At 39.0% G+C, this 41,582-nt stretch carries 38 protein-coding genes (1 of these 38 running past the window's edge); 25 read left to right on the forward strand and 13 right to left on the reverse strand.

Going from position 1 to position 41,582, the window contains the following annotated elements:
• Together JGE69_RS15085 and sdsA are read right to left on the reverse strand one after the other, a co-directional pair.
• Positions 1-1,617, reverse strand: partial view of a site-specific recombinase gene (locus JGE69_RS15085; RefSeq protein WP_199113997.1) — the 5' portion only. Its footprint begins 444 nt before the window's first position; only the first 1,617 of its 2,061 coding nucleotides appear in the window; its start codon is at positions 1,615-1,617; its stop codon lies off the left edge, out of view.
• A gap of 14 nt (positions 1,618-1,631) precedes the next feature.
• Positions 1,632-2,609, reverse strand: coding sequence for an All-trans-nonaprenyl-diphosphate synthase (gene sdsA, locus JGE69_RS15090; protein ID WP_199113971.1), 978 nt, complete (start codon positions 2,607-2,609; stop codon positions 1,632-1,634).
• A gap of 441 nt (positions 2,610-3,050) precedes the next feature.
• Here sdsA and rplU point away from each other — a divergent pair, with 441 nt between their 5' ends.
• The 7 genes from rplU to JGE69_RS15125 all read left to right on the forward strand — a co-directional run bounded on the left by rplU (position 3,051) and on the right by JGE69_RS15125 (position 8,838).
• The gene (gene rplU / locus JGE69_RS15095; protein WP_000271409.1) at positions 3,051-3,362 is read left to right on the forward strand and encodes a 50S ribosomal protein L21; all 312 of its coding nucleotides are present in this window, start codon (positions 3,051-3,053) and stop codon (positions 3,360-3,362) included.
• 18 nt (positions 3,363-3,380) lie between these two features.
• Positions 3,381-3,638, forward strand: a complete 258-nt coding sequence (rpmA, locus tag JGE69_RS15100; protein WP_002116037.1) for a 50S ribosomal protein L27 — start codon at positions 3,381-3,383, stop codon at positions 3,636-3,638.
• 239 nt (positions 3,639-3,877) lie between these two features.
• The gene (gene lolA / locus JGE69_RS15105; protein ID WP_004789378.1) at positions 3,878-4,573 is read left to right on the forward strand and encodes an outer membrane lipoprotein chaperone LolA; all 696 of its coding nucleotides are present in this window, start codon (positions 3,878-3,880) and stop codon (positions 4,571-4,573) included.
• A 116-nt stretch (positions 4,574-4,689) separates the two neighbouring features.
• Positions 4,690-5,490: an RsiV family protein gene (locus tag JGE69_RS15110; RefSeq protein WP_199113973.1), complete on the forward strand. Its 801-nt coding sequence runs from the start codon at positions 4,690-4,692 to the stop codon at positions 5,488-5,490.
• A 118-nt stretch (positions 5,491-5,608) separates the two neighbouring features.
• Positions 5,609-6,880 (forward strand): serine--tRNA ligase, encoded by a 1,272-nt coding sequence (gene serS / locus JGE69_RS15115; RefSeq protein WP_005072887.1) that lies wholly within the window; start codon positions 5,609-5,611, stop codon positions 6,878-6,880.
• Positions 6,881-6,947: 67 nt separating this feature from the next.
• Complete coding sequence (gene cysG / locus JGE69_RS15120; RefSeq protein ID WP_005072889.1) at positions 6,948-8,321, forward strand: siroheme synthase CysG; 1,374 nt, start codon at positions 6,948-6,950, stop codon at positions 8,319-8,321.
• 43 nt (positions 8,322-8,364) lie between these two features.
• The gene (locus JGE69_RS15125; protein ID WP_199113975.1) at positions 8,365-8,838 is read left to right on the forward strand and encodes a tRNA (cytidine(34)-2'-O)-methyltransferase; all 474 of its coding nucleotides are present in this window, start codon (positions 8,365-8,367) and stop codon (positions 8,836-8,838) included.
• Between the two features lie 63 nt (positions 8,839-8,901).
• Here JGE69_RS15125 and JGE69_RS15130 read toward each other — a convergent pair whose 3' ends face one another.
• Entirely contained in the window at positions 8,902-9,282 is a 381-nt protein-coding gene (locus JGE69_RS15130) for a winged helix-turn-helix transcriptional regulator (protein ID WP_002116344.1), read from the reverse strand.
• Positions 9,283-9,399: 117 nt separating this feature from the next.
• Here JGE69_RS15130 and JGE69_RS15135 point away from each other — a divergent pair, with 117 nt between their 5' ends.
• On the forward strand, positions 9,400-9,960 hold the full coding sequence (locus JGE69_RS15135) for a flavodoxin family protein (RefSeq protein ID WP_005064539.1): 561 nt from the start codon (positions 9,400-9,402) through the stop codon (positions 9,958-9,960).
• A gap of 37 nt (positions 9,961-9,997) precedes the next feature.
• Here JGE69_RS15135 and JGE69_RS15140 read toward each other — a convergent pair whose 3' ends face one another.
• The 6 genes from JGE69_RS15140 to rpoD form a co-directional block, all read right to left on the reverse strand.
• The gene (locus tag JGE69_RS15140) at positions 9,998-11,383 is read right to left on the reverse strand and encodes an APC family permease (protein ID WP_014207482.1); all 1,386 of its coding nucleotides are present in this window, start codon (positions 11,381-11,383) and stop codon (positions 9,998-10,000) included.
• Between the two features lie 265 nt (positions 11,384-11,648).
• Positions 11,649-12,833, reverse strand: a complete 1,185-nt coding sequence (locus JGE69_RS15145) for an iron-containing alcohol dehydrogenase (RefSeq protein ID WP_017386748.1) — start codon at positions 12,831-12,833, stop codon at positions 11,649-11,651.
• A gap of 1 nt (position 12,834) precedes the next feature.
• A complete protein-coding gene (locus JGE69_RS15150; RefSeq protein WP_005072911.1) occupies positions 12,835-13,368 on the reverse strand; it encodes a hypothetical protein in 534 nt (177 codons plus the stop codon).
• Between the two features lie 81 nt (positions 13,369-13,449).
• A complete protein-coding gene (gene lipB / locus JGE69_RS15155) occupies positions 13,450-14,103 on the reverse strand; it encodes a lipoyl(octanoyl) transferase LipB (RefSeq protein WP_199113977.1) in 654 nt (217 codons plus the stop codon).
• Between the two features lie 202 nt (positions 14,104-14,305).
• The gene (locus JGE69_RS15160) at positions 14,306-14,593 is read right to left on the reverse strand and encodes a YbeD family protein (RefSeq protein ID WP_002116017.1); all 288 of its coding nucleotides are present in this window, start codon (positions 14,591-14,593) and stop codon (positions 14,306-14,308) included.
• Between the two features lie 97 nt (positions 14,594-14,690).
• Positions 14,691-16,577 carry an RNA polymerase sigma factor RpoD gene (gene rpoD, locus JGE69_RS15165; protein WP_199113979.1) on the reverse strand — a complete coding sequence of 629 codons (1,887 nt, stop codon included), beginning with the start codon at positions 16,575-16,577 and terminating at the stop codon, positions 14,691-14,693.
• Between the two features lie 358 nt (positions 16,578-16,935).
• Between rpoD and JGE69_RS15170 the strand changes: the two genes are divergently transcribed.
• On the forward strand, positions 16,936-17,142 hold the full coding sequence (locus JGE69_RS15170) for a PA3496 family putative envelope integrity protein (protein ID WP_002116495.1): 207 nt from the start codon (positions 16,936-16,938) through the stop codon (positions 17,140-17,142).
• A gap of 74 nt (positions 17,143-17,216) precedes the next feature.
• On the forward strand, positions 17,217-17,741 hold the full coding sequence (locus tag JGE69_RS15175) for a YecA family protein (RefSeq protein ID WP_002116105.1): 525 nt from the start codon (positions 17,217-17,219) through the stop codon (positions 17,739-17,741).
• 125 nt (positions 17,742-17,866) lie between these two features.
• On the opposite strand, the gene JGE69_RS15180 is transcribed toward JGE69_RS15175, so the two are convergent.
• Positions 17,867-18,799, reverse strand: coding sequence for a rhodanese-related sulfurtransferase (locus tag JGE69_RS15180; RefSeq protein ID WP_005064553.1), 933 nt, complete (start codon positions 18,797-18,799; stop codon positions 17,867-17,869).
• 111 nt (positions 18,800-18,910) lie between these two features.
• Between JGE69_RS15180 and JGE69_RS15185 the strand changes: the two genes are divergently transcribed.
• On the forward strand, positions 18,911-19,396 hold the full coding sequence (locus JGE69_RS15185; protein ID WP_057070527.1) for a DUF1289 domain-containing protein: 486 nt from the start codon (positions 18,911-18,913) through the stop codon (positions 19,394-19,396).
• Between the two features lie 75 nt (positions 19,397-19,471).
• Here the strand turns inward: JGE69_RS15185 and gltA are convergent, their stop codons facing one another.
• Together gltA and JGE69_RS15195 are read right to left on the reverse strand one after the other, a co-directional pair.
• A complete protein-coding gene (gltA, locus tag JGE69_RS15190) occupies positions 19,472-20,746 on the reverse strand; it encodes a citrate synthase (protein ID WP_002116327.1) in 1,275 nt (424 codons plus the stop codon).
• A 343-nt stretch (positions 20,747-21,089) separates the two neighbouring features.
• Positions 21,090-21,215 (reverse strand): hypothetical protein, encoded by a 126-nt coding sequence (locus JGE69_RS15195; protein WP_017400187.1) that lies wholly within the window; start codon positions 21,213-21,215, stop codon positions 21,090-21,092.
• 474 nt (positions 21,216-21,689) lie between these two features.
• On the opposite strand from JGE69_RS15195, the gene sdhC reads away from it, so the two are divergent.
• The 10 genes from sdhC (at position 21,690) to sucD (ending at position 33,350) form a co-directional block, all read left to right on the forward strand.
• Positions 21,690-22,091, forward strand: a complete 402-nt coding sequence (sdhC, locus tag JGE69_RS15200) for a succinate dehydrogenase, cytochrome b556 subunit (RefSeq protein WP_075384165.1) — start codon at positions 21,690-21,692, stop codon at positions 22,089-22,091.
• Positions 22,091-22,456: a succinate dehydrogenase, hydrophobic membrane anchor protein gene (sdhD, locus tag JGE69_RS15205; RefSeq protein ID WP_000833672.1), complete on the forward strand. Its 366-nt coding sequence runs from the start codon at positions 22,091-22,093 to the stop codon at positions 22,454-22,456. The genes sdhC and sdhD overlap by 1 nt, the downstream gene beginning before the upstream one ends.
• Before the next feature lie 12 nt (positions 22,457-22,468).
• On the forward strand, positions 22,469-24,304 hold the full coding sequence (sdhA, locus tag JGE69_RS15210) for a succinate dehydrogenase flavoprotein subunit (protein ID WP_002116225.1): 1,836 nt from the start codon (positions 22,469-22,471) through the stop codon (positions 24,302-24,304).
• A 14-nt stretch (positions 24,305-24,318) separates the two neighbouring features.
• On the forward strand, positions 24,319-25,029 hold the full coding sequence (locus tag JGE69_RS15215) for a succinate dehydrogenase iron-sulfur subunit (RefSeq protein WP_002116292.1): 711 nt from the start codon (positions 24,319-24,321) through the stop codon (positions 25,027-25,029).
• Positions 25,030-25,312: 283 nt separating this feature from the next.
• Positions 25,313-25,441: a hypothetical protein gene (locus JGE69_RS15220; protein ID WP_002116082.1), complete on the forward strand. Its 129-nt coding sequence runs from the start codon at positions 25,313-25,315 to the stop codon at positions 25,439-25,441.
• A gap of 157 nt (positions 25,442-25,598) precedes the next feature.
• Positions 25,599-28,439 carry a 2-oxoglutarate dehydrogenase E1 component gene (locus JGE69_RS15230; RefSeq protein ID WP_174724133.1) on the forward strand — a complete coding sequence of 947 codons (2,841 nt, stop codon included), beginning with the start codon at positions 25,599-25,601 and terminating at the stop codon, positions 28,437-28,439.
• Complete coding sequence (gene odhB, locus JGE69_RS15235; RefSeq protein WP_005064561.1) at positions 28,439-29,635, forward strand: 2-oxoglutarate dehydrogenase complex dihydrolipoyllysine-residue succinyltransferase; 1,197 nt, start codon at positions 28,439-28,441, stop codon at positions 29,633-29,635. Before JGE69_RS15230 ends, odhB begins: the two co-directional genes overlap by 1 nt.
• 61 nt (positions 29,636-29,696) lie before the next feature.
• Positions 29,697-31,130 carry a dihydrolipoyl dehydrogenase gene (gene lpdA, locus JGE69_RS15240; RefSeq protein ID WP_199113981.1) on the forward strand — a complete coding sequence of 478 codons (1,434 nt, stop codon included), beginning with the start codon at positions 29,697-29,699 and terminating at the stop codon, positions 31,128-31,130.
• A gap of 148 nt (positions 31,131-31,278) precedes the next feature.
• A complete protein-coding gene (sucC, locus tag JGE69_RS15245) occupies positions 31,279-32,445 on the forward strand; it encodes an ADP-forming succinate--CoA ligase subunit beta (protein WP_001048573.1) in 1,167 nt (388 codons plus the stop codon).
• Positions 32,446-32,459: 14 nt separating this feature from the next.
• Positions 32,460-33,350 (forward strand): succinate--CoA ligase subunit alpha, encoded by an 891-nt coding sequence (gene sucD / locus JGE69_RS15250; protein WP_000114637.1) that lies wholly within the window; start codon positions 32,460-32,462, stop codon positions 33,348-33,350.
• Positions 33,351-33,760: 410 nt separating this feature from the next.
• Here the strand turns inward: sucD and trpS are convergent, their stop codons facing one another.
• The gene (gene trpS / locus JGE69_RS15255; protein WP_002116097.1) at positions 33,761-34,774 is read right to left on the reverse strand and encodes a tryptophan--tRNA ligase; all 1,014 of its coding nucleotides are present in this window, start codon (positions 34,772-34,774) and stop codon (positions 33,761-33,763) included.
• Positions 34,775-34,982: 208 nt separating this feature from the next.
• Between trpS and JGE69_RS15260 the strand changes: the two genes are divergently transcribed.
• The 4 genes from JGE69_RS15260 to JGE69_RS15275 form a co-directional block, all read left to right on the forward strand.
• Positions 34,983-35,912, forward strand: a complete 930-nt coding sequence (locus tag JGE69_RS15260) for a DUF808 domain-containing protein (RefSeq protein WP_005072929.1) — start codon at positions 34,983-34,985, stop codon at positions 35,910-35,912.
• A 27-nt stretch (positions 35,913-35,939) separates the two neighbouring features.
• Positions 35,940-36,839 (forward strand): neutral zinc metallopeptidase, encoded by a 900-nt coding sequence (locus JGE69_RS15265; protein ID WP_005064570.1) that lies wholly within the window; start codon positions 35,940-35,942, stop codon positions 36,837-36,839.
• Between the two features lie 236 nt (positions 36,840-37,075).
• Entirely contained in the window at positions 37,076-38,578 is a 1,503-nt protein-coding gene (locus JGE69_RS15270; protein WP_057075047.1) for a cation:proton antiporter, read from the forward strand.
• Positions 38,579-39,034: 456 nt separating this feature from the next.
• On the forward strand, positions 39,035-41,582 hold a 2,548-nt coding region (locus tag JGE69_RS15275), incomplete at its 3' end, for an Ig-like domain-containing protein (RefSeq protein WP_203250351.1).

A 41,582-nucleotide genomic window follows, 5' to 3' on the forward strand; every position in this document is an offset into this window, starting at 1 on the left:
ATCTTGCCCAAACCAGCTAGCTAAACGGCGATGTGCTCTTAGGCGCGGGCCGACTTTTCGGTAAACAGCCATGTTGTCAAAGTATCCTGCAATGAGACCTGACAAAAACAAACAGACTCCAGCAATTGCTGCATGTGGAACTGCTAGTGAAGTGAATGGATTTAGACTGTGTAGAAGATAAGTGGCTTTAGTATGGGTTAATAACGGTTCATCAAGATAAAATTGCCATGCAAAAGTGATGAGTGCCGCAGTAGGAATCGCAATTGAAATATTGCCCAAAATAGCAATAAATTGCGTTCGGATAATATTAATAATAAGCGCCGCTAACTCTGCAATTTGAGCCGTTTTAGAGCCTTTACGTTGCTGTACTGTTGCAGCAAGAGCCGCCGCCGTCATAGCGGGCTGCTTAGTCGCAACTGTAAAATGCAGAACATGAATCAGAATGAAACCTAGGGAATAATTCATACTGAAAGTAAAAGCTTGCATGAGCGGGGCCATTGTCATTCTTGCAGCAAGAATTTTTAAAGATGCCATAAAGGCAATAATGACACCTGCACCAGCGGCAGCTTTATACATTCCCCAAAAGCCTTTGGTATCCGTACTTACGTAATGTTCACCTGTTCGGCTGGCATTTTCTGTAACCTGAAAGGCAATGAGTTCACTAGTCGTACTGAGTAATGAGCGAACACTTTTTTCGCTGTAATGTGCCTTGGTTAAATCGGAAATCAGATGTCCTAAAGAAACATATTTTCCTTTAGTGTTATCTACGACCAGATAAAGTAATAACTCAATTCGATCAAGACATTGCTCAAGTAATGACAGTAAGTAAGTCAAACTTAAGCTGACACCAATTCTTTTGGTTGCACGGCGAATCTTTAAAACCACATCTCGGCATTGTTCCAACATAACAAATGCTTGTGATGCATCGGGCGGGGAAATAACTGCAATTTCATGTTCAGAAATTTCTTGTTTTTTATACTTTTCAATAAACTCAATAATTTCACGGTTCTGAACTAAAAACGGCGACTCATATTCTGTTAATTCTGGCTGAGCGTTAATAAATTCGGGATAAAGACCAATTCCACTAATTCGATAAGATAGGACTGTAATGGCTTTAATCATTTCACTTTGAATGACTAACTTCTCATCGACATTACTTTGGCTTTGCCCAATAACGCTAAATAAATTTGCCCAATCTTCATCATCAATATTATTGAGCCAGATTTTGTCACTTTCTAAATAGAAAATTTTTCCAATTAATATTTTGAGTTGGCTTGCATCTTCTATTAAAGGTAAAAAATGTGCTCCGAGTCTTTGCCCAAGCTGGTTCCAGAAACCATCTAAAGACAAAATTCCACTATCAGCATATAAACTAACTTGCTTATAGCGATTAATTAAACGTAATAAAAAAGTTTGTAGTAAGAAGGGCGCTGTAGGTGTGCGCAAAAGACTTTCAATAAAAGCCTGTATTTTTTTCTTAATTTCATCCGTATCTTGTGGGTTGGATGGTCGGATGACATTGACGAGTTCAATCAGTAGATTTTCATCAATGACAGCTCGAGGATCCTCAAGCTGCTTCTCTATTTTTAAAAAAAGATCTGAAAAATTTATATGCATAGGCAAAATAATATCTATTGTATTCGATGTAACGCAAGCTGAGTTAAGTTAATCAAAGCCTGACGATACGGTGTATCGGGTAGGTTTGATAAAGCTTGCAGTGCTGCTTCTGTTTCTTCTTGGGCACGTTGGTTGCAATAATCTAAAGCACCAGACTTCTGTACAATTTCGATGACCTGAGATAGTTGGTCTACTCCACCAGTTGCGATACTGCGACGAATAATCGCATACTCTTCACCTGTTGAGCGTGCTAATGCAGAAATTAACGGTAAAGTTGGCTTACCTTCCATTAAATCATCACCAATATTTTTACCTAATGTTTCAGCATCAGAGGTATAGTCTAAAATATCATCAATAATTTGGAATGCATTACCAAAATGACCAGCAAACAATCTTAATGGCTCACGGTACGCTTCTTGCCCTGCCAAAATAGCAGCACCTTCTGTAGCCAGCTCAAACAGGCGAGATGTTTTACCATGAATAATTTTTAAATAAGTTTCTTCAGTTGTATCTGGTTGATGCTGTGATTGAAGTTGTAATACTTCACCTTCAGCAATTTCACATGTACCTGTTGAAAAGTCTTTCAATAAAGTCATGTTGTTTAAATCGACTAGTAAATCGAAAGCACGAGCAATCAAGAAGTCTCCGACTAAAACAGCTGTCTGATTGTTCCACGTTGCATTTGCTGTAGGGCGACCACGACGAAGCCCAGATTCATCTACCACATCATCATGGACCAGTGTCGCGGTATGTAACATTTCAATGATTGCAGCTAAACGCTGTGCATTTGCCATGTTATCTAAACCACAAGCACGTGCTGCAAGCAAACACATGATTGGACGCATACGCTTTCCGCCAGCTTCAACGACGTGTTTGCTGACAGACATGACTAAACCGACTTTTGAGCTAATTCCTTCATTAATCAAGTGATCCATCGCAGCGAAGTCTGAAGCAACAGGCGCAAGAATGTCTTGCTTGAAATCGATGACCATATGAAGAAAAACCCCGTATTGGTAGATAAGTGGCGTTAGTGTATCAATTAAAGATGTGTTGCACAGGTTAACAAGTGGCTGATATTAATCATTTCTATTGTTTTTAAGCGTTTTTTGTTCTTTATTTAAGCAAAATACGATGTTTTCGGCAAAACAATAAATTTAATGACATCAGCATTAATACAACTTGTTCTTGACGCAATTTGTGTTTGGAACTGTATTTTAATTTTCATTCAGAATCAATGAAAACTGCTAAATTCCAGTCCAAGCTGTTTGATTTTGTAAGAATAGGGGATCATGCTTTACTGATAGATAGAAAATACTTGTCGTTTGATCAAATTTCACTTAAAATCTGTCGCCTTGTATAACCCCAGTGGCGATCGTTTTAAGATCGATATATCCCTTTATCGACACGACGACACGGGCTGATTGGAGTACATTATGTACGCAGTAATCCAAAGCGGTGGTAAACAGCACCGTGTAGTTGAGGGTGAAACCCTTAAAGTTGAATTATTGAAAGCTGAATCTGGTGCGACTATTACATTTGATGATGTATTAATGGTTGTAAACGGTGACAACATTCAAATCGGTGCTCCAGTTGTAGCTGGCGCTAAAGTAACTGCAGAAGTGATTGGTCATGGTCGTCACGACAAAATCCGCATCATCAAAATGCGTCGTCGTAAACACTACCGTAAACAACAAGGTCACCGTCAATGGTTCACTGAGTTGAAAATTACTGGTATTTCAGGCTAATCACGAGGAGTAAGAGACATGGCAACTAAAAAAGCCGGTGGATCGACGAAGAACGGTCGTGATTCAAACCCAAAAATGTTAGGTGTTAAAGTTTACGGCGGTCAAGCTGTAACTGCTGGTAACATCATCGTTCGTCAACGTGGTACAGAGTTCCACGCTGGTGCAAATGTTGGTATGGGCCGTGACCATACTTTATTTGCTACTGCTGACGGCGTAGTAAAATTCGAAGTGAAAGGTCAATTTGGCCGTCGCTACGTAAAAGTTGAAACTGTATAAGTTTTAGCTCGAAAAAAGCCCACATTTTGTGGGCTTTTTTTATGGCATTTATTTTTATTCATCTTCATCATGATGAATGAAATTCTACAAACAACATGAATAACATAACAAAATATCTTATTTTCTCAATGATTAGCACAGAGTTTGTCGGTTAATATGAGTCTTGAATTAAGAGCTTACTCAGTTTCATAACTTTGAAAGAGAGTAAGTTGTCTTACAGCAACTAAAAAGGTGATGACATGAATATGCTTCGTAAAACTATGTGTGCTATTACACTTAGCGCGTCAGTGCTTGCTCCTGTAATGAGTACTACAGTGTTTGCTGCGCCTGTAGCAGCACCGGAGCAACAGGCAATTGGGAACCTGGTTAATCAGTTATCAGGTTTACAGCGTTTGACTGCCGACTTTGAACAAACAACTAAAGCCAATACAAAAACTGTGGCACAGAAAAAGAGTTTAAGTGCACAGCATATGAACCAGACATTTAAAGGCTCAATGAAAGTTGAGCGTCCGGGGAAATTTTATTGGGAAACAGTAAGTCCTGCTAAACAAACTATTGTAACGAGCGGAAAAACAGTTTGGATCTATGATCCAGATTTACAACAAGCGGTCCGCCAAAGCTTAGATGATCAGGTTGCAGATACACCAGCATTATTACTCTCTGGTAATACCAACCAAATCATGAAGTCTTATCGTGTAACACAACCCGATAAATCTAAACTTTATTTCACATTATTCCCTAAAAAAGAAGATGGGGCATTCCAAAGCTTAACGATTAGCTTCGGAGCAAATAAAGCACCTACACTTATGGTATTACAAGACTCATTAGGTCAAACCACCTATGTACGCTTTAAGAACGTTAAAGTAAATGCTTCAATTCCGGCATCAGTCTTTAACTTTACACCTCCAAAAGGTACAGATGTTATTGACCAATAATTAAAGCCTCTTCAAAAAAGCTACCGTAAAAGGTAGCTTTTTTTATATAAGAGAAACAGATACATTTTTTAACCCCGTCTTATTCTTACGCTTTGTATAGTGTTAGAGGTATATTCATGGGGATTATTATGCGACTTTACGATAAGAAAATTATTTGTATTCTTCCATTAATGGCTGCAATGGCAATTGTGACTGGTTGCCAACCAAAGTCAGCAGCCAAAGAGGAGCAGGCTGCTTCGACTGCAAAAGTTAAAGAAACGAAAGAGGCTGGTGTTCCTGTAATTCAAGCAAAAGTAATCCCAGTAAAATTGCCAAAATCAAAAGTTTGCTTAGAAGATGGTTGTACTGAGTATGATTTTCAAACAGTACAGACCAATCAAAAATGGATTAATGATTACTTCACCAATCGTATAAAGAAAGCAGATCCGAATGCTTTTGCAAATTTAGCCGATCAACCAGTTGAAGTACCTGAAGGTGAACCAAGTTCAAGTCAGAGTGCAATTTATGTTCGCTATTTAGGGCAAAACTATAACCTTGCCACCTTTGCATTACAGACTTATTCGTACTCAGCTGGTGCCGCACACGGCATGTCTCATCAAGAATTTGTAAATTTTGATTTATTAAATAAAAAGCACATTACTGTTGCTGAACTTATTCAGCCAGATGTTGAAAAACAATTGGTTGATGCTCTTTTTGAAGCAAATATAAATTGGCTTCAAGCACACAATATTAGCCGTGAAAAACTTCAGCTAAGCGATAATTTCTACTATGGTGCTAATGGCATTGTATTTGTCTATCCAATTTATGAGCTGGCTTCATATGCAGAGGGAATGTCTGAATTAACGCTGCCATATTTTGAAGCGGGTAAGTTCATTAAACCTGAGTATTTGCCAAGTGTGCCAAACTATAACTTTTAAAATAAGTGATCTATTCTAAGAATTGTGTGAAAGCTATTCGTTATGAAGATGATCACTATATTTTTTAGTGTTAAGGCCTTACACTATAGCCAGTTTTTTACCCATATTATGATTGATTATGATCGACCCTAAGTTACTCAGAAATAATATTGAAGCCGTTAATGCGGCTTTGGCAAAACGCGGTGTTCAATTAGATGTTCAAGAATGGGCTTCTTTAGAAACTCGCCGTAAAGATTTGCAATCAAAAACTGAAAAATTGCAGGCAGAACGTAATGCCGGTGCAAAACAAGTGGGTCAGATTAAAAAATCCGGTGGTGATGCTTCTGAAATCATGGCGCGTATGCAAGCCATTGGCGACGAAATTAAAGCTGCTGAAGTTGCTTTGTCAGAGTTACAAAACGAGATTGAACAAAAAGCGTTGAGTATTCCTAACTTACCAGATGAGTCTGTTCCTGCTGGTAAAGATGAAGATGATAACGTTGAAATCTCAAAATGGGGTACGCCTCGTCAGTTTGATTTTGAAATCAAAGACCATACTGACTTAGGTGAGTGGATGGGTGGTTTAGAGTTTGAAACTGCTACTAAATTGACTGGTTCACGTTTTAGCGTACTGAAAGGTTCTTTAGCACGCCTACAACGTGCATTAACGCAGTTTATGCTTGATACCCATACTTTAAAGAATGGCTATACAGAAGCTTACGTGCCTTATTTGGTCAATGCTGATTCACTTCGTGGTACTGGTCAGTTGCCAAAATTTGAAGAAGATTTATTCAAACTTCAAGGTGAAAAAGAATATTACCTCATCCCTACAGCAGAAGTTCCAGTTACTAACTTCGTTCGTGATGAGATTATTGATACCGAACGTTTGCCTTTAAAATATGCAGCGCATACGCCATGTTTCCGTAGTGAAGCTGGTTCTTATGGTCGTGATACCCGTGGTTTAATTCGTCAGCATCAATTTGATAAAGTTGAGATGGTGCAAATCGTTAAACCTGAAACATCTATGCAAGCACTTGAAGAGCTTACTGCACATGCTGAGGGCATTTTGCAGGCACTAGGTTTGCCATACCGCAAGATTTTGCTTTGTGGTGGTGACATGGGCTTTGGTGCAACTAAGACTTACGACTTAGAAGTTTGGGTTCCAAGCCAAAATACTTATCGTGAAATCTCTAGCTGCTCTAATATGGGTGATTTTCAGGCACGCCGCATGAAGGCGCGCTACAGAATGGATCAAAAGAAGACCGAATTGGTGCACACACTAAATGGTTCAGGTCTGGCAGTTGGACGTACTTTGCTTGCTGTAATGGAAAATTACCAACGTGAAGACGGTTCTATCGAGATTCCAGAAGTATTACGCCCATATATGGGTGGTGCAACGTTTATTGACTAAGCTTTGCATCTAAATTGTGCACGGTTTTTGCTTAACCCAAATCAGATGATTAATGTAGAGGTTTAAGGTGGATATTTTTCCAATCTCTTTAAAGTTGCAACAGCAACATTGTCTGATTGTGGGTGGTGGGCATATTGCATTGCGCAAAGCAAACCTTTTAGCCAAGGCGGGAGCAGTAATCGATATTATTGCTCCCGCAATTGAAGAGCAGCTTTTACAGTTAGTCAAAACGACAGGCGGAGAGTATTTTGCCGAGTCCTTTGCTGAAAAAATATTAAATACACCATATCGATTAGTGATTGCTGCAACTAATGATGCGCAAGTGAATAAAGCTGTTTTTGAACAATGTGAAGCGCGTAATTTATTGGTCAATAGTGTTGATGATATTCCACATTGTCGCTTTATGGTTCCAGCTATTATTGATCGTTCTCCGTTAATTATTTCTGTCGCTTCAAATGGTGCATCACCAGTTTTATCAAGACAACTTCGTACTCAAATAGAAACAATTGTTCCGCATGGCATGGGTAAGTTGGCTGAGTTTTCTGGTCAGTGGCGTAAGCAGGTAAAAGAAAAAATTCCCAATCCAGATGAGCGTCGGATTTTTTGGGAAAATCTCTATGCTAGCCCATTAAAAGAACAGGTTTTTAATGACAATTTGGAAGTTGCAAATGGTTTGATTCAGCAAGCCTTAACAGAATGGACTGCACCTAAGGGTGAAGTTTATTTGGTAGGTGCTGGACCGGGTGATCCAGAGTTACTGACACTAAAAGCATTACGTCTTATGCAGCAAGCTGATGTTGTGATTTATGATCGTCTTGTTTCTGCACCCATTTTAGAGCTTTGCCGTCGTGATGCGACTAAAATTTATGTCGGTAAAGCGCGTTCAAATCACTCCGTTCCCCAAGATGGCATCAATGCTTTACTGGTTGAATATGCTCAAAAAGGAAAGCGTGTTTGTCGTTTAAAGGGGGGGGATCCGTTTATCTTTGGGCGTGGTGGTGAAGAAATTCAAGAGCTCGTTGAGGCGAATGTCACTTTCCAAGTTGTACCAGGCATAACAGCAGCATCAGGCTGTTCAGCTTATGCGGGCATCCCATTAACACATCGTGATTATGCACAAAGTGTTCGTTTCTTGACTGGGCATTTAAAGGAAGGTTCACCTGAACTTCCTTGGAATGAGTTGGTTTATGAAAATCAAACTTTGGTTTTATATATGGGGCTAGTTGGTTTAGAACGCATTTGTGAGCAACTTATTGCTCATGGCCAACGTGCTGATATGCCGGTAGCTTTAATCTCTAAGGGAACCACACCAGACCAGAAAGTTGTAGTTGGAACATTAGCTGATATCGCAACAAAAGTGTCTGAACATCATATTGTAGCACCGACTTTAACCATTATTGGTGAAGTGGTGAATTTACGTGAACAGTTAAAATGGCAATAAGTTCATTTGAGTTTATTGTTGGTCATTAAAGTCGAGAAAATTTGTGATTCATGTTGTCCTATACGAGCCTGAAATTCCTGCCAATACAGGCAATATCATTCGTTTATGTGCTAATACTGGTGCACAGTTACATCTAGTCAAGCCTTTGGGTTTCGAGCTAGATGATAAAAAGCTCAAACGAGCAGGCCTTGATTATCATGAATGGGCACGTATGCAAATTTGGGACAACATAGAACTTTGCCTTGCTGACCTGAAAGCTAAAGGGGTTGAGCATGTTTTTCCACTCACCACTAAAGGTTCTGCAACTCCGCATACAGTTGATTTGAATCGACCTGTGGCTTTACTGATGGGGCCGGAAACACGCGGCTTGCCTGAGCATGTTCGCTTGATGTTTCCACAAGAACAGTGGATTTGTTTGCCGATGGCTGAAAACTCAAGAAGTTTAAATTTATCTAATGCAACGGCTGTGATTGTTTATGAAGCATGGCGTCAGCAGGGTTTTAAAAACTTAGGATAAGTTAATAGTTTTTAAATAAAAATAAGGCCACAGTTGTGGCCTTATTTTTTTATATAACTCCAATTAAGCCTGTTCTAGCACTTTTTCATCATAAGTCATTTGGGCTGCTAAAACCTGTTCAATATTGGTTTCGGCCCATTCCTTTAATTGGAATGCCATTGAAGCGACATTTTGCCCCAGAGAAGTGAGTGAGTAATCAACACGAATAGGAGACGTATTCTGAATTTTACGCTCAATAAAACCATCTCTTTCCAGCATTTTTAACTTCTGTGATAAGACTTTAGGCGAAATACCTTGAATATTCTTTTTGAGCAAGTTGAAGTGCTGAGTTTCCTCTTCAAGCACATTTAAAATTAATAAAACCCACTTATCTGCAATTTTTTCAAAAAATAAACGAGCAGGGCAATGTTGTTGAAAAACATTATATTTTAGACATTCATTCATACTATTTACCTGCTAATTTCTTAAAAAATTACCATAGTTACCAGTTAGTAACTAATTGACACCTAGTTTCTAAAATATATCATAAAGTGGAATTTAATAAAACAAAGGTTTGCTCCCATGTCTAACTCTAATATCGCGGTTGTATATTTCTCTGGTTATGGCCACACTAAAGTAGTGGCTGAAACGTTTGCAAACGAAATTAATGCTCAGCTTATCCAAATTGATCAAGAAGGTAATATTACTGAGCAAGATTGGCAGACATTAAATGATGCGAAGGGGATTGTTTTTGGTGCTCCGACTTATATGGGTACAGCACCATGGCAGTTTAAAAAGTTTGCTGATGCAACTTCAAAAGTTTGGTTTACACGTGGTTGGCAAGATAAAGTATTTGCAGGCTTCACAAACAGCGCGAGCTTAAATGGGGATAAGCAGGTTACGCTTATTCAATTACAGACTTTAGCATCGCAACATGGTGGAATTTGGGTAAGCCTTGGTTTATTACCAGCGAATACAAAAGATGCAACACGTGAAGATGTAAATAACTTAGGTGGTTCAGTTGGACTTTTAGTTCAATCGCCTTCTGATGCAAGTGTAGAGGAAGTCCCTGCTGGAGACCTTGAAACAGCGAAACTCTATGCTCAACGTGTACAAAATATTGTGAACAAAATTTTTGGTTAATTTGATAATAAAAAAGGCGCTTTAAGCGCCTTTTTTATTATTCGTGTTCATTATGCTGTGGAGCATTATATTTGAAACCTTTGGTTTTGTAGGCCAAATAACCTACACCAATAACGGCCCAAGCTAAGCCAATTTGTAAGGCAAGCTTATCAATTTCTAGCCACATCATAAACACACTAGCAAAACCAAGTGTTGGTATAACAATATAGTTGATGATGTCTTTAAACGTTTTGTTCTTGCCATCTCTTAATGCATAGCGAGAAATAACAGAGAAGTTAACAAAACTAAAGGCGGTTAAAGCACCAAAACTAATTAAGTTGACAATATGCTCAAGATCTAAGAAACCAGCAGATAAGGCAACTACACCTACAATAAGAATGTTGTAAGTTGGAGTATGTAATTTTGGACTAATATGACCAAATAATTTCTTATTGATTACGCCGTCACGTCCCATTACATACATTAAACGAGATACACCAGCATGAGCAGAAATACCTGATGCCATAACAGCAACTACAGCAAAATATAAAACCAAAGTTTTAAACGCAATACTACCAATCGCAGCAACCATCACAGGCTGTGATTCATCCAGAGGATTGAAGTAAGTATTTGGGTTACTAGGGAAATATAATTGGATGAAGTAAGTACTTACAATGAAAATAATACCTGCAAGTAATGCTGTCGTAAAAATAGCTTTTGGCAGCGTTTTCTCTGCATCTTTTGTTTCTTCAGCAAGAGAAGATAAGGCATCAAACCCTGTGAAAGAGAAGCAGAGTACAGTTGCACCAGCAATTAAAGCACTTACAGATGTCATGTCGTTCCAAAAAGGAGTTAATGACCACAAGGCAGCTTTATCCGGATTTAAAGTTCCATCTGCATATACACCTTGAGTGAGTAAAATGTATACCTGATAAACGAAATAAAAAATTACGCCAAGCTGAATAATAACGATCGTACTGTTAAAGCGTGCGACAAATCGTGCACCAAATAAGTTAATAACAGTCATTAGGGTGGTTAAACCAATCACCCATAACCAGTTATTTACCTCTGGAAAAAGAGCTCTTAGATAAATATCTGCCAAAATAATATTAACAAGCGGTGACAGTAAATAGTCTAACCAAGAAGACCAACCCACCATAAAACCAACATTAGGGTGAATTGATTTTTGAGCATACGTATAAGCTGACCCAGAAGAAGGGTAGCGCTTAATCATATGTCCATAACTGATCGATGTTAATAAAATTGCGACTAATGCAAAGATGTAGGAAGTTGGTACATGACCGCCACTTCGCTCTGATACTAAACCAAAAGTATCGAATAACGTTAATGGCTGAATATAAGCTAAACCAATAATAATAATGTGCCAAAGCACAAGATTCTTTTGAAGTTTAGCTGTTGGTTTAGTCCCAGATAAATTTGTCAACGGCGTTATCCTCATAATCGTTGATCAAGGATCAGCTTGGTGTTAAGGATCGTTTGAGACGAACGATCCCCCCTACAGAAAAAGATAAAGTGCGCCAATCTATCCTAAATTGATGCAAATTGTCAGTACTTTCATCGATTTTTTAGCAAATTTTTTGCCATATTTCCAAATAAAAAGATGAATAAAAATTCACAGTGATAAAAAAGACCTGATTTTATATAAAAATCAGGTCTTTAGATTTAAGGCTCGAGTTTAACCTATCGAATTACCATGCCTTTTGTAAGATCTCTCGGATATCTTTTAGGCTTGCTTCTTTAGGATTGTAAATAATTGAGCCGTCATTTAGTGCTTTTTCTGCAACTTCATCGAGCTGTGCTTCAGTTACTTTGCCAGTTTCACGTAAAGTACGTGGTAACTTGGTTAAGGTAAATAAACGATCACGCATTGCCAAAATTGTTGCAATCGCTCTGTCTGCACGTTGAGTTGCTGGAGTTTGTGCATAGATATCAGCACCAGCTAATGGCAATAGTAATTCACCAATTTTCTGGCCATTTACCTGCTTATTATATTCAAGCACATACGGTAAGAATAAATTCATGCATAAACCGTGGGGCAGGTGAGCAACAGCACCTAAAGCATGACCTAAAGAATGTACAAGGCCTACCATTGAGTTTGAGAATGCAATACCTGCCATTGTAGAGGCTTGTGCTAGTTCTAAACGACCTTGTGAGTCATTTGGGTTTTCTAGGACATTAAATAGGTTTTCACTAATCTTTTTAATTCCAGCACTTGCATAAGCATCGCTAAGTGGATTGGCAGCCATACATGTATATGCTTCAACACAATGTGTTAAGGCATCCATACCTGTCATTGCAGTTAAATGAGGTGGCAATGTAAGTGTCATGCGTGGATCTAAAATCGCTGCATGTGGCATTAAGTAATAAGAAGCAAATGCCAATTTAACATTCTTTTGCGTATCTGAAACCACGGCAACCATAGTCACTTCAGATCCCGTACCTGATGTAGTCGGAATTACGAAAAATGGTTTTAATGGTTTTGGTAGGTTGTGTGCACCAGAATATTGAAGTAAGTCATCTCCACCTTCAGATACTAAAATGTTAGTTGCTTTAGAAGTGTCGATAACTGAACCACCACCTACAGCAATAATCGCATCGCATTTATTCTTGCGATAAGCTTCTGCGGCAAGACGAACGACTTCTAAACTTGAGTCTGGTGGAACATCATCAAACACATGACCAATGACAGCATCAGTTGTGCTGAATGCAGCTTCAATCGGGTTGAGTAAGCCATTTGCGCGCACACCTTTATCTGTAATGATGAGCGGGCGTTTTGCACCTAAAGTCGCAAGTTCAAACGGAATATGTTCTAACGCAGCATTACCAGCAATGACTTTTACAGGACAAAAGAATTCGTAATATGGTTTAGCCATGTTATGCGCTCCGCTTGAAATAGGACTTAGCTACTTTTAAGTAAATATTTGCAGCTTCGTTGAATTTTTCTTTTAGGGTGAGTTCGGTTGGGTATTCTTTGACTGCAAGAGACGCAACCAATTTAGGTAAAATGAGAGATTCCATTTTATTTAGACAGCGTACTAAGCGAATGGCAGCAGATACATCACCATCAGCAATCATTCGGTCATTCGCAAATGCTTGGGCAGTACTTTCTTGAAAAGAAAATACTAAAAAGGCATGAGTTACATGTTTGAATGTAATAGTTAAGTCTGGCTTTCTTTCAGCTCTTTTGAGTAGCTCTAACTGTTTGTCTTCTGTGACTCGAGCAAAAAATGCTGGTCCATTTGGGAAAACATTCATTGAAAGTACAAAGTGAACAGGAAATTTAGATACTTCCTCTTGTATTTCAGTGTCCACTTGACTTGCCATGACTAAGCCACGACCAACAACATCCATCATGAGCTTAACGTAGGCAAGTTGTAGAGTAGGCTTTACAGCTTTTGTCGAAATCACTCGCGTATCCCTTGTTAAAATTATGCAAAAGCAAATTTAGAGTAATTACTCTAATCCATTTTTATTTCATCGCAAAGCGATTTATTCGGTTTTGACTTTTGGGTCATTAAAGTACCCCGTGTTCTTAATATACTCAATAAAGTCTTGGCAAAGTTGAGTGAATGATGGATAAGGAGTCACCAAATCTTGTATACGCACCATTTCTAAGCCTGCGTAACCGCAAGGATTAATAGTTTGGAACCCGTCTAAAGCACAGTCCAAGTTTAATGCTAATCCATGATAGCTACGGCCACGACGAATTTTAAAGCCTAAGGAACCAATCTTACGGCCATCGACATATACTCCTGGAGCATCAGGCTTAGCATACGCTTCAATTCCGTATTTTTTTAAAACATCTATCATGAATTGTTCAGCAAAACTGACCAATGTTCGTACGTTCCATTTTAGACGATTAAGATCAAACATGAAGTAAGCAACAAGTTGACCAGGTCCATGCCAAGTCACTTGTCCACCACGGTCAGTTTGCACTACAGGAATATCTGATGAAATTAGGATGTGTTCAGGTTTACCAGCTTGACCTTGAGTTAAAACATTATGATGTTGAAGTAACCATAACTCATCGGGCGTATCTTGATCTCGCTCATTTGTTAAGAGTTTCATGGTTTCAAATTTGCTTTGATAATCTTGTAAATCGTTCCATTGCCGAATGATTAAGTTAGGTTTATCAAGGCTCATCACAATCTCTTCCTATAATTAGTTTATGCGGCACCCAAATCATATCTACTAGATAAAAGCCGAAAACCTTGTAATTTTAAAGGATTTTATAAAAGGACTTCTAAATATTTGTAAGGTTTTTCGTGGTAAGTAGGTTATAAAATTTCCAAAAAAATACCACAGTAAGAATGCCTGACTGTGGTATTTATTGAAGAACTTAAAATTAAAGCGCAGTTCTAATCTGCGGACAAGCAGCCAAGTCAGCATAGAGTGCATGAACTTGTTCTAATTCTTCAAAGCGCAATTGTGCTGTTAAAGAATGATACTTGCCGGTGCGAGATTCTTGAACTTTTAATGTTGAGTGGTCGAAGTCTGGAAAATGCTTTACCAAAATATCGACTACAGCAACACGTAATTCTTCACCCGCATCGCCAATAAGTTTAATTGGATAATCCATCGGAAATACCCAAAGATGTTCTTGTAGTTCGCGAGATGGAGTGCGGTCTAACATAAGTTACCTCATGATTTGAAACGCCTGCATTATCGCAGGCGTTTATAGCTCTTTCTATTAAATGGGGCTTGGTTTTGAAATTTCAAGCTTTCAAAACTTAGTCATTTTCCAAGAAAGAGCGTAAATGTTCAGAACGAGAAGGGTGACGTAATTTACGCAATGCTTTCGCTTCAATCTGACGGATACGTTCACGTGTTACATCAAATTGTTTACCTACTTCTTCAAGTGTGTGATCGGTTGGCATATCAATACCAAAACGCATCTTCAATACTTTTGCTTCACGTTCAGTTAAGTTTTCCAATACTTCACGAGTTGCTTCTTTTAAGCCTTCTGAAGTCGCAGCATCAATTGGAGAAGTGATGTTTTGATCTTCAATGAAATCCCCAAGATGTGAATCTTCATCATCACCAATAGGTGTTTCCATTGAGATAGGCTCTTTAGCAATTTTAAGTACTTTACGAACCTTAACTTCGTCCATTTCTAAACGTTCACCTAATTCTTCAGGTGTTGGTTCACGCCCCATTTCTTGTAACAATTGACGAGATACACGGTTGATCTTGTTAATTGTTTCAATCATGTGTACTGGAATACGAATCGTACGAGCCTGATCGGCAATCGAACGGGTAATCGCCTGACGAATCCACCAAGTTGCATAAGTCGAGAATTTATAACCACGACGGTATTCAAACTTGTCTACAGCTTTCATCAAACCAATGTTCCCTTCTTGAATCAAGTCAAGGAACTGTAAACCACGGTTAGTATATTTCTTCGCAATCGAAATTACCAAACGGAGGTTGGCTTCTACCATTTCTTTCTTGGCACGACGTGCTTTCGCTTCGCCAATTGCCATACGTTTAGAGATATCTTTAATCTCAGCAACGCTTAAACTAAGCTCTTTCTCAATATCTGCAATCTTTTGCTGGAATGCTAAAACATCTGGACGAACTTTTTCTAAATGCACCTTAATTTCAGCAGGTGCTTTAGCAATTTGTTCATCTAACCAAGCTGGATTAGATTCTTGTTTAGGGAAAGATGTACGGAATTGAGTACGGTCCATACGGCCACGACGTACTGCATAACGCATGATTTCACGTTCATTGGCACGAATTTGCTCATGTGTACCGCGAATCATTTCAGAGATGATGTCAAATAAACGTGGTGTAAATTTAAACATCATGAACACAGTAGCTAAAGCTTCTAAAGCTTCTTCAGCCTCTGGACTGTTACGACCATGCTTTTCAACAACAGCTTTTGTTTTAGCCCAAGCAGCTTCAAGTTCAGTAAAACGAACTTTTGCAACTTCTGGGTCTGGTCCTGAATCGCCTTCAGAGTCATCATCACCTTCAGATTCTTCTTCTTCATCGTCATCATCAAGCTTAACTTCTTTGGTTGATTTTGAAGATGATTCGTCCTCTTCCTCAAGCTCTTCAACTTCTTCTAAAACTTCAGGGATATCTTCATCGGTTTCAGGATCGAGGTAGCCAGATAAAATATCTGCAAGACGGCGTTCGCCAGTTAAAAAATCATTATATTCTTTTAATACAACTTCAACAGCATTTGGCCAGTAAGCAATTGAATTAAGGACATCACGGATACCTTCTTCAATACGTTTGGCAATGCTGATTTCACCTTCACGGGTTAACAGCTCAACTGTACCCATTTCACGCATGTACATACGTACAGGGTCTGTCGTACGTCCAGGCTCATTTTCAACCGATGCAAGTACGGCAGCAGCTTCTTCTTCAGCAACCTCATCAGTTGCGTCAGCCGACTCACCGAACATGGTATCGTCAGATTCAGGTGCACGCTCGTGTACAGGAATACCAACGTCTTGAAGCATTTGGATGATGTCTTCAATCTGTTCGCTTTCAGTAATCGAGTCCGGCAGATGATCGTTAACCTCAGCGTAAGTTAAGTAACCTTGTTCTTTGCCTCGGCTAATCAGAGCCGCTACTTGAGAAGTAGGGGAATGCATATCGCTCATCTTTGCTTACTCTTTGTTGAATCTGTGGCAGTGAAAAACCGTGCATGATAGCACAATTTGCTTGAAATGTTTTGGCTTTGATCAGTAACCGTTAAATAAAAAATATCTTTGAATTCACGTCTGTTTTTTGAATATTGGGATAAAATCATTTTTTTCAAGCTTAAATCATCGAAAAAATCATAGAATTTTTTTTTGATCAAAAAAATAGTTCAGCTTTATAAATACACAATTTTTTGGGCGAAAAAAAGTACAAATATGCAGTTTAATGAAAAAAATATAAATAAAACTTGACACGATTTAATAACCAAGATAAATAGCGGCTAGACCCATTCACATTTTTTCATTAGAGGTAGTTTTAGTGTCTTCTACAGATTTTGAATTAGATGATAACTACGGTGATGATGATGATGTCGGTTTTGATGAGTCATCAGGCAAAATCACTGCGAAAGAATCATTAGAAAAACGTAGATTAATTGATGATCTACTGGCTCAACGCCGTTTAGAGCGTGAGTTAAAAGATTTTGATTACGATTTAGACGATGATGATCTTGATGATGAAGACTAATCAAATCTGAATAGGGCATCGTCAGCTTAGATGCTATGCTATCGTAGATTTCTTTTTTATAGTCAGGTAACACAATGAGTGCGTTAGATTTAGACCAATTAAGTGAATATCTAGATGGAGACCACAATGAGTATGGTCTGGATTTCGCTGCAACTCATGGTTTTCTGTGTGCAATTGCAGTAGGCCCTCAGTTTGATCGTTGGTTAGATGAATTATTCGATAATAACCATAAGAAAGTTCCTGCCGAAATTATTCAGCAGATCAAAGCGTGGTTAGAATCAATTCGACAAGACTTAGCAAATGAAAATGGAATTGAATTTCCGTTTGAAATTGAAGAAGCTGATGTTGAGTCTAGCTTAGGCGACTGGAGTGTTGGATTTGTTGATGCGATGTTCTTAAATGAAGATGCATGGTTTGCACCTGAATATGAAGAACAATTAATTGATTTAACTTTACCAATGATGGTATTTAGTGGAATTGATGAAGAAGATCCACAGATGGAATCTTTCCGTCGTAATGGACAGTTAATGGATGAGCTGGCAGAAGAAATCCCAGATAATTTGAATGAATTATACTTGATGTATCATACGCCAAATTAATTTATTAGAAGAAATAATAAATAACGTCCTTTCTAGGGCGTTTTTTATTACGAAAAATTAAGTGATATAAAATAAAAAAGGGCAGTTAGAAATCTAAGTGCCCCTTTGAAAACTATTTTATAGTTTTATAGACGTTTACGCTTTGCAGCAGCAATTTGTGACTGGCGCATACGGAAACCAGCTTTTTGCTTTTCAGTGGTTTTGTCGATGCAATAAACGCAAGAAACACCGTGTTCGTAACTTGGTAGAGCAGACTCTTCAGGAGTTAAAGGCCAACCACAAGCATGACATTTAATATTCACGCCTTCCTCTACACCATGAGTTACAGCAGTACGGCCGTCAAATACGAAGCATTCGCCTTCCCATAAGCTTTCATCAGCAGGGGTTTCTTCTAGGTACTTAAGGATACCGCCTTTAAGATGGTAAACCTCTTTAAATCCTTCTTGAAGAAGTAAAGAAGTTGATTTTTCACAGCGAATACCACCAGTACAGAACATCGCAATTTTTTTGTCTTTATGTTGCTCTAATTCTTTCTTGACGTATTCTGGAAACTCACGGAATGTTTCTGTTTTAGGATCAATTGCACCCTTAAATGTACCCGCTTTATATTCGTAATCATTACGTGTGTCGATTAAAATTACATCATCACGTGCGATTAAATCATTCCACTCTTTAGGATCAAGATAGTGACCGACTAAGTCACGAGGTTTAACCTCAACACCTAAAGTCACAATTTCTTCTTTAAGTTTAATTTTCATTTTGCGGAAAGGTTTGTCAGAACTATGGGATTCTTTGTATTCCATAGCGCCAAAGCCTTCATTGAGCAAAAACTGATGTAGTGTATCAATTGCTACGCGATCACCAGCAACAGTACCATTAATTCCTTCACCTGCTACAATCAGAGTTCCACAGAGGTTAATTGTTTTCACTAAGTCTAATAAACGTTGTTGAAGATCGGCAGGATCTTGAACTTCTTTAAATTGATATAGTGCTGCAACAACCCAACCTGCGGTCGCTTGCTGTTCTACAGGTGCAAGCTGTTCTACAGTAGCGTTCATGGAAAACTCCAAATGTATTAAGATAGAAATTTAAGGCGCATATTTTAGCGCGAAAATTAGTAATAAGCGAGAAAACCATAAAAAGTATATGGTTTATTTAAGGAGTTTGTTTTGAGTAATGATCATCGAACGCTCTCTCTCACCCCATGTGCAGGGCGTTGTTCAACAGTTTTTGGTGATCAGGTTTGTCGTGGTTGTCGCCGTTTTAACCACGAGGTGATTCAATGGAACACTTATACGGCAGAGCAGCGTTTAGCTGTATGGAAGCGTTTAGATGATCAATTGAATCAAATCTTAGTACCGATGTTGCCTCATGCAGACTTACAGCATGTTGAAGGCTTTATTTTAAGTAAGCGTGTTCGGTTAATGGAAGGGGCGAGCCAGGGTCGTAAGCTTTACCATGCCTTAAAAATATGTGAAAAGAATAAACATCTAGCACACGAGAGTGGTTTGGGTATTTCGGAGTCTCAAGTTAAAACAATATGGGGTGAGTTTGAACGACGTGTTTTAGCTTTGGCTAAAGCGAGCTATGAGTTGGCTTGGTTGCGAGCAGATGGAATTAGCCATCACTTGTTAACTATGTATGAAGAAGAATAGACCTAAAGTAGAAAAAGACGTAAATAAAAAAGCTGCCAGAAGGCAGCTTTTTTTTCATTAATTTTCTTTCGAATATTAACGTTTGATGTCGCGTTGAGTTTCACCAGTATAAAGCTGACGAGGACGACCGATTTTGTAAGGACCGCTGTGCATTTCTAACCAATGGCTGATCCAACCAACTGTACGAGCAAGAGCGAAGATTACAGTAAACATTTCTGTTGGGATACCAATCGCTTTAAGGATGATACCTGAGTAGAAGTCTACGTTAGGGTAAAGTTTACGCTCAACGAAGTACGGGTCGTTCAATGCGATACGCTCAAGTTCCATAGCAAGTGCTAATTGAGGATCGTTGATGCCTAAAGCTTCAAGAACTTCGTCACAAGTTTGCTTCATTACTTTAGCGCGTGGGTCGAAGTTTTTGTAAACGCGGTGACCGAAGCCCATAAGCTTAACTTCTTTGCGTTTAACTTTTTCCATGAACTCTGCAACGTTTTCAACGCTACCGATTTCATCAAGCATCTTAAGAACTGCTTCGTTTGCACCACCGTGAGCAGGTCCCCAAAGTGCAGAGATACCAGCAGAGATACATGCATACGGGTTTGCACCAGTAGAACCAGCAAGACGTACTGTAGATGTAGAAGCATTTTGCTCATGGTCAGCATGAAGCGTGAAAATACGATCCATTGCGCGAGCAAGAACAGGATTAACTTTGTAATCACGGTCAGCAGGAGTAGCAAACATCATGTGCAAGAAGTTTTCCGCATAACTTAAATCGTTACGTGGATAGATGAATGGTTGACCTACTGTGTATTTGTAACTCCAAGCAGCAAGCGTTGGAATTTTTGCAATTAAGCGAATTGCAGTGATTTCACGGTGATTGATGTCTTCAATATCTAGGTTGTTATGATAGAACGCAGATAATGCACCTACAACACCAACCATGATTGCCATTGGGTGAGCATCACGACGGAAACCATTGAAGAAACGGCTAACTTGATCGTGAACCATAGTGTGAGCACGTACTTTCGTATCAAACTCAACTTTTTGTTCAGCAGTTGGGAGCTCGCCATTTAATAATAAATAACAAGTTTCAAGGTAGTCTGCTTGAGTTGCTAACTGATCAATTGGGTAGCCGCGGTGTAATAAAATACCTTTGTCACCATCAATGAAAGTAATTTTAGATTCGCATGCGGCTGTCGCCATAAAACCAGGATCGAAAGTAAAATGACCTTCTTTCAGTATGCTGCTGACATCAATTACATCTGGACCTAAAGTGCCACTGTAGATTGGTAATCCAATTTCTTTGCCATCAAGATGTAATACGGCTTTTTTGCCATTTGCTTCAGACATTCAATAGATCTCCTGTCCTGGTGAATGTTGATCTGACTCGAAATCCTAATGTTCTCATGTGCGAATCAGACGGTGTCAAAATTTGCTATAAGATTAGTGAGTACTGAAATTTTGTCAATTATACTTATGGATAAAAAATGACGTTCCCACAGAGAGTTAGTCATCAAGACCCGAGCAAAAAAGTCAGTAAAATCACTGCATCGGGATGGTATAATAAGTCAATTCAACAAGAACGTGCAGAAAAAAAATGAAGGATGAGTACAATTGTAAGCAAATTTATAAATTGCAATTTAGAATAATAAGGCGGTAGAAAATGCCAATCTGCTTAAAAAAATCATAAAACTCATGGTGTAATTTCAAATTTATACTCAAAAAAAATTGTATTTTTATTTAGTTGTAACAAAGAATATTGTTCTTTTTTTAAGTTTAATTGTATAAAAAATAGCTTATCAGACGAGTTTAAAATCATAAGAACTGTTTTTTAATGAAATTCACTTTCGAAAAATTAGTGTAGATCGCTTAATATCTATGTGAAATATAAGTCTGTTCACTTATTTGAAATGTGGCTCACATTGAAAATAGGAGGGTATTGCGATCATTTTTCTATTGATATGAGGAATTTATAACTTTATCTTTAGTCTAAAATCGGCTTATTTAAAAGAAATTTCAGAAAAAATGAAATTAAATAAAAAGTTATTTTAAACAAGGACATGATGTGTATAGGTATAGTTTTTTTATTGACCTAATAATGTAATATTGTTTTGAATGATTCTTATTTAATGGTTTTTTGCTGAAATGGCAAAGTGGATTGTTTGTATTTTGATACTTCGCGTTTTATAATTCAGTGTCGTTTATAGGTTAGGCATGAGCTGTGCTTGCCTAACAATGCCAGCTTTCCTTGGAATTAATTCAACAAACTCCGGTCGGAGTTTCTACCTACAGGATGCCCGCTGTGAAAAGCAACAGACCTGTCAATTTGTCCATGGGTCAGGTGTTAGCGGTAAATTTACGCTCACCCGTGGCTATTGCATCAATTTTACACCGTTTATCAGGTGTCATCGTTTTCTTATTAGTACCAGTTCTCTTATGGATTCTAGATAAATCATTATCTTCACCAGAAGGATTTGACTACGTTAAAAATGTCGTTTTTGGAAATATCCTTGTACGTTTCGTTGTTTGGGTATTTGCAGCCGGCTTGATATTCCACTTTATTGCTGGAGTTAAGCACTTACTTGCAGATTTAGGTTTTGCTGAAGAACTGCAAAGTGGTCGTATTGCAGCGACAATTTCATTGATCTTATCTGTGGTAGCCATTATCGCAGCCTTTGTATGGATTATGTTCTAATGAAAAGTGCTACAGGTTTAACTGGTTCAGGTTCTCGTGATTGGTTTATCCAGCGTGTAAGTGCGGTTGTATTAGCAGCTTATACTGTTGTTCTTTTTGGTTGGATTCTCTGCAAAGGTGGATTTGACTATCAACAGTGGGCTGGCTTCATGATGACATTACCAATGAAGATTTTTTCTTTATTGGCAATTTTATCGCTTATCGCACACGCATGGATTGGTATGTGGCAAGTTTTCACTGACTATGTCACTACTCGTCAAATGGGTCCTTCAGCGAAAGGTTTACGCCTTGTACTGACGACGGCTGTCATTATTGCAGTGTTTGTGTACGCAATCTGGGGTATCCAGATTTTCTGGGCGAATTGATAGGAAGATATCATGGGCGCGATAACCCCTAAAGAAGATTATTCAAATATTCAAAACCTCACTTTCGATGCAGTTATCGTTGGTGGTGGTGGTTCTGGTATGCGTGCTTCTTACCAACTTGCTCAAGCAGGTTTGAAAGTTGCAGTACTTACTAAAGTTTTCCCAACACGTTCACATACAGTTGCTGCTCAGGGCGGTATCGGTGCGTCGTTAGGTAACATGCAAGAAGATAACTGGCATTTCCACTTTTACGATACGGTAAAAGGTTCTGACTGGTTAGGTGACCAAGACGCAATTGAATTTATGTGTCGTGAAGCACCAAAAGTTGTGTATGAACTTGAACACATGGGTATGCCGTTTGACCGTAACGCTGATGGTACAATTTACCAGCGTCCGTTCGGTGGCCACTCTGCGAACTATGGTGATAAACCAGTTCCACGTGCTTGTGCTGCTGCTGACCGTACTGGTCACGCATTATTACACACGCTTTATCAAAGCAACGTGAAAATGGGTACTCAGTTCTTCGTTGAATGGATCGCGCTTGATTTGATCCGTAACGAAGCAGGTGATGTTCTTGGTGTAACAGCGATTGACCAAGAAACTGGTAATATCGCAGTATTCCAAGCAAAAGCGACATTGTTTGCGACCGGTGGTGCTGGTCGTGTTTACCGTGCATCAACAAATGCTTATATCAATACTGGTGACGGTCTTGGTATGGCTGCTCGTGCTGGTATTCCATTACAAGATATGGAATTCTGGCAATTCCACCCTACGGGTGTTGCGGGCGCAGGCGTATTGTTAACTGAAGGTTGTCGTGGTGAAGGTGCAATCCTTCGTAACAAAGACGGCGAACCGTTCATGGAACGTTACGCACCAACTTTAAAAGACTTGGCTCCACGTGACTTCGTATCACGTTCTATGGACCAAGAAATTAAAGAGGGTCGTGGTTGTGGTCCAAAAGGTGATTATATCTTACTAGATATGACTCACTTGGGCGCTGACACAATCATGAAGCGTTTACCATCTGTATTTGAGATTGGTAAAAAATTCGCGAACGTTGACATTACTAAAGAACCAATTCCTGTAGTACCAACAATCCATTATCAAATGGGTGGTATTCCTACAAATATGCATGGTCAAGTGTGCTTACCTGAAGCAGGTACAGACAATTACACTAAACCTGTAAAAGGTTTCTATGCAATTGGTGAATGTTCATGTGTATCAGTACATGGTGCAAACCGTTTAGGTACTAACTCACTTCTTGACTTGGTTGTATTTGGTAAAGCTGCTGGTGAGCACATTATCGACTACGTAACTAAGCATCATGGTGATGAATATGCACCACTTCCAACAAACGTATTAGAGCAAACTTTAGATCGCGTACGTAAATTGGATGAATCAACTTCTGGCGAAAATGCACAAGAAGTTGCTGATGCGATTCGTGATATCGTTCAAGACCACGCTGGTGTATTCCGTACTCAAGCTTTGCTTGATAAAGGTGTTAAAGAGATTCTTGCTCTTGAGCCACGTGTGCGCAACATTCATTTGAAAGATAAATCTAAAGTATTTAACACTGCACGTGTTGAAGCGCTTGAAGTTGAAAACTTATATGAAGTTGCAAAAGCTACATTAATTTCAGCTGCTGCGCGTAAAGAGTGTCGTGGTGCGCATACTGTAGTTGACTATGAATTGCCAGCTGATCACCCAACTTATTCATACGGTCGCCGTGATGATGAGTGGATGAAGCATACTTTATGGTATTCATCAGACAATCGTTTGGAATATAAGCCTGTGCGCTTCAAACCGTTGACTGTTGATGCAATTCCACCAGCACCACGTACATTCTAATCGGGAGTATAAAGATGAGTAGAGGTACTCGTACATTCGAAATCTACCGCTATGATCCTGATAAGGATAAAGCGCCGTACATGCAAACTTTCAAGCTTGAATTGACTGATAAGCACCGTATGTTGCTTGATGCATTACTTGCTTTGAAGGTTCAAGATGAATCATTAACGTTCCGTCGTTCATGCCGTGAAGGTATTTGTGGTTCGGATGGTGTAAACATTAATGGTAAAAATGGTTTGGCTTGTTTATGGAATTTAAATGACCTGCCTGAGAAAATTGTAATTCGTCCATTACCAGGTTTGCCGGTTGTTAAAGATTTGGTTGTTGATATGAACCAATTCTATGATCAATATGACAAAATTCAGCCATTCTTGATCAATAACCAACCAGCTCCACCTAAAGAGCGTTTACAGTCTCCTGAAGAGCGTGAACACTTAAATGGTTTGTATGAATGTATTCTTTGTGCGTGTTGTTCAACTTCATGCCCATCATTCTGGTGGAACCCTGATAAATTCTTGGGTCCTTCAGCATTGTTGAATGCATACCGTTTTATTATCGACTCTCGTGATACTGCTACTGCAGATCGTTTGGCTCGTCTTGACGATCCATTCAGTTTGTTCCGTTGTAAAGGTATTATGAACTGTGTGTCAGTATGTCCTAAAGGTCTAAACCCTACTAAAGCAATCGGTCACATCCGTAACATGCTATTAGATCAAGCGGGTTAATTCTGCACAAATAGAAAACGCGCATCCTTGATGTGCGTTTTTTTTTAATTTTATAATGTAAACTTTAGACTTTGGTCGAAATGAGCGAGGATTTTATATATTGCACCATATATTAAAAGATAAAATCGCTTATGTATTTCGCCAATTTATAGGTGGTATGTGTCAAAAAAATCAATCGTTGTTTAAGAACATGATACGATTTGCCACAAAGTTATAGGTGAAAAAAGCGTATACTAGTGAAATTAATTTAAGTAGCACGATCTTAGATCTGTGCTTAATTTTTATGGTTAAAGTCATTTTAGAAAAGTTAATTTTAAAGTTAATTTTTCTAAAAAGATTTGCAAAAAATTGCTCGGTTTTAATCGAGTATAAGGTGAGTGATGATGCCATTGAGGGCGTTGTGATTCATTAATTACCTATGGAGTTTTCTCTCTAGGTAGTATGACGCCCCATGGTCTTAGAGACCTGTTGGGTAAGTAATGCCTTTTTTACCAATTTGGCATTATGCATCATGGGTGTGCTTAAAAGGCAGCCTGTAATATTTTTTGCAATAGGAAATGGGTCCACAAATGCAAGAAGTTGCTGACGCATTGCGTCTTGACACTGAACTTTCCGCTGATAGTGCAGCGTATATTGAAGAACTTTACGAGCAGTACCTGACTTCCCCAACCTCTGTAGCTGAGGACTGGCGCCAATATTTCGATAAATATCCAAAGGGTGACCAACCACACAGCGCTGTGCGTGAGCAATTCCTATTACTAGGACGTAATGCTAATCGTGTTCAACCTGTTGTACAAAGTACTGTAAGTACTGAGCATGAGCGTCGTCAAATTGGCGTTTTACAACTTATTGCTGCTTATCGTAATCGCGGACATCAAAAAGCTAAATTAGATCCATTAGGTCTTGCTAAGCGTGAAGAGATTCCAGATTTAGATCTTTCAGCTCACGGTTTAACCAAATCAGATTTAGACACTGTATTCAATACCGGCAATCTTGAAATCGGCAAAAGCGAAGCAACGCTTGCTGAAATGATTGAAGCAATGGAAGCAATCTATTGTGGTTCGATCGGTGTTGAATACATGCATATCGTGGACACAAAAGAAAAACGTTGGATTCAACAACGTCTTGAAAGTGCCCGTGGTAAATTCAATTACACAAATGATCAAAAGAAAGGCTTCTTAGAGCGTTTAACTGCTGCTGAAGGTCTTGAAAAATATCTTGGTAATAAATACGTCGGTGCTAAACGCTTTGGTGTTGAGGGCGGCGAATCTTTTATTCCTATGGTAAACGAGATTATTCAGCGTGCTGGTGCTGTAGGTTGTAAAGAAGTTGTTATTGGTATGCCACACCGTGGCCGTTTAAACCTTCTTGTGAATATTATGGGTAAAAACCCTGCGGACTTATTTGGTGAGTTCGAAGGTAAATCAATTCATAAAAAAGGTTCTGGCGACGTTAAATACCACCAAGGTTTCTCAAGTAATGTAATGACTCCAGGTGGCGAAGTTCACTTGGCATTAGCATTTAACCCATCTCACTTGGAAATTGTTGGTCCTGTAGTTGAAGGTTCTGTACGTGCACGTCAAGTACGTCGTAGAGACATTGGCGGTGATGACGTTTTACCAGTTATTGTTCATGGTGATGCGGCATTTGCAGGTCAAGGCGTGAACATGGAAACCTTCCAGATGTCACAAACTCGTGGCTATACGGTTGGTGGTACAGTTCATATTATTGTGAACAACCAAGTAGGTTTCACAACTTCTGATCCTCGTGATGCACGTTCTACAGAATACTGTACAGACGTTGCTAAAATGATTCAGGCGCCAATTTTCCATGTAAATGGCGATGATCCTGAAGCTGTTATCTTTGCTACTCAATTAGCACATGATTTCCGTCACGAATTCCGTAAAGATGTTGTTATCGATTTGTTCTGTTATCGTCGTCGTGGCCATAACGAAGCAGATGAGCCATCTGGTACACAGCCATTGATGTATCAAGTAATTGCGAAGAAAGCGACTACTCGTACACTTTATGCTGATCAACTTGTTCAACAGAAAGTACTTGATCGTGCTGAAGCAGACCAAATGGTTGAAGATTACCGTTCTGATCTAGAAGCGGGTAATCATGTAGCAAATGCATTGATTCTTGAACCAAATACCAAAATGTTTGTTGATTGGACGCCATATTTGGGCCATGACTACACAGACGATTGGGATACTTCATTTGACTTAAATCGCTTAAAAGAATTAGGCGAGGGCATGAGCAAACTTCCTGAAGGGTTTGTAATGCAGCGTCAGGTTCAAAAAGTAATTGAAGACCGCGTAAAAATGCAAACTGGTGAAACTCCATTAAACTGGGGTGCAGCAGAAACTTTAGCTTATGCAACTTTATTAGATGAAGATTATCTAGTTCGTATTACTGGTGAAGACGTGGGTCGTGGTACCTTCTCACACCGTCATGCGAAATTGCATAACCAAGCTGATGGTTCAACTTACATTCCACTTTGTCATGTGAAAGAGAACCAACCACGTTTTGCGATTTACGACTCTCTTTTATCTGAAGAAGCAGTTCTTGCATTCGAATATGGTTACGCAACTACAATTCCTAAGAGCTTGATTATTTGGGAAGCACAATTTGGTGACTTCGTAAACTGTGCTCAAGTTGTGATTGACCAGTTTATTGCTTCTGGTGAGACTAAGTGGGAACGTGTTTGTGGCTTAACAATGTTGTTACCACACGGTTTCGAAGGTCAAGGCCCAGAACACTCATCAGCTCGTTTAGAACGTTTCTTACAGTTATGTGCTGAAGACAACATGCAAGTGATCACTCCAACGACACCTGCTCAGATTTTCCATGCATTACGTCGTCAAGCTGTACGCCCAATTCGTAAGCCATTGATTGTAATGTCACCGAAATCTTTACTTCGTCATAAACTTGCGACTTCTACTTTAGAAGAGCTTGCGAATGGTTCATTCCAAACTGTAATTGACGAAATCGATCAAATTAATAAGTCAGATGTAACTCGTCTTGTACTTTGTGGCGGTAAAGTTTATTACGACTTACTTGAAAAACGTCGTGAACAAAACTTAACTAATGTCGCAATTGTACGTATTGAACAGTTGTATCCATATCCAGAGCAACGTCTTGCGGAAATCTTGGCTGCATATCCAAACGTGAAAGAACTTGTTTGGGCACAAGAAGAGCCGAAGAACCAAGGCGCATGGTTATTTATCGCACCGCGTTTATATGACGATATCTTAAAATCTGGCAAACAAATCCGTATCAGTTTTGCAGGTCGTGAAGCTTCTGCTGCACCAGCTTGTGGCTCACCGTACTTGCATGCAAAACAACAAGCTCAGCTAATTAATGATGCATTGGCAATCGAAGCTGAACAATCAGGAGATTCTCAATAATGGCAACCGAAATTAAAGCACCGGTATTCCCAGAGTCTGTTGCAGATGGAACCATCGCAACTTGGCACAAAAAGGTGGGTGAACCTGTATCACGTGATGAAGTGATCTGTGATATTGAAACCGACAAAGTTGTTTTAGAAGTTGTTGCTCCTGCTGATGGTAGCTTAGTTGCAATCATTAAAGATGAAGGCGATACAGTTCTTTCTGACGAAGTAATTGCTCAGTTTGAAGCTGGTGCTGGTGCAGCAGCGGCTGCTCCTGCAGCAGTAGAGCAAGCAGTTGCTCAAACTCAAGCTGGTGCAGCGCCTGTTGTTGAGCGTACAGAAACTGTATCTGATCAAGCTCCTGCAGTTCGTAAAGCATTAACTGAATCTGGTATTGCTGCTGCTGACGTACAAGGTACTGGTCGTGGTGGTCGTATCACTAAAGAAGATGTGGCAAACCATCAAGCTAAACCAGCTGCTAATGTTACTCCATTGAGCGTAGCTGTTGGTGAGCGTATCGAAAAACGTGTTCCAATGACTCGTTTACGTAAGCGTGTAGCTGAGCGTCTTCTTGCTGCAACTCAAGAAACTGCAATGTTAACTACATTCAATGAAGTTAACATGAAGCCAATCATGGAATTGCGTAAGCAATATAAAGATGCTTTTGAAAAGCGTCATGGCGCTCGCTTAGGCTTCATGTCATTCTTCGTTAAAGCAGCAACTGAAGCGCTTAAACGCTACCCAGCTGTAAACGCTTCAATTGATGGCGACGATATCGTTTATCACGGTTACTACGACATCGGTGTTGCAGTATCTTCTGATCGCGGTCTTGTTGTACCAGTATTACGTGATACTGATCGTATGAGCTATGCAGAAGTTGAATCTGGTATTGGTGCATATGCTGCTAAAGCACGTGATGGTAAATTATCTATCGAAGAAATGACTGGTGGTACTTTCACAATCACTAACGGTGGTACTTTCGGTTCATTACTTTCAACTCCAATTTTGAATCAGCCACAAACTGGTATTTTGGGTATGCACAAAATCCAAGAGCGTCCTATGGCTGTAAATGGTCAAGTTGAAATCTTGCCAATGATGTATTTAGCACTTTCTTATGACCACCGTATGATCGATGGTAAAGAAGCTGTAGGTTTCTTGGTAGCAATCAAAGAATTGTTAGAAGAGCCAGCTAAACTCATCCTTGATCTTTAATTTCTTCGAATAATATTACCGAGGTAGAGTGATCCTCTATCTCGGACCATGGAGATAAACAATGTCTCAACAATTTGATCTTGTTGTTATTGGCGGTGGTCCTGGTGGTTATGAAGCTGCGATTCGTGCTGCTCAACTAGGTTTTAAAGTCGCTTGTATCGAAAAACGTATTCACAACGGTAAGCCATCTTTAGGTGGTACATGCTTAAACGTAGGTTGTATTCCTTCTAAAGCATTACTTGACTCTTCTCACCGTTACGAAGATACAGTACATCACTTAGCTGATCACGGTATCACTACAGGTGAAGTGAATTTTGATCTTGCTAAGCTTCTTGCTCGTAAAGACAAAATTGTTGACCAATTAACTGGTGGTATTGATCAATTGCTTAAAGGCAATGGCATTGAATGGTTAAAAGGTACTGGTAAATTACTTGCTGGTAAAAAAGTTGAGTTCGTTTCTCATGAAGGTGAAACTCAAGTTTTAGAACCTAAATACGTTATTCTTGCGTCTGGTTCTGTGCCTGTAAATATTCCAGTAGCTCCTGTAGATCAAGATATTATTGTTGATTCAACTGGTGCATTGAACTTCCCAGAAGTACCTAAGCGTTTAGGTGTAATTGGTGCAGGCGTAATCGGTTTAGAGCTTGGTTCTGTTTGGCGTCGTCTTGGTGCTGAAGTTATTGTTTTTGAAGCAATGGATGCATTCTTACCAATGGCTGATAAAGCTTTGGCAAAAGACTACCAAAAACTTTTAACTAAGCAAGGTCTTGATATTCGTATCGGTGCTAAAGTTTCTGGTACTGAAATTAATGGTCGTGAAGTGACTGTTAAATACACTCAAGGCGGCGAAGAAAAAACTCAAACTTTTGACAAGTTAATCGTTTGTGTTGGCCGTAAAGCTTATGCTGAAGGTTTATTGGCTGAAGATTCAGGCATTAAATTGACTGAACGTGGTCTAGTGGAAGTAAACGATCACTGTGCAACTTCTGTAGAAGGTGTATATGCGATTGGTGACTTGGTTCGCGGTCCAATGCTTGCTCATAAAGCAATGGAAGAAGGTGTAATGGCTGTTGAGCGTATCCACGGTCACGCAGCTCAAGTGAACTATGACACAATCATTTCTGTTATCTATACACATCCGGAAGCGGCATGGGTTGGTTTAACTGAAGAACAAGCTAAAGAAAAAGGTCATGAAGTTAAAACTGGTCAATTCGGTTTTGCTGTAAATGGTCGTGCTTTAGCAGCGGGTGAAGGTGCTGGTTTTGTTAAGTTTGTTGCTGATGCAAAAACTGACCGTTTATTAGGTATGCATGTTATTGGACCTGCTGCATCTGATATCGTACACCAAGGTATGATCGCTCTTGAATTTGTATCTTCAGTTGAAGATCTTCAGTTGATGACTTTTGGTCACCCAACATTCTCTGAAGTTGTTCATGAAGCTGCACTTGCTGTAGATGGTCGTGCAATTCACGCGATTCAACGTAAGCGTAAATAAAATAAAGAGCGGGTTCTCCGCTCTTTTTCACATTCGATGGTGTGATTAAAAAAGCATCAAGGTGAAAGACGTAGACAGCAATTTGCATATGTAACATGAGAATGTTGCGCAAATTGAAGACAACAAACAAAGTTAAGTAGGTAACTAAATGAACTTACATGAGTATCAAGCTAAAGCGTTATTGAAAGAATATGGTATGCCAGTACAAGAAGGTATCTTGGCTACCAATGCAGACGAAGCAGTTGCTGCATTTGAACAGCTTGGTGGTAAATTCGCGGTAATGAAAGCGCAAGTTCATGCTGGTGGTCGTGGTAAGGCTGGTGGCGTTAAAGTTGCAAAATCTAAAGAAGACGTTATCGAATTTGCAAACAATATCATTGGTACTCGTCTTGTAACGTATCAAACAGATGCAAATGGTCAACCAGTAAACAGCATTATTGTTGCTGAAGACGTATACCCAGTTGAGCGTGAGCTTTACTTAGGTGCGGTTGTAGACCGTTCTAGCCGTCGTATTACTTTCATGGCTTCTACAGAAGGTGGTGTAGAAATCGAGAAAGTTGCTGAAGAAACTCCAGAAAAAATTATCAAAGTTGAAGTTGATCCATTAGTTGGCTTACAACCATTCCAAGCACGTGAAGTTGCGTTTGCTTTAGGTTTGAAAGACAAACAAATCGGTCAATTCGTAAAAATCATGACAGCTGCTTACCAAGCATTTGTTGAAAATGATTTTGCTTTATTTGAAATTAACCCACTTTCAGTTCGTGAAAATGGCGAAATTTTATGTGTAGACGCGAAAGTAGGTATCGACTCTAACGCGCTTTACCGTTTACCTAAAGTTGCTGCTTTACGTGACAAATCTCAAGAGAATGAGCGTGAATTAAAAGCATCTGAATTTGATCTTAACTATGTTGCTTTAGAAGGTAACATCGGTTGTATGGTTAACGGTGCTGGTCTTGCAATGGCAACTATGGACATCATTAAACTTTATGGTGGTCAGCCTGCAAACTTCCTTGACGTTGGTGGCGGCGCAACTAAAGAGCGCGTAATCGAAGCGTTTAAAATCATCCTTGCTGATACATCTGTACAAGGTGTTTTAATCAACATCTTTGGTGGTATCGTACGTTGTGACATGATTGCTGAAGCGATTATTGCAGCGGTTCAAGAAGTAAACGTAACTGTTCCAGTTGTTGTTCGTTTAGAAGGTAACAACGCTGAGTTAGGTGCTAAATTACTTGATGAATCTGGTTTGAAATTAATTTCTGCAAACGGCTTGTCTGATGCCGCAGAAAAAGTTGTAGCTGCAGTTAAAGCGTAAGGGGAGTATCAATCATGAGCGTATTAATTAATAAAGACACTAAAGTATTGGTACAAGGTTTTACTGGTAAAAACGGTACTTTCCACTCTGCACAAGCTTTAGACTACGGTACAAAAGTTGTTGGTGGTGTTACTCCGGGTAAAGGCGGTACTACTCACCTTGACCTACCAGTATTCAACACAATGAAAGAAGCTGTACGTGAAACAAATGCAGATGCATCTGTAATCTATGTACCAGCTCCATTCGTTTTAGACTCAATCGTTGAAGCGGTTGATTCAGGTGTTGGCCTAATCGTTGTGATCACTGAAGGTGTTCCAACAATCGACATGCTTAAAGCAAAACGCTACTTAGAAACTAACGGTAACGGTACTCGTTTAGTTGGTCCTAACTGTCCAGGCGTGATCACTCCGGGTGAATGTAAGATTGGTATTATGCCTGGTCATATTCACCAACCAGGTCGTATTGGTATCATCTCGCGTTCAGGTACATTGACTTATGAAGCTGTTGCTCAAACAACTAAGCTTGGTTTAGGTCAGTCTACTTGTATCGGTATCGGTGGTGACCCAATCCCAGGTATGAACCAAATCGAAGCGCTTCAATTGTTCCAAGATGATCCAGATACTGATGCAATCATCATGATCGGTGAGATCGGTGGTACAGCGGAAGAAGAAGCTGCTGAATTCATCAAATCTAACGTGACTAAGCCTGTAGTAGGTTACATTGCTGGTGTAACTGCTCCTAAAGGTAAGCGTATGGGTCACGCTGGTGCGATTATTTCTGGTGGTCAAGGTACTGCTGAAGAGAAATTCGCTGCATTTGAAAAAGCAGGTATGGCTTACACTCGTAGCCCAGCTGAGCTTGGTTCAACTATGTTGCAAGTTTTAAAAGAGAAAGGTTTAGCTTAATCGCTTTACGCTGAATCTTAAAAAGCACCGCATCTGAAAAATGATGCGGTGTTTTTTTATTTATTAAAGAAAAATAAGAGTTTTTATAAGTATAGCTAATTCATAAATAAAATTTTTAGGCAAAAAAATACGCAATGATTGGGGTGATCATTGCGTAGAACAACGAATCTGTAAAAACAGTTTCGGTTTAAGGAGAAATGTCGTGAGGCTCATATGATGTAACCTACATAGAGGATAATAGATAAAGTTAAGATATTCTTCATCGCTATTAGCGTTAATAAGTGTTACTTCACGTTAATAGGGTAAAAGCCTGTGAATGGCTATCAATACATTAGTAATTCTAAAAAATGAATATTATTGAATCTAATAAATAAAAAAAGCCCCGAAGGGCTTTTAATTTCTAACGAGAATTAAAATTTAAATAAACCTAAACCATCTTTAACTTCGTCTAAAGTCTGTTGAGTAATAAGACGGCACTTATCTGTACCTTGACGTAAAACATCCATAATATAGTCAGGATCTTTAGCAAGTTCTTCGCGACGTTCACGAATAGGTGTAATTAACTCTTTTAAGACACCTTCAAGACGTTTTTTAACTGTACCGTCACCAAGACCACCGCGACGATAGTGAGCTTTTAACTCTTCAACTTCTTCTTTGTTTGGATCAAATGCATCTAAATAAGTAAATACAATATTGCCTTCAACTTGACCTGGATCTTCAATACGAAGGTGATTTGGATCGGTGTACATCGCATTAACAGCTTTTTTAATGTCTTTATCAGAAGCATTTAAAACGATGGTATTGCCTAATGATTTAGACATTTTCGCTTTACCATCAAAACCAGGTAGACGTGCCATATTAGAAAGCAAAGCTTTACATTCAGGCAAAAGATCTTGACCGATTTGGCGATTTACTCGACGTACAATTTCATTGGTTTGTTCAATCATTGGAATCTGATCTTCACCAACTGGAACCACAGTTGCTTTGAAAGCAGTAATATCAGCCGCTTGTGCAACAGGGTAGCAGAGGAAACCAGCTGGAATGTCACGCTCGAAACCACGCATTTGAATTTCAGATTTAATGGTCGGGTTACGTTCTAAACGCGCAACTGTCACAAAGTTAAGATAGAGCATTGTGAGTTCATTGAGTGCTGGCAAGCAAGACTGAACACAAATGGTAGTTTTTGTTGGATCAATGCCTACAGCTAAATAATCTAGAGCAACTTCTAGAATATTACGACGAACTTTATCTGGATTATCTGCATTATCTGTTAATGCTTGTGCATCTGCTAATAAGAGATGTTGATGATGGCTATCCTGTAAACCTACACGAGAACGCAAAGAACCGACAAAATGCCCAAGATGAAGTTGTCCGGTTGGGCGGTCGCCTGTCAAAATAATTGGACGCTGATCAACATTACTCATTATTTATTCCACTATCGTATTGGCTTAATCAGGGGTAGTAAGCCCTGTAATATAAAAGATTGGCATTATTGTACGGGAAATAAATTTTTTTCGTCAGCGATTGGGGAAACTTTTCTTAAAATAATATTGTGAATTTATTCAGTAAAATTACAGAAATTCAAAAAAATCATCTTACAATAGCCTTAATAAATACAAACTTGGATAAGAAATGGCGAGTGGCTTACTTTTATTACTAGATGATATAGCAACAATTTTAGATGATGTTGCTTTAATGAGCAAAATGGCAGCCAAGAAAACTGCTGGAGTTTTAGGTGACGATTTGGCCTTAAATGCTCAGCAAGTAACAGGTGTGCGTGCAGATCGTGAACTACCTATTGTTTGGAAGGTGGCCAAAGGTTCATTTGTTAATAAGCTTATTTTAGTTCCTTTAGCATTGTTAATTAGTGTGATTGCACCTTGGCTTATTAATCCGCTATTAATGCTCGGAGGCTTATTTTTATGTTATGAGGGAGTAGAGAAAGTTCTTCATACAATTATGCATAAAAAAGCTTCTACATCAGAGGAAGCAAAAGCAGAGCTTGAAACTGAAGAATTAGACTTAGCAACTTTTGAAAAAGAAAAAATAAAAGGAGCAGTAAGAACTGATTTTATTTTATCGGCTGAGATCGTGGTGATTACGCTCGGTACAGTTGCTACGGCTACTTTAATGACCAAAGTAAGCGTTTTAAGTGTTATTGCAGTTGTAATGACGATTGGCGTTTATGGCCTAGTTGGTATGATTGTTAAGATTGATGATTTGGGATTATATTTAACAGAACAGTCGACCTCATTTAAACAAACTATAGGTCGAGGCCTATTAGCTTTTGCTCCTATTTTGATGAAATTACTTTCAATCGTGGGCACTATTGCAATGTTTTTAGTGGGTGGCGGGATTATTAATCATACGATTCCATTGCTTCATCACTTAACTGAAGACACAGTGGATCATGTGGAAACAATACCAGCAGTGGGTAACATCATTGGTGCTTTAACACCAACATTGATTAACTTTGGAATAGGACTTGTTGCAGGTGCAATTGTTCTATTAATTGTGAGCTTAATACAAAAAATGTGGCCTAAAAAAGCATCGGGTTCATGATGCCATTCTAAAAAGAAGAGGGAAATTATGCGCTGGAAAGGTCGACGAATTAGTAGCAATGTTGAGGACCGTCGAGGTGGTGGCGGTGTTAGAGCAGGCGGTATCAGTATTATTGGTTTGGTTGTTGCATTTGTCGCGTGGAAGTTCTTTGGTGTTGACCCACAGCAGGCTTATCAAGCAACGCAGCAAGTTACTGCTTCACAACAATCAAATGCAACTGCGCCAGAAAGTTTAACGGCCGAGCAAAAAGAAGCCTCGGATTTTGTTGGAACGGTTTTGGCTGATACGGAAGATACTTGGACTCCTATATTTAAACAGTTAGGTAAAAGCTATACGCCACCTAAATTAGTTTTGTTTAGTGGAATAGCTCAATCAGGATGTGGTACTGCCCAATCTGCGATGGGGCCATTTTATTGTCCTGCAGACCAAAAGGTTTATATCGATACAGAATTCTTTAAAGATATGCGTCAGCAAATGGGAATTTCTGGTGAGCAGAACCAAACTGAACTTTCTAGGGAAGATCAGGCTGGCGATTTCGCACAAGCTTATGTGGTTGCACATGAAGTAGGGCACCATGTTCAAACCTTGCTTGGTATTTCATCGCAAGTCCAGCAAGCTCGTGCACAAGTCAGTCAAAGAGAAGGTAACCAATTATCTGTTCGTCAAGAATTACAAGCTGACTGTTTAGCGGGTATTTGGGCGAGTCATAATCAACAGCGAACTCAATTTTTAGAGCAAGGTGACATTGAGGAAGCGATGGATGCTGCTCAAAAAATTGGAGATGATTATTTACAGAAGCGTTCTACGGGGCAGGTCGTTCCAGATAGCTTTACTCATGGTAGTAGTGAACAGCGAATGCATTGGTTTCAGGTTGGTTTAAAAACTGGTGATATTAATCAATGTGATACTTTTAATAATCCAGTTTAAAATTTTATAGGATGAGTCTTGTTAAACATAATTTAATAAGCTCATCTTTTTTAGATCATAACTATAAATAATGTTAAGAAATTTAACAGATTGATAGATTGTTCAATCAATTCGGTAAACTTGTGTCCTAATTTCTGTTTTTTATGATTATGGCATTGTTTATGTCAGCTTTTTATTAAGTTTGGTCGATCTAGCAAAGTTGTTTATTTGGTCGTTGACCCAGAAGAAGGGTATTCATGGGTAATTTTTTTCTATTACAAGCGTTTACAGTGGTTTTTGCACTATCAATTGCAACCACGATCTTTAATAAGCGTATTTTAGGCTTTCCACAGGCGATTGGTGTTCCTCTGGTCTCAGCAATTTTTGTCTTTATTCTACAGTGGGGTGCCAGCTTACTAAACGGTAACCAGTTTATTACCATTAACATTCATAATATTGAAGAAGCAGTACGACATATCGATTTTTATGATTTTTTAATTAATGGTGTTATTTGTTTTATTCTAACTTCTTCTGCACTCAAATTTAAAATTTCAGATCTAAAAAGTTATTGGAAACAAATTAGTATTTTAGCAACAATTGCCTTAGTACTTTGCGCCGTATTATTTGGCAGTTTACTTTACGGATTCCAATTACTGGTTGGATATCATGTGCCAATTCTGGTGCTATTACTTTTAGGTGCGGCTTTAGGGGCAACAGACCCAATTGGTATTAAAGGTGTGCTTAGTTCAATTAGAGCACCACATCATTTAATTGTTAAGCTAGAAGGTGAATCATTATTTAATGATGCAATGTGTATTGCATTGTTTATGACTTTACTTAATGTTTTACAGGGTGAACATTTTTCATTAGTAGCGACATTAGAAGCTCTACTTTATGAAATTGTTGTCGCCGTCGGGATTGGTTGGGCATTTGGGGTAGGGGTGTTGCGTCTATTACGTGGTAAACACGAAATGGAGTCCCTGATTTTAACAACAGCTTTACTTGCAAGTGGAGCATATTTGGTTGCTTTGTTTGCACATGCATCAGCACCGATTGCTTGTGTAATTGGCGGTTTAATTGTTGGGAACAAATGGAAAGAAATACGAGAAGAGCGAGAGATTCAAGAAGTTAATCATTTCTGGCATACAGTAGAAGGAATTATTAACTCATTCTTATTTACTTTAATTGGCTTAGAGTTATTTATCCTTGATTTAAACTTTAGCTTGATTTTAGGCGGTATTGTTGCGTTCTTTATTCTTCATATTTCTCGCTTTGCTGCTAATTTTATGGCTTTTGCCTTTTTTCCGAATATGCGGAAAATGAAAAGTTACAACGGTAGTTTGACCATTCTCTCTTGGGGTGGGGTACGAGGAGGAATTTCACTTGCATTGATTTTAGCAGTAGCCAATATCCCCGCCTTAAGTCCCTATAGTAGTATCCTGATTGGTTATACATTTATTAGTGTACTGTTATCAGGTATTGTGTGCGGCCTAGGCTTACCAGCTGTGATGAATGCTTTTTATTACAATCCCAATGAAGAAACTGAAGGCTTAAAAGGTTTCTATCAAAGATTGTGCCATAAGATGAATAGAAGAGGTTTTCAGTATATTGTTGGAGAGGATGCGCTGGGTAGAGAAACAATCACCGTTTTTAATCCAGATATTCTTGTAGACCAAAAAACTGAGGATGGAATTGCAACAATGCATGACCCGAATAAGTTACAAGAAGTAAAAAGATTTGAGAGTCCTGATAATTTCTAAATATAAACAGTTTTAAATTTTATAAGATATTTAAAAATGAGGTTTTAGTGTAATAGTAAAATATTGCCTAGAGCCTTTTTTTCTATATATATCATTAATAATATATTTTATTTTATTAAGATATTAATAATTGTTATATGAATATTTTAATTAAATGATTTTTCAACAAATGGTAAATAGAAAAATAATAAATTTGTTTTATATATAAAACGTTTAACGTGATTTTTCATTAAATTAACATAAGAAAAACTTAACGAAGACTTATATATAATTTCTATTAATTAAAATTTTTTCTTTAGGTACTTTAGTATTTGTTTTTTTTATTTTAAAGTGTTTAATGTAAAAATGATCACATTACTTAATGTTTTTAAGTTGTAGGTCAAAAACTTAGAAAGATTAAGTAAAAAGAATTATACATAAAATCATTTAAATCAATAATATAAAAGGAATATAGATATGCCTGAAATACAAATTATTGCTAAGGACAATCATAAAACCTTAGCAACAACAGAGGGAACTTCTGCAAAACTTTCAGAAGCATCGGTCGTATTGGTAAAAGTAGCTGCCAGTGATGTGTTGGTAGTAAATAGGGAGGGTACCAATGCAGTTATTCGGCTAAAAAATGGCCAAACCATTGTTATTGAAGACTTCTTTAGTGGGACAGCTGAGCCTAAAGATAACAGCCTGGTTTTTCAAGATGAAAATGGACAGTTGATTTGGGCAAAATTCAAAGATGCTGAAAATGATGCGGACGCCGATGCTGATGCTGACGCTGATGCTGACAGTGATGTGGAACCACAAGCACTGGTAGCTGAGGATTTACCTGCTGCTTTACCGGCAGAAGCACCACAAGAGTTGGTATCTGACGTTATTTACCAGCCTATTTCCTCAATAGAACCATTACTTTATCACGATGCAGGTGTAAACCCATGGTTGTGGGCAGCTATTCCTTTAGTTGCGGGCGGTATTATCGCTGCAGCATCGAATAGTGATAATGATGATGACTCAACACCTGCTGACACCACTCCACCAAATACAGATGGAGTCACTTTCTCGGTTGATCCTGTTACTTCAGATAACGTAATTAATGCATCAGAAGCAGCTGGTAATGTCACGATTACTGGTGTTCTGAAAAACATTCCAGCAGATGCGGCCAATACGGCCGTTACAGTTGTTATTAATGGGGTAACTTATAATGCAACTGTAGATAAAACAGCAGGTACATGGACAGTAAGCGTACCTGGTAGTGGTTTAACAGCTGATGTAGATAAAACCATTGATGCTACTGTAACGTTTACAGATGCGTCAGGTAATAGCAGTACTGTTAAAGATACTCAAACTTATACGATTGATACGGCTGCACCTAATACAGATGAGGTTGATTTTTCGGTTGATTCTGTAACAGCTGACAATGTGATTAATGCATCAGAAGCGGCTGGTGATGTCACTATTACAGGTGTTTTGAAAAATATTCCGTCAGATGCAACCAATACTGTAGTAACAGTTGTTGTGAATGGGGTGACTTATACTGCAACTGTAGATAGTGCAGCAGGAACATGGACAGTAAATGTGCCTGGCAGTGGCTTGGAGGCTGATGCAGATAAAACCATTGATGCTACTGTAACATTTACAGATGCAGCAGGTAATAGCAGTACTGTCAACGATACACAAACATACACACTTGATACTTCAGTACCAACGGTTGCACTTGAAGATGTATCTACAAATGATAACACTCCTGCATTAACAGGTACTGTAAGTGACCCAACAGCGACTGTTGTAGTTACTATTGATGGTGTTGATTATCCTGCAGTAAATAACGGTGACGGCACCTGGACGCTTGCAGACAATACACTGCCAATACTCACCGATGGACCACACACTGTTACCGTGACTGCAACTGATGCAGCAGGTAATAAAGGTACTGATACAGGTGTTGTGACTGTTGACACAGCTGCACCAAATACAGCTGGTGTCAACTTTGCAGTTGATTCTGTTACTTCTGATAATGTAATTAATGCATCAGAAGCGGCTGGTGATGTCACTATTACAGGTGTTTTGAAAAATATTCCGTCAGATGCAACCAATACTGTAGTAACAGTTGTTGTGAATGGGGTGACTTATACTGCAACTGTAGATAGTGCAGCAGGAACATGGACAGTAAATGTGCCTGGCAGTGGCTTGGAGGCTGATGCAGATAAAACCATTGATGCTACTGTAACATTTACAGATGCAGCAGGTAATAGCAGTACTGTCAACGATACACAAACATACACACTTGATACTTCAGTACCAACGGTTGCACTTGAAGATGTATCTACAAATGATAACACTCCTGCATTAACAGGTACTGTAAGTGACCCAACAGCGACTGTTGTAGTTACTATTGATGGTGTTGATTATCCTGCAGTAAATAACGGTGACGGCACCTGGACGCTTGCAGACAATACACTGCCAATACTCACCGATGGACCACACACTGTTACCGTGACTGCAACTGATGCAGCAGGTAATAAAGGTACTGATACAGGTGTTGTGACTGTTGACACAGCTGCACCAAATACAGCTGGTGTCAACTTTGCAGTTGATTCTGTTACTTCTGATAATGTAATTAATGCATCAGAAGCGTCAGGCAATGTCACTGTTACAGGTGTATTGAAAAATGTTCCGGCAGATGCAGCAAATACAGTAGTCACTGTTGTGATCAATGGCCAGACGTATACTGCGACTGTAGATAGTGCAGCAGGTACATGGACAGTAAGTGTACCTGGCAGCGGTTTGGTTGCTGATACAGATAAAACGATTGATGCTAAAGTAACCTTCACTGATGCAGCAGGTAATAGCAGCACAGTTAACGATACACAAACTTATACACTGGATACAGCTGCTCCAGCAGCACCAGTGATTGACCCGGTTAACGGGACAGACCCAATTACAGGTACGGCAGAACCTGGTTCAACAGTAACAGTAACTTATCCGGACGGTAGTACAGCAAGTGTTGTAG

Source organism: Acinetobacter sp. C13 (genome assembly GCF_016809775.1).
In the GTDB taxonomy this organism is placed as follows: domain Bacteria; phylum Pseudomonadota; class Gammaproteobacteria; order Pseudomonadales; family Moraxellaceae; genus Acinetobacter; species Acinetobacter pittii.

Bases quoted from the DNA above. Each gene is read 5' to 3' on its own strand.
- sdsA (WP_199113971.1), bottom strand. From the start codon at position 2,609: ATGGTCATCGATTTCAAGCAAGACATTCTTGCGCCTGTTGCTTCAGAC.
- rplU (WP_000271409.1), top strand. From the start codon at position 3,051: ATGTACGCAGTAATCCAAAGCGGTGGTAAACAGCACCGTGTAGTTGAG.
- rpmA (WP_002116037.1), top strand. From the start codon at position 3,381: ATGGCAACTAAAAAAGCCGGTGGATCGACGAAGAACGGTCGTGATTCA.
- lolA (WP_004789378.1), top strand. From the start codon at position 3,878: ATGAATATGCTTCGTAAAACTATGTGTGCTATTACACTTAGCGCGTCA.
- JGE69_RS15110 (WP_199113973.1), top strand. From the start codon at position 4,690: ATGGGGATTATTATGCGACTTTACGATAAGAAAATTATTTGTATTCTT.
- serS (WP_005072887.1), top strand. From the start codon at position 5,609: ATGATCGACCCTAAGTTACTCAGAAATAATATTGAAGCCGTTAATGCG.
- JGE69_RS15130 (WP_002116344.1), bottom strand. From the start codon at position 9,282: ATGAATGAATGTCTAAAATATAATGTTTTTCAACAACATTGCCCTGCT.
- JGE69_RS15135 (WP_005064539.1), top strand. From the start codon at position 9,400: ATGTCTAACTCTAATATCGCGGTTGTATATTTCTCTGGTTATGGCCAC.
- JGE69_RS15145 (WP_017386748.1), bottom strand. From the start codon at position 12,833: ATGGCTAAACCATATTACGAATTCTTTTGTCCTGTAAAAGTCATTGCT.
- lipB (WP_199113977.1), bottom strand. From the start codon at position 14,103: ATGAGCCTTGATAAACCTAACTTAATCATTCGGCAATGGAACGATTTA.
- JGE69_RS15160 (WP_002116017.1), bottom strand. From the start codon at position 14,593: ATGTTAGACCGCACTCCATCTCGCGAACTACAAGAACATCTTTGGGTA.
- rpoD (WP_199113979.1), bottom strand. From the start codon at position 16,577: ATGAGCGATATGCATTCCCCTACTTCTCAAGTAGCGGCTCTGATTAGC.
- JGE69_RS15175 (WP_002116105.1), top strand. From the start codon at position 17,217: ATGAGTGCGTTAGATTTAGACCAATTAAGTGAATATCTAGATGGAGAC.
- JGE69_RS15180 (WP_005064553.1), bottom strand. From the start codon at position 18,799: ATGAACGCTACTGTAGAACAGCTTGCACCTGTAGAACAGCAAGCGACC.
- gltA (WP_002116327.1), bottom strand. From the start codon at position 20,746: ATGTCTGAAGCAAATGGCAAAAAAGCCGTATTACATCTTGATGGCAAA.
- JGE69_RS15195 (WP_017400187.1), bottom strand. From the start codon at position 21,215: ATGATTTTAAACTCGTCTGATAAGCTATTTTTTATACAATTAAACTTA.
- sdhC (WP_075384165.1), top strand. From the start codon at position 21,690: ATGCCCGCTGTGAAAAGCAACAGACCTGTCAATTTGTCCATGGGTCAG.
- sdhD (WP_000833672.1), top strand. From the start codon at position 22,091: ATGAAAAGTGCTACAGGTTTAACTGGTTCAGGTTCTCGTGATTGGTTT.
- sdhA (WP_002116225.1), top strand. From the start codon at position 22,469: ATGGGCGCGATAACCCCTAAAGAAGATTATTCAAATATTCAAAACCTC.
- JGE69_RS15215 (WP_002116292.1), top strand. From the start codon at position 24,319: ATGAGTAGAGGTACTCGTACATTCGAAATCTACCGCTATGATCCTGAT.
- JGE69_RS15220 (WP_002116082.1), top strand. From the start codon at position 25,313: ATGGTTAAAGTCATTTTAGAAAAGTTAATTTTAAAGTTAATTTTTCTA.
- JGE69_RS15230 (WP_174724133.1), top strand. From the start codon at position 25,599: ATGCAAGAAGTTGCTGACGCATTGCGTCTTGACACTGAACTTTCCGCT.
- odhB (WP_005064561.1), top strand. From the start codon at position 28,439: ATGGCAACCGAAATTAAAGCACCGGTATTCCCAGAGTCTGTTGCAGAT.
- lpdA (WP_199113981.1), top strand. From the start codon at position 29,697: ATGTCTCAACAATTTGATCTTGTTGTTATTGGCGGTGGTCCTGGTGGT.
- sucC (WP_001048573.1), top strand. From the start codon at position 31,279: ATGAACTTACATGAGTATCAAGCTAAAGCGTTATTGAAAGAATATGGT.
- sucD (WP_000114637.1), top strand. From the start codon at position 32,460: ATGAGCGTATTAATTAATAAAGACACTAAAGTATTGGTACAAGGTTTT.
- trpS (WP_002116097.1), bottom strand. From the start codon at position 34,774: ATGAGTAATGTTGATCAGCGTCCAATTATTTTGACAGGCGACCGCCCA.
- JGE69_RS15260 (WP_005072929.1), top strand. From the start codon at position 34,983: ATGGCGAGTGGCTTACTTTTATTACTAGATGATATAGCAACAATTTTA.
- JGE69_RS15265 (WP_005064570.1), top strand. From the start codon at position 35,940: ATGCGCTGGAAAGGTCGACGAATTAGTAGCAATGTTGAGGACCGTCGA.
- JGE69_RS15270 (WP_057075047.1), top strand. From the start codon at position 37,076: ATGGGTAATTTTTTTCTATTACAAGCGTTTACAGTGGTTTTTGCACTA.